The organism is Pectobacterium carotovorum (assembly GCF_033898505.1).
GTDB lineage: Bacteria > Pseudomonadota > Gammaproteobacteria > Enterobacterales > Enterobacteriaceae > Pectobacterium > Pectobacterium carotovorum_J.
Map to the genome: position 1 here is coordinate 1,152,692 of NZ_JAXAFK010000001.1, position 57,671 is coordinate 1,210,362.

Here is a 57,671-nt window from a genome sequence, read left to right on the forward strand (position 1 = left end):
GGTATTCGCCTGAAACTCAAGCCTAATTTAACACAACCTACCTGCCCGATAGCAGACGCTACCAGGCAGAAGGGGGTAAAGCAAGGGGCGTATCAGGCCAGAACGGTGTCGCCTTGCAGTTGGCAACTACAGGCCAAAACATAGCCTTGTTCGATTTCAACTGGTGTTAGCGTCATGGTACTGGTCGTGGTGTAATTACCTGATAGAACACGGGTTTTACAGCTTCCGCAAACACCGGCGCGGCAGGCGGCGACAACTGGTACCTTGTTGGCTTCCAGAGCCGCCAGCAGGCTGACACCCACCGGCACGCGCAGATTTTTCAGCGGACGGCTGATGGTCAACGTGAGCTGATCGGCATCTTCATCCAGCGCTTCATCTGCTGGACGGAATTGTTCTTTGAAGATGCGGTTTGAGGCAACGCCAAGCTGCTGGCTCAGGGTTTCAATCTGGTTCATGTACGGAGCCGGGCCACAGGTCATCACGGTACGGCTGGCGATATCTGGCACGTGTTCGACCAGCAGATCGCCGCTGATACGTCCGGCGAGAAAACCGGGCGCGGCGTCAAACTCCGCCATCAGCGTCAAATGTAGCTGTTGCGGATAACGCTGCACCAGATCCTGCCATTCGCTGGCGAAAATCACCTGTAACGGATTGCGCACGTTGAAAATTACGTGGATATCGGTTTGCGGTTTGTTTGCCAGCAGCCAGCGGCACATCGACATAATCGGCGTGACGCCGCAGCCTGCCGCCGCCATCAGGTAGCGATCGCTGACCGCGTTAGCGCAGGTAAATTCGCCCTGTGCATCGGACAGCCACAGGTAATCGCCGACTTTCAGCGTTTGAGTCAGCCAGCGGGATCCGATACCGTCGTCCAGCCTTCTTACCGTGAGAGTAATAAAGCGACTGAGCCCCGGTGAAGAAGAAATCGTATAAGCCCGCAGCGTCTCCGCGCTGTTAGCAATGCTGACCAGCGCATACTGACCCGGCTGATACGGATAAAAATCATGATTAACCAGTGAAATCGTCCAGACATCGGGCGTTTCCTGAGTAATGGAATGCACCTGCATGCGGTTAGAACAAAGCGGCGTCGGCCCCGTCTGTGGTACTGGCACTGTCTGTAGTGCGGGCATGGTCATAGTCAATCTCCATAACAAACGGATGCGGTGAAGCGTGTAAAAATAGCGGCCCATAAGCAACCGGGCTTAGCGTGAGGTGCCAATGCCGACACCTCACGCAGCATGACGAGGAACGCGCTCCTCCGTCCGCTTTAATTCATCAGGCGGCCAGAATGGTGTTCATGTCTTGTTCAACGGTGGTAATTCCCCGCATACCGAATTTCTCGTTCAGAATGGCGAGCAGGTTGTCCGTCAGGAAGCCCGGAGCCGTTGGTCCGGTGTAGATATTCTTCACGCCGAGGGACAGCAGGGTGAGCAGGATGACGATCGCTTTCTGCTCAAACCAGGACAGCACCAGACTCAGTGGCAGATCGTTCACGCCACAGCCCAGTTTTTCTGCCAGTTTGACGGCCAGGATAATGGCGGAGTAAGCATCATTACATTGGCCGACATCCAGCAGACGCGGCAGGCCTTCCAGCGTACCGAAGTCCAGTTTGTTGAAACGGTATTTACCGCAGGCCAGCGTCATGATCAGGCAGTCCTGTGGAACGTTCAGCGTGAAGTCAGTGAAGTAGCTACGTTCTTCACGGCTACCGTCGCATCCGCCAACCAGGAAGACGTGGCGCAGTTTTTTCTGTGCGACCAGATCGATCACGGTATCAGCAGCGCTCAGCAGGGTTTCACGACCAAAGCCAACGGTGATCATGTGCTCGATTTCGCTGTATGGGAAACCCGCCAGACCCTGTGCCTGTTCGATGACTGGGCTGAAATCGTCGCCTTCCAGATGGTTCACGCCCGGCCAGCCAACGATACTGCGCGTCCAGATGCGGTCTCCATAGTTACCGACGTTTGGATCGATAATGCAGTTAGAGGTCATGACGATTGCGCCAGGGAACTTGGCGAATTCTGTCTGCTGGTTCTGCCAGCCGCTGCCGTAGTTACCTGCCAGATGCTTGAATTTTTTCAGCTCTGGGTAACCGTGCGCAGGCAGCATCTCGCCGTGGGTATAAATGTTGACGCCCGTGCCTTCGGTTTGCTCCAGCAACATGCGCAGGTCTTTCAGGTCATGGCCGGAAATCAGAATGGCTTTACCCGCAATCGGACGGACGTTAACGGCGGTCGGCTGTGGGTTACCGTAAGCGTCGGTTTCGCCACGGTCGAGGATCGCCATGACGTTGAAGTTCATTTTACCGATGCCCATTGCGTTGTTCAGCAGGGTATCAACATCGGATGGCTGTGTGCCCAGCCATGCCATGAAGGCATGATATTCGGCATAGATCGCTTCATCGTACTGACCGAGAACGTGAGCGTGCTCCATATAGGCTGCGGCACCTTTCAGGCCGTAGAGATTGAGCATGCGCAAGCCGTGAATATCATCACCGACGATAGCTTTATCACTGTCCAGCGCAAAATCCGCCGCCTGTTGCAGTAAGGTCGGAATATCGTTGCCAGCCAGTTGCAGCGTTGCCATTGGGTGATCCACCGTCGCGGTGGCATCGTGCAGACGGCAGCGTACAGCCAGAGACTCACGCAGTGTGATGGCTTCCTGTGCGTAGCCAATAATGCGCTGGGAATCGAAGTTTACGTTGGTCAACGTAGAGAAGAAGGCGCGTGGCGCAAAACTGTCTACCTCGTGATCGATGATATCCAGCTCGCGCGCTTTCAGCGCCCAGGCAGAAAGCCCTTGCAGCACAGCGACCAGCAAGTCTTGCAGATCGGAGGTTTCTGCGGTTTTGCCGCACATGCCCTGCGCGTAAGAGCAGCCGTTTCCAACAGGGGTACGAATTGTTTGTTCACATTGCACACAAAACATAATGACTTCCTTTTTTAAGTTGCATTTAAAATGCTTGTTTAAAGCATAGTGTCAGCCGAGGCAGGTAAAAAGGCTTTTTTACTGCAACTTTAGGTAAATTTGATTTAGCGCAATTTTGGTGATGGGCAATGAAAATCACTCTCAATCACGGCCCATAAAAGCGGGGGAAAACGGCGTGCAGTGTGCGCTTATGAGGAAAATAACGCCATCAGTATCGGAGCGGCGAGGCTTAATAAGAAGCCATGTACGATGGCGGCAGGCACGATATCGATACCCGCGCTGCGCTGCAAAACGGGCAGCGTGAAATCCATCGAGGTGGCGCCGCAAAGCCCTAACGCACAGGAGCGATTACGCTGTGCCAGCGCGGGAACGAGCATGATCGCCAGCAGTTCGCGGGTCAGATCGTTGAAAAACGCAGCGCTGCCGATGACGGGTCCAAGCGCGTCGGTCAGGAGAATGCCAGACAGTGAATACCATCCATAGCCGGATGCCATCGCCAGACCGGTTTTCAGCGGCAGCCCCAATACCCACGCGGCAAGCAGCCCGCCTCCTAACGCGCTGATACCGACGATAAGCGCGATGACCAGACCGCGGCGGTTTAATATGATCTGGCGCAGCGTCATCCCGCTGTTACGCAGTTGGACACCGACCAGAAATAGCAGAAAGATCAGGGCATATTCGCTGCCTTTGCTGGCATAGGTGAATCCTGACCAGTGCGTTAAGCCGAGTAAAAAACCACCGAATACCACGCTGCAAAGTTTGAATGATTCAAGGATCATGCGCAGTCGAGAAGGCGGGGCGGCATCTCTGTACTTGCTGCGCCATGCGTTGCGCTTTTCCCATAGCCACAGGGCAATGCCGTTTGCCGCGACAATACAGAAGGCGAAGACGGCGGTGTAGCGGAAGATCAGTAACAAATTGCTGCTGATATTTTCCAGAAAGGCCAGGCTTATTCCCATCAAAAACAGAATAACGTACACCATCCAACTCAGCAGCTGGTTAATCAGCTGTAATGCTTTTTTGGCGCGCAGCGGTACCAGATAGCCAATGATGAGCGGTAATAAAATAATTAATAATCCTGAATACATCACAGAATTGATGTCCTTACGCGAGAAAAACGGCGCTAACCCGTATTTTAGGATGAGCTGGAGTGACCGTAGTCAGACTCAGACAGTGAGGCTTTTCTTCTTCATGTCGATCCCGATAGACGTCGACACGGCGGAAACGCAAACCATGCGTTAGCAACATAACCGTGTGTTAACAACGTCGTGGGATTCATCGGCTACACTTGGCGGGAAGAAAAACGATAATCTATTAAAATTAAACAAATTATCGGAGCGAGTAAAGCGCTGTCTGGCAGGATGTTCTATACGGTGGGCATTCTGGCAGCAGAAAACCGCAGGCAGCCGCTATAGGAGAGAAGGATGCATCTGGAAAGTATTGAAATCCTGGGGTTTCGGGGAATCAATCGTCTGTCGCTGGTGCTGGACGAGAATAACGTGCTGATTGGTGAGAACGCCTGGGGGAAATCAAGCCTGCTGGACGCGCTCTCACTGCTGCTGGCACCGACGTTGCCGCTTTATCATTTTGATATGCAGGATTTTCACTTCACGCCGGGGGATGAAAATAGTCGGGAGAAGCATCTTCAGGTTATTTTCACCTTTTGTGAAACCGCACCCGGCCACCATTTATCGCCACGCTACCGTTCACTTAACCCTGTTTGGGTGGAAGGCGAGGCGTCGTTATATCGCATTTTCTATCGGCTGGAAGGTGAAGTGGACGAAAGCCAGTCGGTTTTCACCTGGCGCAGCTTTCTGGACGCAGACGGGCACCCGATACCGCTGGATGATATTGACGAACTGGCCAGAGAGATTATCCGTCTGCATCCGGTGCTGCGGCTGCGCGATGCGCGTTTTATGCGGCGTCTGCGATCCGGGACGCTGGCAGCGACGTTAGATAACAGTAATGAAAAGCTGGCTCAGCAGTTTGAGCAGCTGATGCGCGAGCTGGCGCAAAATCCGCAGAAGCTGACGGATAAAGAGTTACGTCATGGTCTGGTGGCGATGCGTCAACTGCTGGAGCACTATTTTTCCGAGCAAAGTGCCACGGGTAACGATCGACGCCACCATCGTCATGCGCGAGCGCACAACGGTAAATCGTGGCGATCGCTGGACAACATCAACCGCCTGATTGCCGATCCGAATAGCCGCAGTCGCCGCATTATCCTGCTGGAGCTGTTTTCTACGCTGTTGCAGGCGAAAGGATCGGTGGCGCTGGATCCGCATGCCCGTCCGCTCTTGCTGATTGAAGACCCTGAAACCCGCCTGCACCCGATTATGCTATCCGTCGCCTGGGGGCTTCTGGTGCAGTTGCCGCTCCAGAAAGTCACGACAACGAATTCGGGAGAGCTGCTGTCGCTGGTGCCGATGGAGCAGGTGTGCCGTCTGGTGCGGGAATCTTCACGGGTTGCGACATATCGTATTGGCCGTCAGGGCATGAGTGCGGAAGACAGTCGGCGCATTGCGTTTCACATTCGTATGAATCGACCTGCTTCGCTCTTCGCCCGCTGCTGGCTGCTGGTGGAAGGGGAAACCGAAGTCTGGATGCTGAATGAACTGGCGCGCCAATGCGGGCACCATTTTGAGGCGGAAGGGGTGAAGGTGATTGAGTTTGCCCAGTCCGGGCTCCGGCCATTGTTGAGGTTCGCACGGCGTATGGGGATTGAGTGGCATGTGCTGGTCGATGGCGACGATGCGGGGAAAAAGTATGCCGCGACGGCGAAAAGCATGTTAACCGTTCAGGACGAGAGTGAACGCGATCATCTGACCGTTTTGCCCGCATCGGACATGGAGCACTATATGTATCGTGAGGGGTTCAGCCATGTTTACCACCGCACCGCACAGTTGCCGGAGAAGGTGCCGCTATCGATGCACAAAATCATCATTAAGGCTATCCATCGTTCATCCAAACCCGATCTGGCGATTGAAGTGGCAATGGAAGCTGCGGCGATGGGCAGCGATGCAATTCCACCGCTTATTCGCAGCATGTTTTCCCGCGTGCTGTGGCTGGCTCGCGGGCGGGCGGATTAGCGTTAACGGTATATATCAATAAAAAAATGCCGTTCAGTGTAATGAACGGCATTTGTCGCATTATAGTCATTTTACGGTTTAGCGTAGGTATTCTGAGTAAACGTGTAGGGTGTAGAAGGGGTCAGGATGCGGCCTCGGCGATTTGCGGGACGATCAGGCAGGCATGATTACCTTTCGGCCCTTGATGAACATCAAACCTGACAACCTGTCCGGCTTTCAGAGTCCGGTAGCCATCCATTTGAATGGTTGAGTAGTGCGCGAAGATATCGTCACCACCCCCTTCTGGACAGATAAAACCAAACCCTTTGGCATTATTGAACCATTTAACAGTACCTGTCTCCATGCATTGACATCCTTCGCAAGAGTATTCTTTTCAGTAAGGTGTGGTTATTTGGTTACTACGAATACGAATTGATTAAAACCCCATCAATTCATCCGTACACTTTAGTGAAATCGATCCCGGCGTCAAGCGATCCACGGCGAGGTGTTGAGGGGAGTTTGTCAAAGTTTGATGCAGATAACGCTATTGATGAACCCGCGATCGTGTTGCGTACTCAAGATATCGGTTACAGGCCTTGAATTTTACTTTCCAGGAACCATTTAATCCCTCAGGTGGTAAAATAAAAAGTAGACGTGATACTGTAAATACAGAGATACCCGTCATCTTTCAAGTCGCAGGCCTCATTTCCTGCTTCTCGAATCTATTGGGAATAACAGACCAATGTCGCAGGTCGCGATATTCGTTACATGATGTGGATAGAGAATGGGAAACAACAGTACGTGGTCACAATCTGAGAACCTGACCGCCGATAAACAGAAAGAAAAATTGCAGCCGCCGTCCATGTATAACGTGGTGTTGAATAACGATGATTACACCCCGATGGAATTTGTTATTGACGTCCTGCAAAAGTTCTTTTCTTATGATATTGAACGCGCCACACAGCTTATGTTAACCGTGCATTATCAGGGTAAAGCAATTTGTGGCGTATTCAGTGCTGAAGTGGCTGAGACCAAGGTCGTACAAGTCAATCGTTATGCCAGAGAAAACGAGCACCCGCTGCTCTGTACGCTGGAAAAAGCCTGAAGTCAGGCGATTTATTGGGAGAGGTGCCTATGCTCAATCAAGAACTGGAACTCAGTCTCAACATGGCTTTCGCCAGAGCGCGTGAGCACCGACACGAGTTTATGACCGTGGAGCACCTGCTGTTGGCTCTGCTCAGTAACCCAGCCGCCCGTGAAGCACTGGAAGCCTGCACGGTAGATTTAGCCGCGCTGCGCCAGGAACTGGAAGCGTTCATTGAGCAGACCACACCAACATTACCGCAGAGTGACGACGAGCGAGAAACTCAGCCAACGCTCAGCTTCCAACGTGTACTTCAACGCGCAGTCTTCCATGTGCAGTCCTCCGGCCGCAGCGAAGTGTCCGGCGCCAACGTTCTGGTCGCGATTTTTAGCGAACAGGAATCTCAGGCCGCCTACCTGTTGCGTAAGCATGACGTCAGCCGTCTGGATGTAGTGAACTTTATTTCTCACGGCACGCGTAAAGAAGAAACCGATCAGGCGCCGAACCCTGAAAATCCCGTCAATGAAGAACAGGCAGGAGGGGAAGATCGTATGGAAAACTTCACCACCAATCTGAATCAACTGGCTCGCGTTGGCGGTATCGATCCGCTCATTGGCCGGGATAAGGAACTGGAACGCACGATTCAGGTATTGTGCCGCCGTCGTAAAAATAACCCGCTGCTGGTCGGCGAATCTGGTGTGGGTAAAACCGCGATTGCTGAAGGGCTGGCCTGGCGTATTGTGCAGGGTGATGTACCAGAAGTGATGGCGGAGTGCACGCTGTACTCGCTGGACATCGGCGCGCTGCTGGCGGGCACCAAATACCGCGGTGACTTTGAAAAACGCTTCAAGGCGTTGCTGAAACAGCTCGAACAGGATAAAAACAGCATTCTGTTCATTGATGAAATTCACACGATTATCGGCGCGGGTGCCGCGTCCGGTGGTCAGGTTGATGCCGCGAATCTGATTAAACCACTGCTTTCCAGCGGCAAGATTCGCGTCATTGGTTCAACCACCTATCAGGAATTCAGCAATATCTTTGAAAAGGATCGGGCGCTGGCGCGTCGTTTCCAGAAAATCGATATCACTGAACCCAGCGTGGAAGAAACCATACAAATCATTAATGGCCTGAAGCCGAAGTATGAGGCTCACCATGATGTTCGCTATACGTCGAAAGCGATTCGCGCAGCGGTAGAGCTGGCGGTGAAATATATCAACGATCGTCATCTGCCGGATAAAGCGATCGATGTGATCGATGAAGCGGGCGCACGCAGCCGTCTGGTTCCGGTCAGCAAGCGGAAGAAAACGGTTAATGTGAGTGACATCGAATCCGTTGTCGCCCGTATTGCCCGTATTCCAGAAAAAACTGTCTCCGCCAGCGATCGCGATGTGCTGAAGAACCTCAGTGACCGTCTGAAAATGCTGGTGTTCGGACAGGACAAGGCTATCGAAGCGCTGTCTGAGTCTATCAAGATGAGCCGTGCAGGATTGGGCCAGGAGCGTAAACCGGTCGGTTCCTTCCTGTTCGCCGGTCCTACCGGTGTCGGTAAGACGGAAGTGACGTTACAGCTGGCAAAAGCGCTGGATATTGAACTGCTGCGCTTTGATATGTCCGAATATATGGAACGTCATACGGTCAGCCGCTTGATTGGTGCGCCTCCCGGCTATGTGGGCTACGATCAGGGCGGCCTGCTGACGGATGCTGTGATTAAGCATCCTCATGCGGTACTGCTGCTGGATGAGATCGAGAAAGCGCACCCAGATGTCTTTAATCTGCTGTTGCAGGTAATGGATAACGGTACGCTGACGGACAACAATGGCCGAAAAGCTGATTTCCGTAATGTCATTGTCGTCATGACCACCAACGCAGGCGTGCGAGAAACACAGCGTAAATCTATCGGTATCATCCATCAGGACAACAGCAGTGATGCGATGGAAGAGATCAAGAAGGTGTTTACGCCGGAATTCCGTAACCGTCTGGATGGCATTATCTGGTTCAACCATCTGTCTGCCGACGTTATTCAGCAGGTTGTCGATAAATTTATCGTGGAACTTCAGGCACAGCTGGATGCGAAAGGCGTATCGCTGGAAGTCAGTGATGAAGCGCGTAACTGGCTGGCAGAGAAAGGCTATGACAAAGCCATGGGTGCCCGACCGATGGCACGCGTAATGCAGGAAAGCCTCAAGAAACCGCTGGCCAACGAGCTGCTATTTGGTTCGCTGGTGGACGGTGGTTCTGTTACGGTGGAACTGGATAAAGAAACACAACAGCTGACGTACGGCTTCAAGAGCGCGCAGAAGCGGAAAGCGGAAAGCGTTAATTAATCGATATCGTATGTTGTTATCTAAGAGGGATGCTGAGGCATCCCTTTTTTATTGCTAACTCAAAAACCACGTCCTGTGGGCGTGGTCATCAGTATGTTTTGGCTCTGCCTTAATGTCTTTTGATTTAAGTTTAACAGTCTCTGGCAGAGACTTCTTTTTAGGGATTTTAGTACGCCCCTATGGGGCGCATTCAATGCCACCTGCTACGCAGGTGGATTTTTACTGGAAGTTTGCTACTTTCTTGGGGCTATTTGGCATCATGGCCTGGTTGAAAATGCGGTTCTTGGATCTTTTCGGATAGGCCAAGATTTCACACAATGGCGGCTACTGAGCGGTTGGCCTTGTCGCGCTTGAGCTGATATGTGGCCGCCTCGCTCCACCTCAACCCTTTCTCATTTTGGAGTGAACGATGAGCCAACGTCTTGATTACTACAGCAAGTCTCCCGATGCCGCCAAGAAGTATCTGGAATTCAATAACGTTTTGCATAAGAAACCGTTCCTGGCTGAGATAGGCCATCTGGTTACGCTGCGCGCTTCTCAGCTTAACGGCTGTGCGTTCTGTGTCGATATGCACGTTAAAGAAGCCAAGATTAATGGGGAGCGCGAACTACGCCTGCATCATGTGGCGGTTTGGCGCGAATCACCGCTTTTTTCCCCGCGCGAGCGTGCTGCGCTTGAATGGACTGAAGTATTGACTCATCTTCCGCCGCACGGCGTACCGGACGAGGTGTTTACGCGCGTTCGTGAACAGCTGTCAGAAGAAGAGCTGGCTGATTTATCTTTTATGATTATCGCGATTAATGGCTGGAATCGTCTGGGCGTTGCGTTTCAGGTGGTTCCCGGTTCCGCAGATAAGCTGTACGGGCTGGAAAAAGCGAATCTGAGCTAATCTAGCCTTTGTTGCTGTTCAAGTTCGGCGCGGATCAGCGTGGCAAGCCGTTCTGATTCAGCTACGGTGGTGCAGTTAGTGAAACTGGCTAATAAAGCGTTATCACCGTTTCCTGATATGGCCCAACGCGATAGTGGTTGAACGGCAATCCCTTGAGCCAGCAAGCGGTCGGCAAGCTGCCGATCGCTAATGCTATCCGGCAGGCGTAAAACTAAATGCATGCCGCCCGGCTGCGAGTCAATGTGTATGCGATTCCCTAAAATACCTTGCAGCGATGCGATTGTGGCAGTGCGACGCTCGGCATAAAGGCGTCGCATGCGCTGAATATGCCGGGCAAAATGGCCTTCAGCGATGAAGCTGGCAACGATAGATTGCGTCATTGTTGGCGATGCTGAAGCGAAGAAAATTCGGCTTGTGCGTTCAAAGGCGGCAACTTGCGCCTGAGGCACAACTAAATAGGCCAGACGAATCCCCGGAAATAACACCTTACTGAAGGTGCCTGCATACAGAACCCGACCGTGACGATCCAGGCTTGCAAGCGCTGGAAGCGGGCGGCTGACGTAGCGATACTCTCCATCATAATCATCCTCCACTATCCAGGCATTCTGGGCCGTTGCCCACTGTAATAACGCCTGTCGCCGAGGCAGTGATAGCGACATCGACAGAGGGCTTTGGTGCGCGGGAGTGACAACGGCCATTGTGGCGTCATTCGCCAGCGCGATGCCGCGCTCGATGTTAAGCCCTTCACGATCGACGGAGACCGGAATCGGACAGAGCCCAGATTGGGATAACAATTGGCGGGTGGGAGGATAGCCGGGGTCCTCAACCCATACGCGCTGTTCCGATTTCAGCAGCGCTAAAATGGCGAGTTGCAAATTGGCACGCCACCCCGAGGTGATGAAGACCTGATTTGCGGTACAGTCAATGCCGCGTGCCACTTGCAGATAAGACGCGATGGCGTTCCTTAGCGCGGGTAAACCATAGGGGGCGGGGTAATCCCAATCCGGTAATTGCATGCTGCGAAGATAACGTGCACCCAACCGCGCCCATAGTTTGCGGGGGAATGCGTCAAAGGCGGGAACCCCCATCTGAAAAGGCAGCAACTGCGCTGGGCGCCACAGTACATCCTGTTCATCGCCGGAAGCGGTGAGGGACACCGGCGCGTCGATAGCGGGAGTCGGCGTTAAGGGTAAATCGGGATTCACAAGCGTTCCAGCCTGACCGCGTGCCTGTAGGTAGCCCTCTGCAATCAGCAGCGAGTAGGCTTGCTCTATCGTCCCGCGCGCCACACCGAGTTCTTTCGCAAGCATACGCGTAGAAGGCAGGCGATCGCCCGGTGCCAATAGGCTCATGCTAATAGCACGGCGCACCCGCTCGTAAAGCTGGCGATAAAGCGGCGTATTCTCCTGAAAGGAGAGAGGGGAAAATAGATGAGAGTTAGGCTTCATACATGGAATCCATGACAAGCAGGTTATAGGCCCAAAAAGCAAAAGCCCTTGCCATGAAGGAAAGGGCTGGGGAGGGAGTCACATCCTCATATATCGCTGTTTTTAGCGATGAGCAAACCGGTTAACGGCTGCGGAAGACAATGCGGCCTTTACTCAGGTCGTACGGGGTTAATTCTACAGTGACTTTGTCACCCGTCAGGATGCGGATATAGTTTTTACGCATTTTACCGGAGATATGAGCGGTAACCACGTGCCCGTTTTCCAATTCAACGCGGAACATGGTGTTGGGCAGCGTATCAAGCACGGTGCCTTGCATTTCAATATTGTCTTCTTTGGCCATCGAATCCTCTAGGTTTAACTACCTTTATTTTTTAACCGCAAGATAATGCCGAAAAACCGCCATTATGTAAAGAAGCGTTCACGTTTGGGACGTTATTTACCCGGTTTTCTCTGTCATAGTACTGGTTCGGCGAGCCGTTGTGGTAACCAACAGCCCTCGTCGACGGCGAGATCCTGCCATTGAGAAAGCTGTTGCAGGAAGCGATCGCGAGGGATTTCACTCACGCCCAGCGACGCAGTATGGGCGTTTAACACCTGACAATCGATCAGTTCACCACCGTGGCGAATAAAATGCTGTTGAAATGCCAGCAGCGCGTATTTTGACGCATTATCCGTACGGCTGAACATTGACTCGCCGCAAAATAATCTTCCTTGTTCAATGCCATACAACCCTCCAACCAGTTTGTCATCCTGCCATACCTCGACAGAATGCGCTTTGCCAGCCAAATGAAGCTGGCGATAGGCTGAGATAATGCCCGACGTAATCCAGGTACCGTCATGGTGCTCGTGCGCGCAGGCGTGAATGACATCATCAAACGCCTGATTCAGCGTGGCGTGAAACGTATGGCGCTTCAGAAATTTTTTCATACTGCGGCTGATATGGAGTTCATTAGGAAACAGCACCGCTCGCGGATTCGGAGACCACCATAAAATAGGTTCACCGGGGGAAAACCAGGGGAAAATTCCCTGTCGGTAAGCCGCTTTTAACCGGGCCACGGAGAGATCGCCGCCAACGGCCAGCAGGCCGTTGGGGTCATCTAGCGCATGGTTCGGATCAGGAAACTGAAGCGATTGGGACGATAGCTGATATAGGCGCATGTTTTTCAAACGTTGTGTTTCAACCGAGTTTGCCTTAAACGTGTTGGCGGAATTGCCAATAACGACCTTTTTCTGCCATTAGCGCCTGATGGCTACCCTGTTCGATCACTTTGCCGTCATCCAGAATACAGATGCGATCCATTGATTCTAAACCGTATAACCGGTGAGTGATAACGATTAGCGTCTTATCAGCACAGTGCTGGCGCAACAGTTGCAGAATACGTTTTTCAGTTTCTGCGTCCAACCCTTCGGTGGGTTCATCCAGCAGAACCAGCGGCGCGTCGTGTAATAAGGCACGCGCTAAAGCGATACGGCGCTGTTCACCGCCGGAGAGCTGGCGACCGCCTTCTCCCAGCCAGGCATTCAGCCCTTCATTTTCCAGCAGTTTTTCTAACCCAACCTGCTGTAATACCTCGGCCAGTTTTTCGTCCCGCGCAGTGGGTGCGGCCAGCAGCAGGTTATCACGCAGCGTTGCGCTAAAAATATGCACGCGCTGTGGTACCACGCTCATCATTGCACGGAGATCTTCTTCCCGCCAATCGGCAAGAGAATGACCATTCAGCGTAATATCGCCGTATTCACAATTCCATGCCCGAGTCAGCAGCTGTAATAGCGTCGATTTCCCACATCCGGTACGGCCCAGCAGCGCCAGATGCTCGCCCGGCTTAATGGAAAGGGAAATATTCTGTAGCACGGGCTGGGGCTGACCGGGGTACGTGAACCCCACATGCGAGAGTTCGAGTGAGGCCTCGCGTGACGTTTCTGGCCCATGCTCAGGAAACGTGACGTCAACGGGCTGACGAATGATTTGATCGACCCGAGCGGCGGAGGCGAGTACTTGTCCCATATGCTGAAACGCCACCGTAACGGGAGCCAACGCCTCGAAGGCAGCAAGCGAGGCAAACACGAACAGTGCAATCAACGCGCCGGGCTGTGGATTACCGCCAACGCCATCCGCTGCCAGCCACAGAATCAGGGTAACGGTCAGTCCGCTGCACAGAATCATCACCGCCTGAGACTGGCCGGTAAGATTGGCTTGCTGGCGTTGACGACGCAGCCAGTTAATTTCCACCAGTGCCAACTGCTGGCGGACGCGATCGAGTGCGCCGAAGACAGTCAGCTCTGCCTGACCTTGTAGCCAGGTCGTCAGTTGGAGGCGGTATTGTGCCCGCAGCGCGGTCAAATCCTGCCCGATACCGTTTCCTGCCCGATAAAACAGAACCGGCAGACACAGCAGCAACACCAGCATGATGGCACCAAGCGTTAACGCCAGTGAGGCGTCAATGAAGCTCAGACCGTAACAGACGATAAGAATGACGGCGAATGCGCTAACGATGGGGGAAATCACACGAAGATAGAGGTGGTCGAGCGTATCCACGTCCGCCACAAGCCGGTTGAGCAGTTCAGCCTGACGAAATTGCGCCAGCCCACCCGGAGAGAGCGGCAAAATGCGTGAAAAGGTGAAAACACGTAAACGCAGCAGAACGCGGAAGGTGGCATCGTGACTAACGACTCGTTCGCCATAGCGCCCGGCCGTACGTGCAATCGCCGCACCCCGCACGCCAGCGGCTGGCAGCATATAGTTAAAGGTGAGTAGCCCGACAATTCCTGCCAATGCGGCACCCGCCAGAAACCAGCCGGAGAGGGCAAGGAGGCCGATGCTGGCAAGTAGCGTAGCAATAGCCAGCACGACGCCCAGGCTTAAACGCCAGATGTGCTGACGGTAGAGCGCCAGAAACGGTTTTAATACCTGCATCGTTTTTCTCTGAGCCATTACAGCGCCTCCTGTCGTTGTGCCAGCAGCGTCGCAAAGGGGCCTGCTTCGGCTCGGAGTGTTTGATAATCACCTTGTTGGACTAACCGACCGCCGTCCATGACCCAAATCGCGTCATATTCGGTGATATCGGCGAGCTGGTGCGTCACCAGCAGCGTGGTCTGGTGACGCGCAGCGTCGTTCAACGCCGTCATAACCAGCTCTTCGCTATGGGCATCAAGACTGGCTGACGGTTCATCCAGCAGCAGTAAGTTGCAAGGATGGATCAGTGCACGGGCAACGGCAACGCGCTGCGCCTGACCGACGGATAAGCGCGCTGCGCCGTCACCGATCGTGGTTTCCAGCCCTTGTGGAAGCTGCGGTAAAAATTCCTGCACATAGGCACGTTCAATCGCCTGCTGTAACTCCACAATGCTGGCCTGCGGGTTGCCCAGCAGAATATTGCTACGCAGCGTCTGCTCCGGTAAATGGGGATTTTGCCCAACCCAGCTCAGTTGCTTACGCCATGATTCAGGCGTTAGCGTGTTTAAGGCCTGACCGTTTACGGTCAATGATCCGCGATAGGGCAGGAACCCCAGCAGTGCATTAAGTAGCGAGCTTTTTCCTGCGCCGCTGAGGCCGACCAGCGCGATACGCTCGCCTGCGCGAATATCGAACGTCAACGGTTGAGTTAGCGGCGTGCCATTCGGCGCGAGGACAACCAGATCTTCCGCCCGAATGGCAATGGCGGTATCACTGCTGAATACTTGGGTGCCAAAGCCTACCGTTTCGCCTTCCTCGGCTAAAAAGGTCACCAGCGATTCTGCTGCGCCAATAGCCTGAGCCTTAGCATGATAGAACGTACCCAAATCGCGCAGAGGCTGAAAAAATTCCGGCGCCAGAATCAACACGAGAAAACCGGCGAATAGCGTCACTCCCATTCCGTAATGGCCGAAATCCAGTTCCCCGAGATAAGAGAAACCGAAATAGACGGCGACAACGGCGATCGAAATGGAGGCAAAAAATTCCAATACGCCCGAGGAGAGAAACGCCATGCGCAGCACTTCCATCGTGCGGCTACGGAAATCTTCGGAAGCGTGGCGGATTTGTTCAGTTTCTGCCTTGCCACGATGAAATAGACGTAGCGTCTCCATTCCGCGCAGGCGATCGAGGAAATGTCCGCTCAGGCGTGCCAGCGCTAGGAAATTGCGTCGGTTGGCATCCGCCGCGCCCATGCCGACCAGCGCCATAAAAAGCGGAATGAGCGGGGCAGTCAGAAACAAAATCAAGCCAGCAGCCCAGTTGATCGGGAAGATTGTGATTAAGATAAGCAACGGAATCAGCGCGGCAAGATACATTTGCGGCAGGTAGCGGGCGTAATAATCCTGCATGTCATCAACCTGCTCAAGAATCATCGTTGCCCAACTGCCGGCGGGTTTGCCTTGTACCCAGGCAGGGCCAAGCTGTTGCAATCGATCCAGTACCAACTTACGAATTTGCTGTCGCACCGCCTGTCCGCACAGAAAACCGACGCGCTCGCGTAACACACTGTTGAGCGCTCGCAGAACGAATGTGGCGATCAGCAGAAGGAAGGGAGAGAGCAGGGATTCACGGGAAGCATGCTCGATGATCAAGGCATGAAGCAGCGTAGCTAACAGCCAGGCTTGTGCCACGATTAACGCGCCGCTCAGGAATCCAAGCAGCAGTGAAATTCGTAGCCAACGTTGCGCCAGCTTACTCTGCTGTTTCAGCCAGGCGGTCAGTTCTTGCTGTCTGGTTTTTTTCATCAGGCACCAGTTCGTTATATTGCTGAAATGGACTTAACAGAAAATAACTCTTATGTAACTGTTAGTTAACAAAATTATCTTCTATCATGCAGAATGACGCCATGTTACCGCGACGAGGACGCGCTGCAAACGAAAAGGAGAGGGGAAATGGGTGAGACGATCAATTTTTGTGTTGCGTGAGGTAAAGCAAAGGGAAGAAAACGGAACGGCTGTCGCCGCTCCGTTCTTAACTGCGTATTACTTGCTGACGGTCAATCCGTCTAGGTAACGTTCTGCATCCAGTGCCGCCATACAGCCAGTACCTGCGGAGGTAATGGCCTGACGGTAAATGTGGTCCATGACGTCGCCTGCGGCAAAAACGCCAGGAATGCTGGTCTGTGTCGCGTTACCGTGAATACCGGATTGCACTTTAATATAGCCGTTTTCCAGTTCCAGTTGACCGCCAAACACGGCCGTGTTTGGGCTGTGGCCGATAGCGATAAACACGCCAGCCAGCTCCAGTTCTTCCGCTGCATCGCTTTGCGTATCGCGGATACGAACACCAGTCACCCCCATGTCATCGCCCAGCACTTCGTCCAGCGTACGGTTGGTATGCAGGATGATGTTGCCGTTTTTGACTTTGTCCATCAGACGGTCGATCAGAATCTTCTCTGAACGGAACGTCTCACGGCGGTGGATTAAATGCACTTCCGCAGCGATGTTAGATAGGTACAGCGCTTCTTCGACGGCGGTATTCCCGCCACCCACCACGGCAACTTTCTGATTGCGGTAGAAGAACCCGTCACAGGTTGCACAGGCGGAAACGCCCTTGCCTTTAAATGCCTCTTCAGACGGCAGACCAAGGTAGCGAGCCGATGCCCCGGTGGCGATGATCAGCGCGTCACAGGTGTACTCGTCGCTATCACCAAATAAACGGAAGGGACGGTTCTGCAAATCAACACGTTCAATATGATCGAAGATCACTTCGGTATTGAATTTGGTCGCATGCGCGTGCATGCGTTCCATTAACAGTGGGCCTGTTAAATCATCGGCGTCGCCCGGCCAGTTTTCTACTTCGGTCGTGGTCGTCAACTGACCGCCTTTTTCCATACCAGTGATTAATACTGGCTGTAAATTCGCCCGTGCAGCATAAACAGCGGCAGTATAGCCAGCAGGGCCTGAACCCAGAATCAATAACTTGTGATGTTTAACGGTACCCATGCTTTCCTCATTTCATGACGGCGGATAATGTTCATATGAGCGGTCTCTACGACAAACACGCTGACTTATTACAAACAGTCTCTACCACGGACAATGAGAATGATTGTAAGGAAATTACAGGAGTAAAAAAAGTATGCAGAAAAGTTGCTGGCTATTTGTTTAATCGTTAATGACGATGGTGACGACAAATCGCTGAAAAATCAGCCACATTCATAAGTAAAATGATTGAAGTCACCTCGGCGAATGGCTCTGGCTTATCCAATCTGGCAGTTTCTTCTGATTTTCGTTGTTTTGCTTTGACAATCGGCTGTGCATTTGCGAAAACATCTGGGTAAGAGGAAATTTTTTGTATGTGAACAGTTAAAAGCTCGGCTTTTTATTCGTTTTTGCGCAGGTAGTAGGCCTTTGGGCCACGGATATGACGTGATGGTCTTTTTCGCGGGTGAGCAATACGTGGGGCGAGAACGAGAAGTTAATGACTTTTGATATACAAAATAGGCAGCGTGTCTTCTTTAAGGGTAGCTCTGATACATGAGGTCTATCGGGGTAAGCGGGTGCAGGGAAAAGTGAAGAGAGACAATAATAATGGTAGACACTAAAAAACGGCCAGGAAAAGATCTCGATCGTATTGATCGTAACATCCTGAACGAATTGCAAAAAGATGGGCGTATTTCCAATGTCGAGTTGTCCAAACGTGTTGGGCTGTCGCCAACACCTTGTCTGGAACGTGTGCGTCGTCTGGAAAGACAGGGGTTCATTAACGGCTACACAGCACTGCTAAACCCGCATTATCTGGATGCGTCACTGCTGGTTTTTGTTGAAATAACGCTAAACCGCGGCGCGCCTGATGTGTTTGAACAGTTTAATGCTGCGGTGCAGAAGCTGGAAGAAATTCAGGAATGTCATCTGGTTTCTGGTGATTTTGACTACCTGTTGAAAACGCGCGTGCCGGATATGTCTGCTTACCGTAAGCTCCTGGGTGAAACGCTGCTGCGTTTGCCGGGCGTAAACGACACCCGTACTTACGTGGTGATGGAAGAAGTGAAGCAAAGCAACCGTCTGGTTATTAAGACGCGATAAACGTGTGGGTGCAAAACCCGATAAATTCAGCTACACTCCTGTGAATTTATACAGTCCCAGCGCCGGGTTTTCTCGGCGCTTTGTCATAAACCTTACAGGCCCCTGGAGAGACTCTTGAGCCAGGAATATACAGAAGATAAAGACGTTACCCTGAAAAAACTCAGTGGAACACGTCGCTTGCTTGAAGCGATTTTAATCGTTGTGGCACTTTTTGCAGTTTATCTCAGTGTCGCACTACTCAGTTTCAGCCCCTCCGATCCCAGTTGGTCACAGACTGCATGGCACGAGCCGATTCACAACCTTGGTGGTGTAGCAGGCGCATGGCTGGCGGATACGCTGTTCTTTATTTTTGGTGTGCTGGCCTATGCCATTCCGCCGATTATGTTATCCCTGTGCTGGGCTGCTTTCCGCCAGCGTGATAACCACCAGTCTATCGACTACTTTACCTTTTCACTTCGCCTGATTGGGACATTGGCGCTGATCCTGACCTCGTGTGGTCTGGCTGCGTTGAATATTGACGATCTCTACTATTTTGCTTCCGGTGGTGTCTTGGGAAGCCTGTTGAGCAGCTCAATGATCCCGCGTTTCAACAGCATGGGCGCGACGCTGATTCTGCTGTGCGTGTGGGGCGCTGGGTTAACACTGTTTACCGGTTGGTCATGGTTAACGATCGCTGAAAAAATTGGTGCCGGTGTTTTGGGCTGTCTGACATTTATGTCAAACCGCTCACGTCGCGATGAAGACTACCGCGAAGAAAACGACCGTGAAGAAGATGAACGCGATGTGCTTAACCTGCGCCACGATGAAGCGTCGGATGAGGCGGTAACGCAACAGCGCGATGACGATGATGTGCTGTTTTCTGCGCCTTCTGTGGCTGATGCTGCAAACGACATTGTGGCAGAGAATAAGATGGAAGCGTCATCATCTTCCGCCGAAAGCGCGTCGGCCACTACAGCAGAGAACTTCTCAGCAGAAACGTCAGCAGCAGGGTCAACATTCCCTGAACTGGCTGCGTCTGATTCGCGGTTGCCTGACGCATCGTCTGCTATTGTGCCACCTGTTGCCCCATCTCCGATTGATACGGCATCGTCGCTAAACCCGCCGCTGTATTCGTTTGAAATCCCTGAAACGCCTGCTGCGATGCCAGAGATTGCGACGTCGCCTGAACGCCATAGCAGCGCGTATGCACCTTACGGGAATAGCTACGGAGAGAGTGCTGTACCGCCAATCGTAACGGCACCGGTGGTTCAGCCCTTTGCTGAAGCGCCACAGCCTGCACGTGATGCGGATTTCAACGCGAACAATACCTTTATGCCGGCGTTCAGCGCCGATGGGGATGACAACCCGCAGATTAAACGCGGCGTCGGGCCGGAACTGCCGCGCCCTAATCCGGTGCGCATTCCTACTCGTCGCGAATTGGCGTCATATGGAATCAAACTGCCATCGCAGCGGTTGGCCGAAGAGCAGGCAAGGTTACAGGCGCAGAATGAGAGTGCGGAAACGGAATTGACGAACGATATCTATCAGGAAGAAACACCGGATGATATTGCCCGTCAGGAAGCCGCTTTGCAGCAGGAATACCTGAATCAGCAGCGTCAGCGTTACGGTGATGAATATCCGTTACAGGAAGAAGATGAAGACGCGCTTTTGCAAGCGCAGCTCGCGAGAGATTTCGCTGCACAGCAGCAGTCTCGTTATGATGCTAATGCGTTGCAGCGCGATGAGGGCATGCCAGCTCCGGCAGCATCGCCAGTGGTCAGTGAGCCAGTTCAGCCAGCTCCTGTGGTAGCGCATAACGACTTTTCATTCTCGCCGTTTAGCGCGGAGAATAATCGTGAGCCTGAGCCGCCTACGTTTAGTGAACCTCCGTATACGCAACCGTCTTATCGTGCCGAATCCGATCTTCCACCGATGCATGCTGGTGAGGATGACGACGACGCTGATGATCGCAATCCGTTGACGTTTGGTCAGCCAGCGCAACCAACGTCAGCGCCTGTTGAGGCCGAGAAACAGGAAACTGTAGCAACACCAACGCATCATCCTGCAATGGATGGTCTGATTCATCCGTTCCTGATGCGTAATGAACAACCGCTACAGAAGCCGACTACGCCGCTGCCAACGCTGGATTTGTTGACGCCGCCGCCAGCCAGCGAAGCGCCTGTTGATAATTTCGCGTTGGAACAGACGGCGCGATTAATTGAAGCGCGTCTGGCTGATTTCCGGGTAAAAGCAGATGTGGTCGATCATTCGCCAGGGCCGGTGATCACACGGTTTGAATTGGATCTGGCACCGGGTGTTAAAGCGGCACGTATCTCGAATCTGTCGCGCGATTTGGCGCGTTCTCTGTCAGTTGTCGCGGTGCGTATTGTTGAGGTGATTCCGGGCAAACCGTATGTCGGTTTGGAACTGCCGAATGCGCATCGTCAAACGGTTTATCTGCGCGAAGTGTTGGACTGCGACAAATTCCGCGATAACCCATCGCCGCTGTCGATTGTGCTGGGTAAAGATATTGCAGGCGATCCTGTCGTTGCCGATCTGGCGAAAATGCCACACCTGCTGGTCGCCGGTACGACGGGCTCGGGTAAATCGGTCGGCGTCAACGCTATGATCATCAGTATGTTGTATAAAGCCACGCCGGAAGACGTACGCTTTATCATGATCGACCCGAAAATGCTGGAGCTCTCGGTGTACGAAGGTATTCCGCATTTGTTGACGGAAGTCGTGACCGACATGAAGGATGCGGCAAATGCGTTGCGCTGGTGCGTCGGTGAAATGGAACGTCGCTATAAGCTGATGTCGGCGCTTGGCGTGCGTAATCTGGCGGGATACAACGAACGGGTGATGACGGCAAATGCAATGGGACGCCCAATCCCCGATCCGTTCTGGAAGCCGGGTGACAGTATGGACATGACGCCGCCAGTGCTGGAAAAACTGCCGTATATTGTGGTGATGGTCGATGAATTTGCTGACCTGATGATGGCGGTGGGTAAGAAAGTTGAAGAGTTGATTGCCCGATTGGCGCAAAAAGCGCGTGCTGCGGGTATTCACCTGGTACTGGCAACGCAGCGTCCTTCCGTTGATGTTATCACCGGATTGATCAAAGCGAATATTCCGACGCGTATCGCGTTTACGGTGTCCAGCAAAATCGACTCACGGACTATCCTCGATCAAGGCGGTGCAGAATCGCTATTGGGGATGGGGGATATGCTGTATATGGCTCCTAACTCCTCGATACCTGTCCGCGTTCATGGCGCTTTTGTCCGCGACGAGGAAGTGCACGCTGTCGTTCAGGACTGGAAAGCGCGTGGCCGTCCTCAATATATCGATAATATTGTCAGCGGTGGCGATGATGCTGAAGGCGGAAGTCTCGGTCTTGATGGCGATGAAGAACTCGATCCGCTGTTCGATCAGGCGGTAGAATTTGTGGTCGATAAGCGTCGTGCATCCATTTCCGGTGTACAGCGCCAGTTCCGAATCGGTTATAACCGCGCCGCGCGAATCGTTGAGCAAATGGAAGCACAGGGCATCGTCAGCTCCCCTGGGCACAATGGCAACCGCGAGGTATTGGCTCCGCCATCCATGGAATAAGCGCGTTGTATTGATTGATCTCACTCTACTATAAGGGCTGCGCGTGCAGCCCTTATGCAAAGAAGCGTAAAAGCGGTGATAAGCAGATAATTCACCTATCACCGCCCGAGTGGGTTCAGATAACATAGATCTACAGATAACGTAGATCGACAAATAACACCGATCCACAAATCACATAGGTCTCGTGCAAAGCATCTGACGTCAATATGTGAAGGTTGTTATATCAGGAAATTCAAAGGATTATGCGTATGAAAAAGTGGTTAGCTATCAGTTGCCTGGTTGCAGGTATGACCTCAACCGCTGTCTATGCGGACGCGGCAAAAGATTTGCAGGGTCGCCTCAATAAAGTAAACAGTTTCCATGCAAATTTTAGCCAGAAAGTCACCAGCGCCGATGGCGCAGCCGTGCAGGAAGGGGAAGGTGAACTGTGGTTGAAGCGTCCTAACTTATTTAACTGGAAAACCACATCACCTGATGAAAGTACCCTGATTTCTGACGGAAAAACGCTCTGGTTCTACAATCCGTTTGTGGAGCAAGTCACGGCAACCTGGCTGAAGGATGCAACAGGAAATACGCCGTTCATTCTGATTACGCGTAACGATGCCAGCGACTGGAATAAATACAATGTGCGTCAGAAAGGCGATGACTTCGAGCTTACGCCGAAATCCGCGAGTGGCAATCTGAAACAGTTCGCGATTAATGTGACGACAAACGGCACAATCAAGCAGTTTACCGCGACGGAACAGGATGGGCAGCGGAGCACTTATGTGCTGAAGAACCAGCAAAATGCCGCTGTTGATGCCGCGCAATTTACGTTCACACCGCCGAAAGGCGTCACGCTGGATGACCAGCGTCAGTGAGGCCAGAGTGAGCAACCTGTCCCTTGATTTTTCCCACAACGAATTCCAGCCCCTGGCCGCGCGTATGCGGCCAGAGACCTTGGCGCAGTATATTGGTCAACAGCACCTGTTAGGCGCCGGTAAGCCTTTGCCACGGGCAATCGAGGCAGGGCAGTTGCACTCCATGATTCTCTGGGGACCGCCAGGAACGGGAAAAACCACGCTGGCAGAATTGATTGGGCATTACGGGCAGGCTGATGTAGAACGCATTTCTGCCGTGACGTCCGGTATTAAAGAAATTCGTGAAGCGATTGAACGTGCCCTACAAAACCGCAATGCGGGGCGTCGTACCATTTTGTTTGTCGATGAAGTCCATCGTTTCAACAAAAGCCAGCAGGATGCGTTTTTGCCACATATCGAAGATGGAACGATCACCTTCATTGGGGCAACAACGGAAAATCCCTCTTTTGAGCTTAATTCCGCGTTGTTATCTCGTGCCCGTGTCTATTTGCTGAAAGCGCTGACGGTAGAAGATATCGAACAGGTATTGCAGCAGGCGATGAGTGACAGCGAGCGGGGATACGGCGGACAGAATATTGTTCTGCCTGCCGACACCGCACGGATGCTGGCTGAATTGGTCAATGGTGATGCCAGACGTGCGCTGAATAGTCTGGAAATGATGGCGGATATGGCGGAAATTGATGCGCAGGGCATGCGTGTCTTGACGCCGGCGCTCCTCAATGAAATTGCTGGCGAGCGCAGTGCCCGCTTTGATAACAAAGGTGACCGCTATTACGACTTGATTTCGGCGCTGCATAAATCGGTAAGAGGCTCTGCGCCGGATGCGGCGCTTTATTGGTACGCCAGGATAATCACCGCCGGTGGCGATCCGCTGTATGTTGCCCGACGATTGCTGGCGATTGCGTCGGAAGACGTCGGCAATGCCGACCCGCGTGCGATGCAGGTGGCGATCTCCGCCTGGGATTGCTTCACTCGCGTTGGCCCGGCGGAAGGAGAACGCGCCATCGCTCAGGCGATAGTTTATCTGGCCTGCGCGCCCAAAAGTAATGCCGTATATAGCGCGTTCAAAGCGGCGATGCAGGATGCGCGTGAGAAGCCAGACTATGATGTTCCTGAGCACTTGCGCAACGCACCGACCCGCTTGATGAAAGAAATGGGGCTCGGGGCAGAGTATCGGTACGCACACAATGAACCCAATGCCTATGCCGCTGGCGAGATCTACTTTCCACAGGAAATGGCGGATACGCACTATTACACGCCGACTTCGCGCGGCCTTGAGGGCAAAATTGGTGAAAAGCTCGCCTGGCTTGCCGCTCAGGATCAAAATAGCCCGACAAAACGCTACCGTTGAACTAAGCGTTGCGGTAAGGTTATTGAGGTATTTTCTGAAACCGGCCGCGTAGCGCGCCGTGTACGCCATCATTTCATTTGATAATCATAAGCACAGGATTAGCATGCTCGATCCCAATTTACTGCGTAATGAGCTAGACGCAGTCGCCGAAAAGTTACTGGCTCGCAGAGGCTTTAAGCTGGATGTTGAGACCCTGCGTAAGCAGGAAGAACGTCGTAAAGTATTGCAGGTAGAAACCGAAAACCTGCAGGCAGAGCGTAACTCCCGATCGAAAGAGATTGGTGCAGCGAAAGCACGCGGTGAAGATATCGAGCCTTTGCGTCGTGAAGTCAACACATTAGGCGAAAAACTGGATGCCGCGAAAGCCGAGCTGGATCAGTTGCAGAATGAAATTCGCGATCTGGCGCTAACGATCCCAAACCTGCCAGACGACTCTGTACCGCTTGGTAAGGATGATACAGAGAACCAGGAAGTGACTCGCTGGGGTGAGCCGCGCAAGTATGATTTCCCGGTGCGCGATCATGTTGAACTCGGCGAGATGGCTGCCGGACTGGATTTTGCCGCTGCGGTGAAATTAACGGGTGCGCGTTTTGTCGTGATGAAAGGGCAAATTGCCCGTCTGCATCGTGCGCTTGCCCAGTTCATGCTGGATTTGCATACGCAACAGCATGGCTATCAGGAAGCCTATGTGCCTTATCTGGTTAACCACGCCACGCTATACGGTACCGGTCAGTTGCCTAAATTTGGCGAAGATCTGTTCCATACCCGACCGTTGAGCGAAGAAGCGGAAAACAGCAACTATGCGCTGATTCCGACGGCTGAAGTTCCGTTGACCAATCTGGTGCGTGACGAGATTCTTGATGAAGAATCCTTGCCGTTGAAGATGACCGCTCACACGCCTTGCTTCCGTTCTGAAGCGGGTTCTTACGGTCGCGATACGCGTGGGTTGATTCGTATGCACCAGTTTGACAAGGTTGAACTGGTACAAATCGTCCGTCCTGAAGATTCGATGCAGGCGCTGGAAGAATTGACGACCCACGCCGAAACGGTACTGCAATTGCTGAAATTACCGTATCGTAAAGTCTTGCTGTGCACAGGCGACATGGGCTTTGGCTCCACCAAAACTTACGATCTGGAAGTCTGGCTGCCGGCGCAGGATACGTACCGTGAAATCTCCTCTTGCTCAAACATGTGGGATTTCCAGGCGCGTCGTATGCAGGCTCGCTGCCGCAGCAAGTCCGACAAGAAGACCCGCCTGGTTCACACGTTGAACGGTTCTGGTCTGGCAGTTGGTCGTACACTGGTGGCTGTTCTGGAAAACTACCAGCAGGCTGATGGCCGTATTGAAATTCCTGAAGTGCTGCGTCCGTATATGGGCGGGCTGGAATTTATTGGTTAATCGCCGATGACCTGAAAAAAGCGCCCGTTTAAAGGCGCTTTTTTTACGCCTCCTGTTCGGTAATATTTTTTCATCGTAAAAATAGCTTCTCTATCTTAAACAACCCGTTCGACTTAATTTTAAAGCTAAAACTGATGTAAAATCAGTTGAGTAGCTTCTTTCTGTTTTCAATCGTGGAGGCCTTTCTGTGGACGTTGATGAATTCTTTCAATCCATAATTTGAGAAAGGACTTTTAGCACTTTTTGCCCGGATTGACTTTTATATACGCAGTGGCATGATGCGCTCACTCTTCTCCGGTTGTTTGGTTATCCACTTCGCTATGTCTGCTTATTCCCGCCCAGTGCTGCTATTGCTCTGCGGACTCTTGCTGCTGACAGTTTGTATCGCGGTATTAAATACTTTGGTACCACTTTGGCTGAGTTATCAATCTCTTCCCGTCTGGCAGGTTGGCCTCGTTGGCTCATCCTATTTCGGCGGCAATCTGGTTGGAACGCTAGTCGCCGGTAAATTAATCAAACTTTATGGGTTTAACCGCAGCTATTATTTCGCCGCTTTATTATTTGGCATCGCGATTGCTGGTCTCGGTATTTCTACGGATATTGGCAGTTGGCTATTCTGGCGCTTTCTTGCTGGGATCGGCTGTGCATTAATCTGGGTCGTGGTTGAAAGCGCCTTGTTGTGTAGCGGAACGCCGACGCAACGAGGGCAACTGCTGGCTGCGTATATGATTGCCTATTACCTCGGTAGCGTGATTGGACAGCTCCTGCTTGGCGTATTGCCGACAGCATTGCTGAACGTGCTGCCGTGGATGGTCGCACTGGTTATTTTGGCAGTATTGCCACTGTTGTTTACTCGTCTTCCTACGCCGCCAGAACAGCAAGAAAAGTCTGTTAGTATGTGGAAAATGCTGACGTATCGCAGTGCGCGCTTAGGCGTACATGGCTGTATTATTTCCGGCGCAATTTTAGGATCGCTGTATGGCCTGATGCCACTGTATCTCTCTCATCAGGGAATGAATGATGCGCAGGTTGGATACTGGATGGCACTGCTGATCAGCTCTGGGATTATCGGTCAATGGCCTATTGGACGTATGGCCGATCGATATGGGCGGCTGTTGGTTCTGCGGGTGTTAGTCTTTGTTGTCATTATTGGCTGTATTGCCATGCTAAGCATCAGTCACTATGCCATGGCACCGTCGCTGTTCCTGCTGGGATGCGCAGGGTTTACGCTGTATCCCGTTGCCATGTCGTGGGCATGTGAAAAAGTACGCCCTGATGAGCTGGTAGCGATGAATCAGGCCTTGCTCCTCAGCTACACGCTTGGCAGTCTTTGCGGGCCAAGCGTTGCTGCGGTATTGATGCAGAGTTACTCCGATCGCTTGCTGTTTGTACTGATTGCCGCTGTTGCCATGATCTACCTGATGATGTTGCTCAGAAAAGCCGATCATCATCCAACGCCGTTAGCTGCTGCTTGAGCTAGCGGCATCAAGGCTGGCCAGCGAGCTTTGTCCCGCTTCGACCATGTTATTCCACAGCGCTTCAGCCACCGGACTAAGGCGCTGTTTTGCGTTTCGTACCAGATAAAATATGCTGGTTAGCTTTAGACGATCTGGAGCAACTGCCGCAAGTTTTCCTTTTTCCACCCAAGCGGCAGCATAATGGTCGGGAAGAAATCCAATATGGGTACCTGCAAGCAGGAGTAATAGGCTTCCCTCAAGATGCCAGGCTGTTTGGTGGAAACCTTGCTTTGATACAGGACCTAGTTGTTTAGATATTTCGTTGAAAGCATGTCCACCGATGAGCAGTCTACGAGGATTTAATTCACCATTGAGCCATTCGCGTTCTATAATTTCAGCATTTTCTGCTAGTGAATAAAAGTAACTGTGTTCAACGAATACAGGCTCATAAAAAATGTCTGAGGGGATATCATCAGGTAGGGCGCTTAGAACGATATCGAGGTGTCCATTCTTTAATCGCTCCATAAGCGGAAGGTATTCCATAATTTCAAGTTCGACATTGACTTCAGGGCTCTGGGCATAAAGCTCAGTTATCGCCTGAGATACAACATTATTGGGGTGGGTCGCAATATTATCCAGACAACCTAATTTGACTTTACCGATAAGTTGATGCTTGATACGGGCGAGTCTGTTAGCAAAATCATCAAGGGTAGAAATGACCGATTTTGCTTCCTGATAGACAACCTCGCCTTCGGTTGTTAAGGCAAAACCGCCGCGACCACGTTCGCACAGGACTAACCCGAGCGTATCCTCAAGGCGAGACAGGTAGTGGCTCAGTACAGGTTGGCTTAAGCCTGTCGCGGCCTGAGCATTGGTAATCCCTTGTTTTTCAACAATTTTACAAAAAAGTTTTAACCAGCGGATCTCCAGTTTATCTAAGCGCATAGCATTTCCTTCGCATACATTACATATCTGAATGTTAACATCAAAATATATCTGTATTAATCGATATGAAACCCATTTATCTTGTTGTCACGCCACATCGCTGATGTGGTTGCCACGAAAAGTGTGGTTTTATGCGTCACATCAGGGTCTCTCATAAGCACAATGGTGTTGTTAGCTTGCTGACGGCACCATTGTTCTATACGCCGTCAGGCAACCTCTATAAAATATCACAACGATACAATAATTATTTGCTGCTTATTTAATGGAGGAAATATGTCTCAAGGGAAAGCTGTGCCTGAAAAAGAACAACAGGAGCGGCAGATCTATGATTACGAATACGAAAAGGTTCCTGTAGAAGCCAGAAAAAGCTGGTATGTCATTGCCTTGATATGGCTGGCTATCGGGATCGATATTTCTGGTCTATTTCTCGGGTCTTTTCTAAGTAGTGGATTACCTTTTTCTCAAGCTGTTATCGCCACGCTTATTGGATCAGCGTTACTGGGTGTTCTTGCTGCATTATGTGCGAACGTTGGTTATGGCTGTGGGCTATCAACAACGCTACTGAGTATTTCTGTTTTTGGGCGGCTAGGTGGGAAAGTGATCGGCGTGTTTTCCGCTGTTTCACTGGTTGGATGGTTTGCCTTTCAACTCGATTTCTTTGGTGTGATGCTGCAAAAAGCACTGTTACATTATCAGCTCGAACCTGGGCGCTTTTTTATCCTGCTTTTCGGTATGGTCCTAATGGCCTCGACAGCCATTTGGGGCGTTCGTGCGTTAGGGAAACTAAGCGCATTAAGCGTCCCGTTAATGCTTATACTCATCATCTCCGGAATATATCTCGCGGCTAATGGCCATGCTTCTCCTGCTGAGGTTGTCATTAAAAAACCGATAAGTTTAGGGAGTGCTATTTCTTACGTCGTTTCTATCTGGATAGTCGCAGCAAGTATCATGTCGCCTGATATCGCACGCTATTCCAGAACACGTAAAGATGCCATATTAGGCTCAGGCTTGGGATTTTTACTGGGAAATAGCGCAACGATTCTTGTTGCACTCATATTGACCCATATGGTTGGTAGTGACGATTTGGTTGAAATATTTTTTACCATCGGTCTCGGTGTTTCAGCGATTGTGATTTTAATTTTTGCTCAATGGACGACGAATAGTTCTAATTTAATCTCAGCTTCATTAGGCCTCTCTGTTGTTGTCAGAGCAATATCCCGGCCAATACTCGTTGTATTGATGGCATTTGCTGGTCTGTTTTTGGCTTATAACGGCATGATTAATAACTTCACCCAGTTTTTGTCGTTACTCGGCGTCCTAATCTCCCCTATTGCAGGGGTTTACCTTGCTGAATATTACTTTTTTGACTCTTCGCGTTTAAAGCAGGACGCATCGCAACCGCCATTACTGAATATTTGTGCCTCTATCGCATGGTTATGCGGCAGTCTTGTAAGCTTATTAACAGCTACAGATTTCTTTGATTTGTTTACGATCACATCCGTTTCTACATTGGATGGCATAATAATCAGCTTGGTGATGTATATCGCTATGCGGAAAATATTCCCGCAGTTGGCAGAGTCTGCCCATTCATTCTCTAAATCCTAGATTGTTCAGTGGTTATTGGATAAGTAATGGTCCGCTATATTGATTTTGAAATGATAGACGACATCGCTCTGGGAGCGTCAATCCTTGGCACCGGCGGTGGTGGGGATCCTTATTTAGGATCGCTAATTGCGAAAAATGCTTTGCGTCATGGGAAGCCTGTAACGTTATGGAATCTGGATGACGTAAAGGATAATGAGCTTTTTATCCCGTGTAGTACGATGGGCGCGCCGACCGTCTCTGTCGAAAAAATCATTTCACCGCGGCAAATTCTCTTAGCGTTTGAAACAATGGAGAATTATCTCACTGAGTCAGCATCTGGGACTTTTTCTATCGAAGTCGGCGGCATCAACTCACTAATACCGTTAGTGGTTGCGGCTGCGAAAGGGTTGCCTGTTATTGATTGTGATGCGATGGGGAGAGCCTTCCCCGAAGCGCAGATGGTGACCTTTTTTCTCGATGATTTAACCTCCGCCCCGAATACATTGGCAGATGAGAAGGGTAACGCTGTCATTCTTAACCCTATAGATGGTATGTGGTCAGAACGGTTAGCACGCTCAATTGTGGAACAAATGGGGGCCGCATGCGCCATGTGCGATTATCCGTTGCGCGGTAGCCAGCTTAAGCGCAGTGCTATCAAAGGGACCCTGACTCTGGCGCGGGATATTGGAAGAATGCTGCGAGAGGCTCATCAGTCGGGCAGCCATCCGGTACAGTCTCTGCTTACCGTGCTGAACGGCCATATCGTTGCATCAGGAAAAATTGTTGATGTGGCTCGGCGTACAACCGGTGGTTTTGCGCGGGGCAAAGTGGTGTTGGATGGCATGGGGAACGACAAAGGTGAGTCGTTTACGGTGCTTTTCCAGAATGAGCTATTGCTTGCTTATCGTTCGTCACAGGTGACAGATCCTACGCAGGATAATCTGCTGGCTGTTGTGCCTGATTTAATCTCCATAGTAGACAGTGAAACCGGACGTCCGATTATTACGGAACATTTACGTTATGGGCAGCGAGTCGATGTCATTGCCTATCCGTGCAATGACAAGTGGCGAACGCCAAAAGGGATTGACGTTGCGGGACCGGAGTATTTCGGTTATCCGGTGCTGTATGTGCCGATAGAACAGCTTGCAAATCGCTGAGGCTTTCCCGATGTTACATAAAAATGATTACCGACTCGGGATTGATGTCGGCGGCACCAACACGGATGCGGCAATTTTAGATGCGGACCTGCGCTGTATTGCGACGGCCAAATTTCCTACCAGCCTGGATATTTATAGCGGCATCGAACGGGTGATTGCTGAAGTATTGGCGCAGTCAGGCATCGAACCGCAGCATATTCGCTACGCGATGTTGGGCACAACACAATGTACCAATGCGATTGTTGAGCGGAAAGGGCTGGATCGCGTTGGATTATTGCGCCTGAGCCTGCCAAGCAGTGATAGCGTTCCGCCACTATTTGGTTGGGATGACGAGTGGCAAACGACATTAGGCGAGCATTTCTACCAAATTCATGGCGGCTATGAATTTGATGGCCGAGAGATTCATTCCGTATTGCAGGATGAAGTATTAGCAGCCTGTGACAGGATGCGCGGTCATGTGGATAGCGTGGCAATTTGTGGCGTATTTTCTCCCGTAAACAATAAGCAGGAACTGCAGGTTGCTCAGTGGGTGAATGCTGCATTGCCTGACGTTTCCGTGTCGTTGTCCCACCGGATAGGCAGCACGGGACTACTGGAAAGGGAAAACGCGACAATCCTGAATGCCTCGTTGCAAAGCACGGCAAACCGCTTTGTTAGTGGCTTTACGCAAGCGCTAGTCCGGCACGGTATTACGGCTACGCCGTTCTTCGGGCAAAACGACGGCACATTGATGTCCGAAAGTATGGTGAAGCAGTACCCTATTCTGACGATGGCCTGTGGGCCAACGAACTCGATTCGCGGGGCGTGCCACCTTTCTGGACTGGATAATGCACTGATTATCGATGTCGGCGGCACGACAACAGATATTGGCGTGTTGGTGAATGGCTTCCCGCGTGAATCGGCCATCGCCGTTGAAGTGGGCGATGTGCGAACGAATTTCAGAATGCCGGATATTATTTCTATCGGTATTGGCGGTGGAACCTGCGTGCGGCAGTCTCCGGATGGAAAACTCACGCTTGGACCTGACAGCGTCGGCTATCGCCTGCTTGAACAGGGCGTCAGCTTTGGTGGGGAGGCGTTAACGCTCAGCGATATTATGCTGCAACTCCATCGTGAACGATGGACATCCGATCTTCCTCGTCCGCTGCCTGAAATGGATAATGTATTTTGCCAGCAGGCCTATCGTCAGATGATTGATAAAGTGGAAAGTGCTATCGATCGGATCAAATCGTCAAACGCGGCTATTCCCGCTGTGCTTGTTGGTGGCGGCAGTATTTTACTGCCTGACGTTTTATCTGGCATCAGTCAGGTCATGCGTCCGCTGAATTTTGATGCGGCAAATGCGGTAGGTGTGGCGTTAGGGAAGGTTGGCGCACAGATTGAACGCGTAGTGAAAATGCCGGATAACGATCGTGAAAAGATAAAAAGCGAACTGCAGCAACAAACTATTTGCCTTGCAGAAGAAACGGGAGCGATGCCGGGCAGCGTTGAAATCATCGACTATCAGGAAATTCCGTTGGCTTATTTGCCGGGGAATGCAGTACAGGTGAAAATCAAGGCAGCAGGAAATCTGGCTTAGCGCTGCGCTTAACGGTTTAAGGATATCTCTTCGCTACAATGAAAATAGCGCGCCATGAGCGCGCTATTTTTTCAAGAAATGTCAGAGATTAGTACATCACCTTGTGACCGTAGCTTTCAAGAATCGACTTAATGCGATCCATGGTATCGGCCTTCGGTGGTTTAACGCCGTCTAATTTGTACTCTTCACCCATTGCGATCCACTTGTGTTTGCCAAGCTCATGGTAGGGGAGAAGCTCAATTTTCTCGATGTTCGTCATATCCTTGGTGAATTCACCCAACTTGTGCGCAGACGCATCATCATCAGACCAGCCGGGGACGACCACGTAACGTATCCAGGTGCGCTGGTTGCGTTTTGCCAGATAGCGAGCGAAATCCAGGGTACGGTGATTGGATACGCCAACTAAATTTTGGTGTATATCGTCGTTCATTTGTTTCAGATCGAGCATCACTAAATCGCTGACGTCCAATAGCTCGTCAATGACCGGATCATAGCGGCGTACAAACCCATTGGTATCCAGACAGGTACTAATACCTTCTGCCTTGCAGGCGCGGAACCAGTCGCGTACAAACTCGGCCTGAAGGATGGCCTCGCCGCCGGATGCCGTTACGCCGCCGCCGGACGCATTCATAAAGTGGCGGTAGGTCACGACTTCTTTCATGAGTTCTTCCACCGTCACTTCCTTGCCGCCGTGCGTATCCCAGGTATCACGGTTATGGCAATACAGGCAGCGCATCAGGCAACCCTGGAAGAAGATGATGAAACGGATGCCTGGGCCATCGACGGTGCCGCAGGATTCAAAGGAGTGGATGCGACCGATTACTGACATTGCGAGGTTTTCTCCAAATTTGACCGAACAATAGCGGTCTTTATGAGCGCAGTCATGAGAAAGCAGGTATCACTCTGACAGGGATTGCTGACAGAAGAACACCGTGTGACAGATGCTGCGTCGAATCTGTTTTGCGAGCCATCCACATGGTGAGAGCAATATAGCGGGCTGGCAAAACAGGCTAACAACCTGGACGACAATCGGGGGTGAGAAAAAGGCCCCACTGACGTGGAGCCTTTATTTTACGCCTTTTCAGACAGTCATGGAAATTACATTGACTGAGTGAAAGTACGGGTGATGACGTCTTGCTGCTGTTCTTTCGTCAGGGAGTTAAAACGCACTGCGTAGCCAGATACACGGATAGTCAGCTGCGGATATTTCTCTGGGTTTTCCATCGCATCAAGCAGCATTTCACGGTTCATGACGTTGACGTTCAGGTGCTGGCCGCCTTCGATGCTAGCTTCGTGGTGGAAATAACCATCCATCAGACCGGCAAGGTTAGCTTTACGCACGTTGTCATCTTTACCTAACGCGTTTGGTACGATGGAGAAGGTATAAGAAATACCATCTTTCGCGTAAGCAAACGGCAGCTTAGCAACAGAAGTCAGAGAGGCAACGGCACCCTTCTGGTCACGACCGTGCATTGGGTTCGCACCTGGTCCAAATGGTGCACCTGCGCGGCGGCCGTCTGGCGTGTTACCGGTTTTCTTACCATATACCACGTTAGAGGTGATGGTCAGAACGGACTGAGTTGGGGTTGCGCCACGGTAGGTAGCCAGTTTCTGAATTTTCTTCATGAAACGTTCAACCAGATCGCAAGCCAGTTCATCTACGCGAGCGTCGTTGTTACCGAACTGCGGATATTCGCCTTCGATATCAAAGTCGATAGCCAGGCCATCTTCATCACGAATCGGTTTAACTTTGGCATATTTGATGGCTGACAGGGAGTCAGCAGCAACAGACAGACCCGCGATACCACATGCCATAGTACGGAACACGTCACGGTCATGCAGTGCCATCAGCGACGCTTCGTAGCTGTATTTGTCGTGCATGTAGTGGATGATGTTCAGTGCGGTGACATACTGTTTCGCCAACCAGTCCATGAAGTGATCCATACGATCCATCACTTCGTCGAAGTTCAGAACGTCGCCTTTGATCGGTTCTGATTTCGGGCCAACCTGCATTTTCAGTTTTTCATCCACGCCGCCGTTAATCGCGTACAGCATGGTTTTTGCCAGGTTTGCACGGGCGCCGAAGAACTGCATTTGCTTACCAACGATCATTGGGCTTACGCAACACGCAATCGCGTAGTCATCGTTGTTAAAGTCAGGACGCATCAGATCGTCATTCTCGTATTGCAGAGAAGAGGTATCGATGGAGACTTTAGCAGCATAGTTTTTGAAGTTCTGTGGCAGTTTTTCAGACCACAGGATGGTCATGTTCGGTTCTGGAGACGGCCCCATGGTGTACAGGGTGTTCAGGAAACGGAAGCTGGTTTTACTTACCAGCGTACGACCATCCAGACCCATACCAGCCAGAGATTCGGTTGCCCAGATTGGGTCACCAGAGAACAGCTCATCATACTCAGGAGTACGCAGGAAACGCACCATACGCAGTTTCATGACCAGGTGGTCAATCATTTCCTGAGCTTCTTCTTCGGTGATTTTGCCGGCTTTCAGATCGCGCTCAAGGTAGATATCCAGGAAGGTGGACACACGTCCGAAGGACATGGCTGCACCATTCTGTGATTTCACCGCGGCCAGGTAGCCGAAGTAAGTCCACTGAACTGCTTCCTGAGCCGTTGTTGCTGGGCCAGAAATATCGCAGCCATATTTAGCGGCCATTTCTTTAATTTGGCTCAGGGCATGGTGCTGATCGGCAATTTCTTCACGCAGACGGATTGTTGCTTCCAGATCTTCGCCGTTTTCCAGTTTGGTTTGCAGAGAAGTGAACTGAGCAAACTTGTCTTTCATCAGGTAGTCGATACCGTACAGCGCAACGCGACGGTAGTCACCGATGATACGGCCACGGCCGTAGGCATCAGGCAGACCTGTCAGAACGCCAGATTTACGGCAACGCAGGATATCTGGGGTGTAAACATCGAACACGCCCTGGTTGTGCGTTTTGCGGTATTCAGTGAAGATTTTTTTCAGTTGAGGATCCAGTTCACGGCCGTAAACTTTGCATGAACCTTCAACCATTTTGATGCCGCCAAACGGAATCAACGCACGTTTCAGCGGAGCGTCAGTCTGCAGACCAACGATTTTTTCCAGACCTTTGTTGATGTATCCCGCGTCGTGAGACGTGATAGTTGCGGCAACATTGGTATCAAAATCAACAGGGGCGTGAGTGCGGTTTTCCTGCTTGATGCCTTCCATGACGCTGTCCCACAGGGCAGAAGTCGCTTTGGTTGCACCAGCCAGGAAAGACTCATCACCTTCATACGGTGTGTAGTTTTTCTGGATAAAGTCACGAACATTGACGTTATCCTGCCATTCACCTTTGCTAAAGCCTTGCCATGCATTGGCCAATTTTTCATTCAGCTCGGTCATTTTACACCTACCTTTGATATGGATTTCTTAAAACCCGACGTTGCGGCCGATTGCACCTTAGTGGTGCTTGTCTCCACCGCGCAAATAAATTACCCAATATGTTAAACCGACCAGGACACCACCGCCGATGATGTTCCCCAGGGTGACGGGAATCAGGTTATCGGTAATGAAGTGGCTAACGGTTAAATGTTCAAATTGAGAAGGCACCATTCCAATTGCGTTCCAGAATTCTGGGGTCGCAAAATTTTTGATAACGATGCCCATAGGAATCATGAACATGTTCGCGATACTGTGCTCAAAGCCGCTGGCAACGAACATGGCGACAGGCAGGATCATGGCAAACATTTTGTCGGTAAGTGTACGGCCAGAGTAGCTCATCCACACAGCCAGACAAACCATCAGGTTAGCCAGAATACCTAGACACAGTGCTTCGACAAATGTGTGTTCCAGCTTGTGTTCCGCCGTTTGCAGGACGTTGAGGCCCCATGCACCGTTCGCGACCATGTGTTCTCCCGAGAACCAGATAAGCCCAACGAAGAAAAGCGCGCCAATCAGGTTGCCGACATAGACATTTGCCCAATTATAGGCTAGTTGCTTCCAGGTAATACGTCCACTGGCTTTGGCTATCACGATGAGTACGGTTGAGGTAAATAAGTCTGCACCGCAGACGACAACCAACATGAGGCCAAGGGAGAAACAGATACCACCGATCAACTTTGCGATACCGAAAGGTATCGTCGCGGTTCCTGTGGTGGCAGTAATATAAAAGACGAAGGCGATCGAAATAAATACACCCGCAGTTATCGCCAAATAAAACGTCGTACACGGTTGTTTGGTAGCTTTATAAACTCCGGCGTCTTCAGCAACTTTTGCCATTGCAGCCGGGAGTAATAGAGTAAAGGGGTTGTCAGCTTTCACACTAACTCTCTCTTAAAAATTATCAGCATTGAGATACTAACAAAGCAGTATACGGTAAAATTTGACGTGGATCATATTGCAAGAAATTAACAAGGTGGTGAGGAGGGTTAGATACCGTGTTTTTTAGGTTAATTGATTGAATTTAATAATAAAAAAATATTTTAAATTTTGCAAAAAGAGTTGAATGGGATACGTTAAACCTACCGATTTAGCGTTAATAAAAATCATGTTTTGTAGAATTTCAGTACCACCTTGTCGACGTAATTTAATTAAAAATTCACTATTCAATAACAATGTTCTGATTATGCATTACGAATAATAAATATTACCCTGTGGATAATAAAATAGCCCTTTAAAATAAAGGGCTATTTGGGATTACCAGAGGCAGATTGCTATTTGCTATAGCGCGTATTCATCAATATAAGACGCACTGGTTGCCTCAGTCAGACATTATTTTGCCTGCCAGTAACGACGTTTAGCCTGTTGCAGTTTCTCATAGGCCGCCAACAGAGACTGGTGTGCAGGTAACGTGGTAAAGGTATCATCCACGGCAAACAAACCGTAGAAGCAGGCTTCGCCAGCCACAGCGGCGCTGGCGGCATCGACCGTTTCACTGCCGTACATTTTGGTAAAGGCGTCGTAGTATTCTGCCGGGTCGCGCTCAGGCTCTTGAGCCAGTAACAGCAGGGTCTGAAGGCAACGGTAATAATTGCTGCGCTGCGCCGTAAAGACAGAGTCGTTGAAGTCCTGCGTCCACTCTGTCCAGCTAAGCGCCTGATCCAGATCGCCGCCGGCCAGTGCCAGCATCGCTTTCAATTCGCCAACGCGCAGAGTAAACCAGCCATTATCTTTACCAGTGGCAATGCCGAGCAGTTCGCGTACGCGGGTGAAGTCGTCCAGCCCTTCATCATCCAACTGTTGTAACAGAGCCAGATAGTCTTCTTTCTCCCATTTGCTACCAGGCAGCGCCAGCAGCGTGTCACGCAGGTGAGCGCCCATACTGTTATTGGCCAATAACAGATCGTCAGCAGGGTAGATGTCTGACATTCCCGGCACGATGATGCGGCAGGCATAAACAGACAGATGCTCATAGTCGGCAATATAAACTTCTTTATCTTCCTGCTTGAAGATTGCCATCAGCGTGGCGAATTCTTCTTCTGTCGACCCTTTAAAGCTCCAGTCAGCAAATTCATAATCCGCTTCTTTCTTGAACATATCCCAGGAGATCAGGCCGCTGGAATCGATAAAGTGGGTTTCCAGATTGGCGTGTTCGGCCACTTCTTCATCATCAAACGTCGGTGGAGTGAAGACGTCCAGATCTTTCAGACCGCGACCTTGCAACAGTTCGGTGACGGTACGCTCCAGCGCTACGCCGAAATCAGGGTGCGCGCCGAAGGAGGCAAAGCAGGTGCCGTTAGCCGGGTTAAATAGGACTACGCAGATAACCGGGTATTTCCCGCCTAGTGAGGCATCGTAAGAGAAAATCGGGAAGCCTTCTTTTTCCAACGTTGCAATCGCTTCGACCACGCCAGGGTAGCGATTCAGTACCGCTTGCGGGATTTCCGGCAGGCTGATGGACTCGGCAATGATGCGGTTTTTGATGCTGCGCTCGAACACTTCAGACAGCCCCTGAACGCGGGCTTCGTTGGCGGTGTTCCCGGCGGACATCCCGTTAGAAACGTACAGGTTACCGATGATATTCATCGGGATATAAACGGTTTGCTGATCGGACTGGCGGGTAAACGGCAGCGCGCAAATGCCTCTGTCGGCATTGCCAGATTGCAGATCGATAAGATCGCTAGCGCTCAGTTCCTGCTCGGGATCGTAAAACTTGTGCAGGCGGGCATCCAGAATGCCTTCCGGCAAGGCATCATCTTCCGGGATCGGGAACCATTTTTCATTCGGGTAGTGAACGAAATCACCGTTGGCGATCGTCTTACCGAGATAGAAGTCAGCGAAGAAATAGTTGGTGGACAGACGCTCGAAATACTCACCTAACGCGGAAGCCAGTGCCGCTTTCTTACTGGCACCTTTGCCGTTAGTGAAGCAGAGCGGGCAATCGCGGTCTCGAATATGGACAGACCAGACGTTTGGCACCGGGTTCAGCCATGACGCTTCTTCGATGTTAAACCCCAGGTCTTGGAGCTGCTGTTGAAAACGGGCGATGGAATCTTCCAGGGCGGCGTCTTTGCCTGGGATAAACGTTTGAGTCATGGTGTTCACTCTTATCGAGATTAGCGGAAGCGGCATGATACGGATTTTTCTGTCCAGACTCTATTTATTCATAACAGATCGACAACAGTGAAAAAGAACAGACGGCGTAACGTGCCGTTTTGCATAATGAAAGCGCAATAAGCGTTGCAGCCGCGATTGACGAGTGATAAAACCGATAGCAGGGTAAAAGTAGTGTGGTTATGGCGGTCGTTCCGTTATAACTACTATCTTGTAACAGCGGTATTTTTATAACCGACAGGTTTATAAAAATGGTATTTGTAACAACGGTGATAAAACAACCGCTATTTTTCAGGTGTGGTGAGGGGAAATGACTCAGATTTTTAATTTTAGCGCCGGTCCAGCAATGCTGCCGGTTGAAGTACTGCGTCGTGCTGAACAGGAATTGTGTAATTGGAATGGCCTGGGTACATCGGTCATGGAAATCAGCCACCGCAGTAAAGAGTTTATGCAGGTTGCCGCTGAATCCGAACAAGATCTGCGTGATTTGCTGAAAATCCCCTCCAACTACAAAGTGCTTTTTTGCCACGGTGGCGCTCGCGCGCAATTTGCGGCAGTCCCATTAAATCTTCTGGGCGAGCGTACCACGGCGGACTACATCGACGGCGGATATTGGGCGCACAGCGCAATCAATGAAGCAGAAAAGTACTGCACGCCTAACGTTATCGATGTGAAAACGCGTGTAGACGGCCTGCGCGGCATTAAACCGATGCGTGAATGGCAATTATCTGATGACGCGGCATTTGTACATTACTGCCCGAATGAAACCATTGACGGTATTGCGATTGAAGAAGAGCCGGATTTTGGCGACAAAATTGTGGTCGCCGACTATTCTTCCAGCATCCTGTCTCGCCGTATTGACGTCAGCCGCTATGGCGTGATCTACGCCGGTGCGCAGAAAAATATCGGCCCTGCGGGTCTGACGCTGGTTATTGTGCGTGACGATTTGCTGGGTAAAGCGCGCCGTGAGCTGCCATCGATTCTGGATTATCAGATCCTAGCGGACAATGACTCCATGTTCAACACGCCGCCGACCTTTGCCTGGTATCTGTCCGGTATGGTCTTCAAATGGCTGAAAGAGCACGGCGGTCTGGCTGAAATGGAAAAACGCAACCAGGAGAAAGCCGACCTGCTGTATAGCGCGATTGACGGTAATGATTTCTATCGTAATGACGTCGCGGTAGCGAACCGTTCTCGTATGAACGTACCGTTCCTGCTGGCGGATGCTGCGCTGGATAAAGTCTTCCTGGAAGAATCCGTTGCCGCGGGCTTGCATGCGCTGAAAGGCCACCGTGTAGTGGGCGGCATGCGTGCGTCGATCTACAACGCCATGCCGTTGGAAGGCGTGAAAGCGCTGACGGAATTCATGGCTGACTTCGCTCGTCGCCACGGTTGATTAAGACCGCCCCTCGATACATTTTGATCAGCCCCGGACTTTCCGGGGTTTTTATGTCCACGTTGAAAGAATAGGCTTTACATGCAGGAATCCCTGACCCTACAACCCATCAAGCTGATTAGCGGTACCCTTAACCTTCCAGGATCAAAAAGCGTCTCTAACCGCGCGCTGTTGCTGGCCGCCTTGTCCGAAGGAAAGACCCGGCTGACTAACCTGTTAGACAGTGATGATGTCCGCCATATGCTGACTGCGTTAACGGCGCTGGGCGTGGAATATCATCTGTCCTCCGATCGGACCGTGTGTGAGATTACCGGTCTGGGGGGCGCGTTTACGGCATCGCAACCGCTGGAGCTGTTTTTAGGGAACGCGGGTACAGCAATGCGCCCACTGGCTGCCGCTCTGTGCCTGACGGATGGCGACATTGTGCTGACGGGTGAGCCCCGTATGAAAGAACGGCCAATCGGGCATCTGGTCGACGCACTGCGTCAGGGCGGGGCGAAAATTGATTATCTGGAGCAGGAAAACTATCCGCCGCTGCGTCTGCACGGTGGTTTTCAGGGCGGCGAAATCAGTGTCGATGGCAGCGTATCCAGCCAGTTCCTGACGGCGCTGTTGATGACCGCGCCTCTGGCCGCGCAGGATACGCAAATCAGCATTCAGGGCGATCTGGTTTCTAAACCGTATATCGATATCACGCTGCATATGATGAAAGCGTTTGGTATTGAAGTGCGTAATGAGAACTATCAACGCTTTTTTGTTGCGGGACGCCAGCAGTATCGCTCACCGGGTGACTATCTGGTGGAAGGCGATGCGTCATCAGCGTCTTATTTCCTGGCGGCCGCGGCGATTAAAGGCGGCGTGGTGCGCGTGACCGGTGTTGGCCGTAATAGCGTGCAGGGCGATATTCGCTTCGCTGATGTTCTGGAAAAAATGGGGGCGATCGTGCGCTGGGGTGAGGATTATATTGAATGCGAACGCGGTGAACTGCATGCGATCGACATGGATATGAACCACATTCCTGATGCCGCGATGACTATCGCGACGGCGGCGCTTTTCGCACAGGGCGGTACTACTACGCTGCGTAATATCTATAACTGGCGCGTGAAAGAGACCGATCGTCTGGCCGCCATGGCGATTGAGCTGCGTAAAGTTGGCGCGGAAGTGGAAGAGGGTAACGACTACATTCGCATTACGCCGCCAACCAAGCTGAAAGTGGCAGAAATCGGGACGTACAACGATCACCGTATGGCGATGTGTTTCTCGCTGGTGGCGCTGTCGGATACGCCGGTCACGATTCTTGATCCAAAATGTACCGCTAAAACCTTCCCCGACTACTTCGAACAGCTGGCGCGCCTCAGCGAACTGGCTTAATTCTTCTCTAAGGCACGGTCTCCGTGCCTTTTTTCTGGCTCTGCTTCTCTCAAACGGCGCTCTGTTTTTCTTCCTGAATTGCGCGCTGCATTCAGAGAATGCCTTATTTTTCCCACCATTCCGGCATTTGGGTAACCTTTCTTTGCATTGATGCGTATAATGAGGCTCCGTGATGCCATAAAACGGCATAAGCGGAACTTCCCAGTATTAAAGGAGAGAGAAATGACGGTGATGGCACCGGTAATTACGGTTGACGGACCGAGCGGCGCAGGCAAAGGTACCTTGTGTAAGGCATTGGCTGAAGCTTTACAGTGGAATCTGCTGGACTCGGGAGCTATCTATCGTGTTTTGGCTCTGGCGGCGTTACACCACCATGTCGATATCAGTTCGGAAGACGCGCTGGTCCCGCTGGCCTCTCATCTTGATGTGCGCTTTGTTGCAGAAAGCGGGCAGTTAAAAGTCATTCTGGAAGGCGAAGACGTTAGCCACGAAATTCGTACTGAAGCGGTAGGTAATACGGCTTCTCAGGCTGCGGCGTTTCCTCGTGTTCGTGAAGCCTTGTTACGTCGGCAGCGCGCTTTCCGTGAGGCTCCGGGGTTGATTGCCGATGGCCGTGATATGGGAACGGTGGTCTTTCCTGATGCGCCCGTGAAGATTTTCCTGGATGCCAGCGCGGAAGAACGCGCACAACGTCGCATGCTACAGTTGCAGGCGAAGGGCTTTAATGTTAACTTTGAACGTCTTTTGTCTGAGATAAAAGAACGGGATGAGCGCGATCGCAACCGTCCTGTTGCGCCGTTAGTACCGGCTGCCGATGCGTTGGTGCTGGATTCAACGGAAATGACAATCGATGAAGTGATAGCGCGCGCGTTGGCTTATGCCCGCGAAATTTTAGCGTAATCACAGAACACAGAATTTTTACCTCGCTGTAAGGATGCACAGCGGGGCATGTTAAACAACCCCATCGAGCAGGATGCCAGATGGACGTTAAATTGAAACCCTTAAGATTATCAACATGACTGAATCTTTTGCTCAACTCTTTGAAGAATCCCTGAAAGAAATCGAAACCCGTCCTGGTTCCATCGTACGCGGTGTTGTTGTTGCTATTGACAAAGATGTCGTACTGGTTGACGCCGGTCTGAAATCTGAATCTGCCATTCCGGTAGAGCAATTCAAAAACGCACAGGGCGAACTGGAAATTCAGGTTGGTGATGAAGTTGACGTTGCTCTGGACGCTATCGAAGATGGCTTCGGTGAAACGCTGCTTTCTCGCGAAAAAGCTAAACGTCATGAAGCATGGCTGACGCTGGAAAAAGCCTACGAAGAAGCTGCAACTGTTACCGGTATTATCAACGGTAAAGTTAAAGGCGGTTTCACTGTTGAGCTGAACGGCATTCGTGCGTTCCTGCCAGGTTCTCTGGTAGACGTTCGTCCGGTTCGCGATACGCTGCATCTGGAAGGCAAAGAGCTTGAGTTCAAAGTTATCAAGCTGGATCAGAAACGCAACAACGTTGTTGTTTCCCGCCGTGCAGTTATCGAATCTGAAAACAGCGCTGAGCGCGATCAACTGCTGGAAAACCTGCAGGAAGGCATGGAAGTTAAAGGTATCGTTAAGAACCTTACTGACTACGGTGCATTCGTTGATCTGGGCGGCGTTGATGGCCTGCTGCATATCACTGATATGGCTTGGAAACGTGTTAAACATCCAAGCGAAATCGTCAATGTGGGCGACGAAATCACTGTTAAAGTGCTGAAGTTCGACCGCGAGCGTACTCGTGTATCTCTGGGCCTGAAACAACTGGGCGAAGATCCATGGGTTGCTATCGCTAAACGTTACCCAGAAAGCACGCGTCTGACTGGCCGCGTGACTAACCTGACTGATTACGGCTGCTTCGTTGAAATCGAAGAAGGCGTTGAAGGTCTGGTACACGTTTCCGAAATGGATTGGACCAACAAAAACATCCACCCATCCAAAGTTGTTAACGTTGGTGACGTAGTGGAAGTGATGGTTCTGGATATCGACGAAGAACGTCGTCGTATCTCTCTGGGCCTGAAACAGTGCAAATCTAACCCATGGCAGCTGTTCGCTGAAACCCACAACAAGGGCGACCGCGTTGAAGGTAAAATCAAGTCTATCACTGACTTCGGTATCTTCATCGGCCTGGACGGCGGCATCGATGGTCTGGTACACCTGTCCGACATCTCCTGGAACGTGGCTGGCGAAGAAGCCGTTCGCGAATACAAGAAAGGTGATGAAATCGCCGCGGTTGTTCTGCAGGTTGACGCAGAGCGCGAGCGTATCTCCCTGGGCGTGAAACAACTGGCTGAAGATCCGTTCAATAACTACCTGTCTGTTAACAAGAAAGGTGCTATTGTTACTGGTAAAGTTACAGCAGTTGACGCCAAAGGTGCTACAGTTGAATTAGCAGACGGCGTAGAAGGCTACCTGCGTGCTTCTGAAGCTTCTCGTGACCGCGTTGAAGACGCAACACTGGTACTGAACGTTGGCGACAGCGTTGAAGCGAAATACACCGGTGTTGATCGTAAAAACCGCGTTGTTAGCCTGTCTGTCCGTGCGAAAGACGAAGCTGACGAGAAAGATGCAATCGCAACTGTCAACAACAAGCCTGAAGAAAGCAATTTCTCCAACGCAATGGCAGAAGCGTTCAAAGCAGCTAAAGGCGAGTAATCACAACGGTAGAATGAGCAACGTAAGTTGCTCATTCTTGTAACGGTAGTCAGTTATCCTGGTTATTGATAGCCACGCATTTGGAGGAGCTATGACCAAGTCTGAACTTATTGAAAGGCTTGCTGGACAGCAATCTCATATCCCGGCCAAAGTGGTTGAGGATGCAGTGAAAGAAATGCTCGAACAAATGGCTTCTACGTTAGCCGAAGGCGATCGTATAGAAATCCGTGGGTTTGGCAGCTTTTCACTTCACTACCGTGCACCGCGTGTAGGTCGTAATCCGAAAACGGGTGATAAAGTTGAGCTGGAAGGTAAGTATGTCCCTCACTTTAAACCGGGCAAGGAACTCCGCGACCGCGCTAACATTTATGGTTAATCGTTAGCCATAAATACCAGCCTTATAAAAGCACCCTTTATTGGGTGCTTTTTTATGCTTATCATTGTTCTTCTTTTTTCCGAAATGCTACACGATAGATGACTTAGCCTGATGATCAATCAGGGACGATCCTACGCTGTACGCCGCTTCTTTCCCGCTTATTCGATCGACGCAGTGATCGTCCACACACGAAATATGAATTTTTTGATTTCCAACCGTTTGGATGTTGAAGTTTTGACGGTTGTTACCTACTTTTCATTCGGTACATTAACATTTCTAATGCGTTATCTCTAAATAAGGAAAGTGTATGAGTGAAGCGTGTGGTCATTCCGGCAGCATAAGCTGTTCCTGTTGCAGTCCTCTGTGGAAATCATTTCTCCCTAAAACGTCAATTGAGATCCCGGAAGAAGAGAATAGTCTGTTTACCGAAACGAAATTGTTCCGTTCTGCGCTAAATAAAGACGGTAGTCCTGGAAAAGCGATTCTGACGCTGGAGGACGGGCGGGACGTTGCGGTTGAAGCGATGGGGATTCATGACGGACTGGTGGTTGCAACGGGTTCATATCAAGATGTGAAGGTCAAAATGCCGAAAAACACATCGGAGCACCTATTATCAGGTAAGCAAGCACTGTTGCCAGGACTGATTGAACCGCATGTACATATCATTAATACGGCGATGTTATCTGCTATCGGCAATGATGTTAGTCCGTTTGAAGAACAGATATTACGCAACGATTATAATAGAGATTGGGTGACATCCAATCTGGCTAAGAAGGTGGCGGGAAAGTCGGATTTGGACTGGCTTATTGGCTTTGGTGCCGACCCTTCCTTGTTTATTGGCGGAGAGAAGGAATTCAATGCCACCATTCTTGATGAGCATGTGACGGATAAAAGACCCGTTTTTGTCATCAATGCCTCGATGCACCTTGCCTATATCAACACCTGTGCCATTAAACTTGTCAAAACTAAAGGCGTTGATGCTCCATCAGACGGCATTTTGAAAGAAATCACGGGTATAGAGCCCGTTGTGGACGTCATTACCCGTAGTTACCCCCAAACAGAATTGGCGGCGAAGTTAGTCGCCGCAGTGCACCATTTGTTTGGTGTAGCGAGTCAGCGCGGTGTGACTTATATGCTCGATGCGGGCGTTGAGCCCAAAAGCGAGCAGTCTGCTTTTGATCAAGTGAACTTGCTGAATAAATGGGCGCATCTGCCGGGCTGTCCGGTGCGGATTGGTGGCGCGCTGCTCGTGACGAGTGATAATGATTTCAAGAGTAACGTGGTTGATTCTTACACCCCAGGATACGGTGATGAACATTTTCACTTACCGTATATCAAGATTATTTCGGATGGCTCTAATCAAGGGCTGACGGGATATCAATCCTCGCCATATTGCTGTAACAGCAGCTATGAAAAAACGCCGAGTGAAACAAATATCGGTGCCTTTAACTTCGATCCTCTCACGAGCATCAATACGCTGGTGGGTAGCGTTGTGCAACATAAATGGCCGTTGATGATTCATACGAATGGCGATGAAGCCATTAGGCTGACGTTAGCGTCATTTAAAGAGGCTGGTGTGACATCGGCTACTTATGAACAGCGCCGCGATCGTTTGGAACATGCATCCTTGCTGACTGATGAGCATCTGTCTGAAATGGTGCTACGCGGTATTTCGCCTAGCTTCTTAATTGGTCATGTGGGGTATTGGGGCTGGGCATTTCAGCAAACCATATTGGGAGAGGAGCGCGCAGATCACCTCGACCGCTGCCAATCCGCTCTTAATCACGGGATGAGGATTACGCTACACAGCGATAACGGTGTTACACCGCTTGGCCCGCTGCGCATGATGGAACAGGCTATTTCACGGGTGATGGAAGGCGCACCTCAACAGGCGGCTCCTGCTGTGTTGCGCGAGCAAGAGCGGATTTCCCGTTTCGCCGCGCTTAAAGCCGCGACCTATGATGCCGCCTGGCAATGTCATGCCGATCGGTGGGTAGGTTCGCTCGTCGCAGGTAAATGTGCTGATTTTGTGATTCTGGCAGATTCCCCGTTGACCTATGACTCAGCAGATAAGAATAACCCAGTCAAAGGTATGCGTGATATCCCGGTTCTGGAAACCTGGAAAGGGGGGCGTAAGGTGCATTCAGGCGCTGGTCATTCTTAACGCCGCGATTTGTCATGCTAAAACCCCGCGTTATCAATGACTGATAACGCGGGAAAAGGCTTACTTATTGTGACGCGCTTTCAGGCGGTTGATGATAGTCGCCAGATCTAAATCCTGATCCTGCAACAGCACCAGCAGGTGGTACATTAAATCCGCTGCTTCATTGGTCAGCTCCTCGCGGTCATGTACCGTTGCCGCGAGTGCGGTTTCCAGTCCTTCCTCACCCACTTTCTGCGCAATGCGCTTGGTGCCGCTGGCATACAGGCGTGCGGTATACGAGCTATCCGGGTCAGCGTGCTTACGCTCGGCCAGTAGTTGCTCCAACTGATAGAGGAACGTCCAGTCGCTGGCAGCAGGCGAGAAGCAACTGCTGGTCCCCAGATGACAGGTTGGCCCGATAGGGTTGACCAGAATCAGCAGGGTATCATTATCGCAGTCTGGCGTAATCGAGACGACATTCAGGAAATGGCCGGAAGATTCGCCTTTGGTCCACAGCCGCTGCTTGGTACGCGAGAAAAACGTGACTTTGCCGCTCTTCTCCGTGGCCTGTAAGGCGTCCTGATTCATGTAGCCCAGCATCAACACTTCACCGGATACCGCGTGTTGCACGACAACCGGCAGCATGCCGTCCGTTTTTTCCCAATCGAGTTGGTTCCGTTGTTCGTCGTTTAGAAAGAACTCTTCGCTTAACACACTCGAATCTCCACACCCTGTTGCTTAAGATATTGTTTCAGTTCGCCAATATTAATAATTTGCTTGTGAAACACCGATGCTGCCAGCGCGCCATCCACGTGGGCGGTTTGGAATGCATCCAGAAAATGTTCCATGGTGCCTGCGCCGCCGGAAGCGATAAGTGGAACATTACAGACATCACGCACCAGATTTAGCTGGTGTAAATCATAGCCGTTGCGCACGCCGTCCTGATTCATCATGTTCAGAACAATTTCACCCGCGCCGCGCTTTTGCACTTCCTTTACCCAATCCAGCGTTTCCCAGGTCGTGACCTTGGTTCGTGCTTCATCACCGGTATATTGATTAACGTGGTAGCGACCCGTCGCGGCATCGTGCCAGGTATCAATCCCGACGACGATGCACTGCACGCCATAACGATCGGCCAGTCGGGTAATCAGCTCTGGGTCGGCCAGCGCTGGTGAGTTGATGGAAATTTTATCCGCGCCGAAAGAGAGGATTTGACCTGCTTCTTCCACGCTTTTAATACCGCCCGCCACGCAAAAGGGAATATCGATGACTTCAGCAACGCGGGATACCCAGCTTTTATCAACCACACGACCGTCGGAAGAGGCGGTGATATCATAAAAAACCAACTCGTCCGCACCTTCCTGCGCGTAGCGCTGCGCCAGCGGCACGATGTCACCGATGATTTCGTGATTGCGGAACTGCACACCTTTGACGACCTGGCCGTTACGCACGTCCAGACAGGGGATTATCCGTTTTGCCAGCATGAAATAGCCTCCGCGACGTTAAATTTACCTTCCAACAGCGCACGACCAACGATAACGCCCTGCACACCGCTACCGCGCAAATTGGCGATATCTTCCAGGTTGCCGATGCCGCCGGATGCCTGAAAGGCGATCTGCGGATAGCGCTGGCTGATTTCACGATAGAGCTCGACGTTGGAACCGCTCAGCGTACCGTCACGGGAAATGTCGGTACACAGCACGTGCTTCAGACCGAACGGCAGATATTGTTCGACGACCTGCTCAAGCGTGGCGTCAGAATTTTCCTGCCAGCCGCTGATAGCGACGAACTTCGTGCCGTTGGCGTCGATACGCACGTCTAGCGCCAGCACCAGCGCTTCTGCCCCGTAGCGGGTGAACCATTGCTGAACGAGTTCTGGTTGTTTCACGGCGGTGGAGCCGATAACGACACGGCTGGCACCAGCTTTTAATAACGCTTCCACGTCCTGTTCGGTGCGGATGCCGCCGCCGATCTGAACCGGTACGCTAACGCCAGCCAACAGCGTGGTTAATAGCGGAATCTGGCGGGCAGAGGGATCTTTTGCACCGGTCAAATCCACCAGGTGCAGCACGCCAGCCCCTTGCTGCTGGTAATCCTGCAAGCGGGGAAGCGGGTCGCTGCCGTACTGGCGCTGTTGGCCATAATCACCCTGATGCAGACGGACAACCTGTCCATCAATCAGATCTAATGCGGGAATAATCATGACGCTCTACATCTCCAGAAAGTTTTTCAGCAGCTGCGCGCCCGCAGCACCAGAACGCTCAGGGTGGAACTGCACGCCAAAGAAATTATCTTTTTCCAGCGCGGCGGTGAACGCTTCACCATAGTTGGCTTGTGCAATCGTGTTTTCGCAGACCGGCATGGCGTAGCTGTGAACGAAATAGAAATAGGCGCCGTCATCTATATCGCGGAACAAACGATGTCCGGCCTTCGGAATGACCTGATTCCAGCCCATGTGCGGCAGCGGCAAGCCGTGGTCAACCATCTTTTGCACTGGCGAATCGACAATCCCCAGCGTGGGGATACCGCCATTTTCGTCGCTGTGTGTGCCCAGTAACTGCATGCCGAGGCAAATACCGAGAACCGGTTGAGTACAGGCTTTAATCAGCGCGATCAGTTCACGCTCTTCCAGTTGATTCATCGCCGCCTGCGCGGTGCCAACGCCCGGCAGAAACAGCTTATCTGCCTGCAGGACTATCTCGGCCTCGCGACTGACTACGGGGGTATACCCCAATCGCTGAACGGCATAGGTTACCGAAGAGAGGTTGGCGCAGCCGGTATCAAGAATGACGACCTTCATCAGAGCACTCCTTTCGAGCTCGGCAGCGTATCACCCTCGACGCGAATTGCCTGGCGCAGCGTGCGCCCGAAGACTTTAAACAGGCTTTCCACGCGGTGATGATCGTTACGCCCCTTGGTTTTCAGGTGCAGCGTACAGGCCATGGAATAAGACAGCGAGCGGAAGAAGTGCTCGACCATTTCCGTGCTCAGGTCGCCCACGCGCTGGTAGCTGAATTCCGCTTTGTATTCCAGATGCGGACGCCCGGAAATATCCAGTGCGCAGCGCGCCAGGCACTCATCCATTGGCAGGACAAAGCCAAAACGACCGATGCCACGTTTGTCACCCAGCGCTTTATTCAGCGCTTCGCCCAGCGCCAGACCGGTATCTTCTACCGTGTGGTGATCGTCAATATACAGGTCGCCTTTCACTTCAATATTCATGCGAAAGCCGCCGTGGGTGGCGATTTGATCCAGCATGTGATCGAAGAAGCCGACGCCGGTGTTAATTTTGCTGCCGCCTTCCTGATCCAGCCAAACGTTCACATCAATCGCGGTTTCACGCGTGACGCGGTTGACGTGCGCATGACGGTCACGCTTGGTCAGTTGGTTGGTAATGGCTTGCCAGTTCAGCCCGCCGCGCTGGTAGAGCAGGCCGGTAATGCCCATGTTTTGCGCCAGTTGGATATCGGTCTGGCGGTCGCCGATGACGTAGCTATGCGCCACATCCATCAGGCCATTATTCAAATAGCTGGTTACCAGCTCGGTTCTGGGTTTGCGACAAGTGCAGTTATCCGCCGGCAAATGTGGACAGATCAGCACTTGCTCAAAATGGATGCCTTGCGATGTCAGAATCTGCATCATCAGGTTATGCGGTGGATCGAAGGTTTCCTGCGGAAAGCTCTCGGTTCCCAGCCCATCCTGATTCGTGATCATCACCAGCGTATAACCGGCCTTTTGCAGCGCCAGCAGCGAGGGAATGACATCTGGTTCCAGCGCCAGTTTATCCAGACGGTCAACCTGAAAATCCTCAGGCGGTTCAGCAATCAATGTTCCGTCACGGTCGATAAAGAGGTATTTCTGGCCCACGTGAGCTCCTTAAAATTAAGCGTTGATGCCCGGCAATGATTGTAATGCAGCAACAACGCGTTCACATTCGTAGCGGTTGCCGATAGTAATGCGCAAACAGCCCGCAAGGCTCGGTTGCTTATTTTGGTCACGCAGAATAATGCCCTGATCCCACAGCGTTTTAAATACCGAAGGGGAGGCGGTGAAGCGCGCCAGCAGATAGTTACTTTCGCTGGGGAAGACTTCTTCAATGCAGGGGATGTCTTTTAAGGCATCGCTCAGCCAGCGGCGAGCTGACGTAATCTCCTCAACATTCGCCTTCATTTTGGCGATCCCTTCACGGCTCAGCGCCTGCGCCGCAATATCCGCCACGGGAGTGGACAGTGGATAAGGGGCAATAACTTTCAGCAGAAGCTGAATCACTTCAGGGTTTGCCAGCGTAAAGCCACAGCGCAACCCGGCGAGCGAAAAGGCTTTGGACAGGGTACGCAGAATCACCAAATGAGGAAACTCGGCCAGCCATACTGCGGTAGTCGCCTGCGGGCAGAATTCAATATAGGCTTCATCGATAACGACCAGCGCTTTTCCCTGTGCCATCGTGAGCAATTGGCGTAAATCTTCCCGTGCAATCAGGTTCCCGGTCGGGTTATTCGGGCTGCAAACGTAAATGACTTTGGTGCCATCCAACTGTGCCTCAATAGACTCAAGATCCAACTGCCAGTCAGCTTTACTGGCTGCTGTGCGACGTTCTACACCAAACGTTTCGGCGCTAACGGCATACATACCGTAGGTCGGTGGACAGAACAGGATGGCGTCTTTCCCCGGTTCGCAGAATGCACGGATCAGTAATTCGATGCCTTCGTCGGCACCGCGGCTGACCAGAACCTGCTCCGGCTGAACACCCGCATACTCGGCGTAACGATTGATGACCAGTACCGGCTGACATTCCGGGTAGCGGTTCAGCGTCTGTAGCGTCAATTGAAACGCGGGGGCTTCCGGGTATTCATTGGCGTTCAGCCAAACATCACCGTTGCCGCCCAGACGACGGGCAGACTGGTAGGGGGTTAACGCCCGGACGTTGGCACGTGCCAGTTCTTCAATGCTGCTCATGCTTGCTCCTTCAGTGCTGCGACACGCAGGGTAACGGCGTTTTTGTGGGCAGTCAGCTGTTCGGCCTGTGCCAATGTTTCTATGGTCGGTGCCAGTTGCAGTAACCCCTGCGGCGTGAGCTGCTGTACGGTCATGCGCTTCTGGAAATCGGCCAGACCCAGGCTTGAATAGGTTGAGGTATAGCCATAGGTCGGCAGAACGTGGTTAGTGCCGGAGGCGTAGTCGCCAGCGGATTCCGGTGACCAGTCGCCCAAAAACACGGAACCGGCGCTGGTGATGCTATCAACCAGTGATTCGGCGTCGCGCGTCTGGATGATCAGGTGCTCTGGACCATATTGATTGCTGATTTCAACGCACTGCGCCAAATCACGCGCGACGATGACGCGGCTACTGGCAAGTGCCTGACGCGCGATGTCCGCACGGGACAGCTGCGTGAGTTGCTCTTCAACGGCGTCCGCCACGGCTTTGGCCATGGCTGCGTCTGGCGTGAGCAGAATGACCTGTGAATCCGGGCCGTGCTCTGCCTGCGACAGCAGGTCGGAGGCGACAAACGCGGGCGTCGCGCCGCTGTCGGCGATAACCAGAACTTCGGATGGGCCAGCGGGCATATCAATGGCTGCGCCATCAAGCTGTTGGCTAACCTGACGCTTGGCTTCCGTGACGTACGCGTTGCCAGGGCCAAAAATTTTGTCCACTTTCGGCACGCTCTCGGTGCCAAACGCCATCGCAGCAATCGCTTGCGCACCACCGAGCTGAAAGACTTCTTTAATGCCGCACAGCTGGGCGGCATACAGAATTTCATCGGCAATCGGCGGCGGGGAGCACAGCACAACGCGACCGCAGCCGGCGATGCGCGAAGGCGTACCCAGCATCAGTACGGTTGACGGCAGCGGGGCGGAGCCACCAGGAATATACAGGCCGACGGTCGCGATAGGGCGAGTGAGCTGCTGGCAACGCACGCCCGGCTGCGTCTCGATATCGACAGTCGGCAGCTTTTGCGCGTTGTGGAATGTTTCAATATTGCGCACGGCGATCGCCATCGCCTGTTTGACGTCATCACCCAGACGCGCCGCGGCAGCGGCGATCTCGGCATCGGTGATGCGAATCGCATTCACCTGAACCTTATCAAACTGGGCGCTGTAGTCACGCAGGGCGTTATCACCACGACTTTTTACGTTTGTCAGAATGTCGCTGACGATGGCGGTAATGCGGTCTGACGCGGAAATGGCCGGGCGAGTCAGTAGCTGACGCTGCTCTTCTGCAGAGCAGCGCTGCCAGTCGACGAGCGTGCTGAAACTGCCGGTGCTGTTGGTGTTATCAGCCATCGTCATCACTCCATCATTTTTTCAATAGGCAGAACCAGAATGGAGCTGGCTCCCAACGATTTCAGCTTCTCCATCGTTTCCCAGAACAGCGTTTCGCTGCTGACCATGTGCATGGCGACGCGACTTTGGTCACCCGCCAGCGGCAGAATGGTCGGACGCTCAGCGCCGGGCAGCAGGGAAATGACTTCTTCCAGACGTTCGCTAGGCGCGTGCAGCATGATGTATTTTGATTCGCGCGCCTGAATCACGCCTTGCATACGGGTCAGCAGTTTATCGATCAGCTGTTGTTTTTCTGCGGGCATTTCGCCATCGCGTTGAATCAGGCAGGCTTTGGAGCGGTAAATCACTTCCACTTCGCGCAGGCCGTTGGCTTCCAGTGTGGCACCAGTTGATACCAGATCGCAGATGGCATCGGCCAGACCGGCACGTGGCGCAACTTCGACGGAACCGTTAAGCAGACAGGATTTGAAGCTGACAGATTGTCTGTCGAGATACTGTTTGAGCAGGTGAGGATAAGAGGTGGCGATACGTTTATTTTGCAGACATTCAGGACCGGTATAGGCTTCGTCCAGCGGCATCGCCAGCGACAGGCGGCAGCCACCAAAGTCCAGACGGCGCAGCGTGAAGTAACGCGGATCTTCGCCCTGAGCGCGGCGGTTTAACAGCTCTTCTTCCAGCACGTTTTCGCCGATGATGCCCAGATCAACTACGCCATCCATCACCAGACCGGGGATATCGTCATCGCGTACGCGCAGGATATCAATCGGCATATTTTCTGCGAACGCAATCAGACGCTGTTGCTGTAAGTTGATTTTGATCCCGCAGCGTGCCAGCAGTTCGCGAGAATCGTCGCTCAGGCGGCCTGACTTCTGCATTGCTATCCGTAAACGTGTTTTATCCAGCATGGAAACCTCATTAACCTGTCAAATTTAAATTTTTGGAAATAGAGTGAGCATAAAAAAACCCTCGGAAGATGATCTTCCGAGGGCTCTCTTTGTGTTCTGCGCCACTGGAAGATCTGAACGTCTTCCAGCACCAATTGCCCGAAAGACTAATCAGGATGATGGTGATGATGGTGGTTAAACAGAACGCGTGTCATAAGTTGTCTCTTTGTTGTGTCAACGATTGTTAAATCAATAGCTACTGCTTACTGGATAACCTAAACCATGTATGGGCCGTTGTGCAACTCTTTTTTAGCACTGATTGGGGATACGCATTGTTGTGGGGGCAGGTGAGTGGAAAGAGCAGGGGTGAGGAAAGCACATGAGTATCAAAATCTAATAGATAATAATGGATATAAACTATATTTAAGTTAACGATAAGGATAATAAATGATAATTCTATGAATGCATAATTTTGTTTTTTTATTAAATGCTAATTTAATTCCCCTTGGGTAAGTTGTAAGATATTTCATGAGAATTGGTTTTATACACATCACTAATTTAATGATTCTTGTGAGAACGAGAGAAATTAGTGATGCGGCATAATGGTCACTGTCTAAAATGTGTTTTTAATTATTACCGGAATGATATAGCTATCAAACTAATAGTGTGATTGATTTTTTATAACGTTAAGGTCGTAGTGTGGAGAGGTATTTCCCACTACTAATAAAAAGTAGAAGTTACTTTATGTGATTAATATAAGGATATAGAAATGAAATACGGTGTACGATCTTGGTTAATGATAGGAGCACTGGCGCTCTATGGTTCTTTCTCCATTGCTGATGTTATCGCTGAAACAACAAGGCCAGCGGTAATTAAATATTCTGTTTATGGTGGCGAAGAACTGGTAAGAGTCGCACAGGATTGGAATGCAACATTCCCATCTTCAGTAGCTAAAGGTGCCACGCAAACAGGCTCTTTTCCGATGTACAATACCTATAGTCAATATTCGACAAATGTTACATATCAAAACAAAGCTGGAGAGAAATGTAAGTTTACCGCGGGATATGTGTTAAATAATACTGGCCCGGTGTTTAGTTCTTCAGCAGAGAAACTAACGTCAGGTGCATATTGCTCAATTAGCATTTATCCTCGATATAGCAAACCATACGAATTCACTATGGACATATCAATGTTTTAATAACTAATCGTTCATTCTATTCACGTTGGGGATGCTAATGCACGCCCCAACGTTTTCTCTGATTCACCGCTGCATGCTACCCCACCAATTTGTTATCTCTTGTCCCATCAAATATTATCGCTCTCCTGCTAAATGTGATGAACAGCTATAATGACGGTTTAGCATCATAGGGTGAACATCGTTTATCTTATTAGCACCACGATAGCCGAAGTAAGATGATTCCTCATGAGGGGATGGCAATGAAAAAAGTATCGATTGTTGGATTGGGCTGGCTAGGTATGCCGCTGGCTCTGACGTTGAATGGACACGGCTACCACGTGACGGGAACAAAAACCACTCTGGATGGCGTGGAAGCGGCGCGTATGAGTGGGATTGAGTGCTATCAACTGGCTCTAACGCCGGAACTGGAATGCGACGCTGACGAGCTTAGCGCGTTACTACAGGTTGATGTCTTGGTCGTGACGTTGCCCGCCAGCCGAACGGCGGAGGGGGGAGAAGGGTATGCCCAGGCGGTACAGCAGTTGGTGAATATGGCGCGCGTGTTTCATGTTCCGCGCATTATTTTCACCAGTTCAACCTCGGTCTATGGTGATGGCAGCGGCACGGTAAGAGAAAACTCGCCGCTACAGCCGACGACGGTCGCTGGGAAGACGCTGGTGTCCCTCGAACAGTGGCTACAGCATCTGCCTGATACCTCCGTCGATATCCTGCGTTTGGCGGGACTGGTCGGCGGCGATCGCCATCCCGGACGTTTTCTTGCCGGTAAAACCCATTTGCCGCGTGGCAATCATGGTGTGAATCTGGTGCATCAGGAAGATGTGCTGGCGGCTATTCTGCTGCTGCTTAAGCTACCGAACGGTGGACATATCTATAACCTGTGCGCGCCAGAACACCCGGCCAGACAGGATTTTTACCCCGAACAGGCGCGCAGATTGCGCGTGTCTCCACCGCAGTTTGCCCCCGTAACCGAGAGCGATCAGGGTCGGATTGTTGATGGGCTGCGTATCTGCCATGAACTTGGGTTTGACTATCAGTACCCTAATCCTTCAACAATGCCGTTGAACGAAGGTTAGCGGAACTGACCGCAACGTGCATCAGGGCTTTGATATCACGGTTTTTTATACTACGAACAGAGTGCTTGATACGCCCGGATACGCATGAGGCTATCCGGGCGTGAGGGGTTAAAACGACGTCCAGTCACTTTCTGACGAGGCGGTTTTTTTGTCCGCCGTTGACACTCGTTTTGGCAACGCATGCCGTGGCGTAGAGGATGACGCTCGTGAAGCGGCGCGGTTGTCAGATTGGGACACGCGGAAGTGTTCGAGTAACTTCTCTAACAGCACGGCCTGCTCTTCCAGCGAGTTGGCGGAAATGGAGGATTCCATCACCAGCGAGGCGTTTTGCTGCGTCGTGGTGTCCAGCTCGCTGATGGCCTGTGCGATTTGCCCAATTCCCCGGCTCTGTTCTTCGGAGGCGGATGAGATTTCCCCCATGATGTCGTTCACACGAGATACGGAAGCAACGATTTGCTCCATGGTTTCTCCGGCAACCGCAACCAGATGGCTACCCGCACTGGTGCGTTCGACCGATTCTGAGATCAGGGCTTCGATGTCTTTGGCGGCCTGAGAGCTGCGCTGCGACAAACTGCGGACCTCGCCTGCCACAACGGCAAAACCGCGGCCTTGTTCGCCGGCGCGTGCGGCTTCTACCGCGGCGTTCAGCGCCAAAATGTTGGTCTGGAAGGCAATGCTGTTGATGACGGTGGTGATATCGGCGATTTTCCTGGAGCTGGCCGCGATATTGTCCATGGTCGTCACAACCTGTTTCACAACCTCGCCGCCTTTAAGGGCATTTTTGGAGGCATCGGCGGCGATCTGGCTGGCATGCTTGGCGTTATCGGCGTTGTTTTTCACCGTCGACGTCAGTTCTTCCATGCTGGCTGCGGTTTCCACGACGGCGGCCGACTGCTGCTCGGTACGTGATGAAAGATCGCTATTGCCTGTGGCGATTTTACTTGCTGATTGGCTGACACTGCCGACGCTGTCCCGCACTTCGGAGATAACGTGGCGCAGTTGCTCATTCATCGTGCCCATCGCGAGGGTAAGCCGACCAAGTTCATCGTGGCGATCGGTATGAATCGAGGTGGTCAGATCGCCACTGGCA

General features: G+C 51.6%; 46 protein-coding genes and 1 other annotated feature (1 of these 47 cut by a window edge). Of the genes, 21 read left to right on the forward strand and 25 right to left on the reverse strand.

Going from position 1 to position 57,671, the window contains the following annotated elements:
* Positions 1 to 92 precede the first annotated feature (92 nt).
* The 3 genes from hcr to R9X49_RS05115 all read right to left on the reverse strand — a co-directional run bounded on the left by hcr (position 93) and on the right by R9X49_RS05115 (position 4,016).
* On the reverse strand, positions 93 to 1,136 hold the full coding sequence (gene hcr, locus R9X49_RS05105; RefSeq protein WP_319847444.1) for an NADH oxidoreductase: 1,044 nt from the start codon (positions 1,134 to 1,136) through the stop codon (positions 93 to 95).
* A 139-nt stretch (positions 1,137 to 1,275) separates the two neighbouring features.
* A complete protein-coding gene (gene hcp, locus R9X49_RS05110) occupies positions 1,276 to 2,928 on the reverse strand; it encodes a hydroxylamine reductase (protein ID WP_319847445.1) in 1,653 nt (550 codons plus the stop codon).
* A gap of 188 nt (positions 2,929 to 3,116) precedes the next feature.
* Entirely contained in the window at positions 3,117 to 4,016 is a 900-nt protein-coding gene (locus R9X49_RS05115; protein WP_319848585.1) for a lysine exporter LysO family protein, read from the reverse strand.
* Positions 4,017 to 4,352: 336 nt separating this feature from the next.
* Here R9X49_RS05115 and R9X49_RS05120 point away from each other — a divergent pair, with 336 nt between their 5' ends.
* Positions 4,353 to 6,017, forward strand: coding sequence for an ATP-dependent endonuclease (locus R9X49_RS05120; RefSeq protein ID WP_319847446.1), 1,665 nt, complete (start codon positions 4,353 to 4,355; stop codon positions 6,015 to 6,017).
* 121 nt (positions 6,018 to 6,138) lie between these two features.
* Here the strand turns inward: R9X49_RS05120 and cspD are convergent, their stop codons facing one another.
* The gene (gene cspD / locus R9X49_RS05125) at positions 6,139 to 6,360 is read right to left on the reverse strand and encodes a cold shock-like protein CspD (RefSeq protein ID WP_010306383.1); all 222 of its coding nucleotides are present in this window, start codon (positions 6,358 to 6,360) and stop codon (positions 6,139 to 6,141) included.
* 420 nt (positions 6,361 to 6,780) lie between these two features.
* Between cspD and clpS the strand changes: the two genes are divergently transcribed.
* The 3 genes from clpS (at position 6,781) to R9X49_RS05140 (ending at position 10,293) form a co-directional block, all read left to right on the forward strand.
* Positions 6,781 to 7,101: an ATP-dependent Clp protease adapter ClpS gene (gene clpS / locus R9X49_RS05130; RefSeq protein ID WP_005967385.1), complete on the forward strand. Its 321-nt coding sequence runs from the start codon at positions 6,781 to 6,783 to the stop codon at positions 7,099 to 7,101.
* 29 nt (positions 7,102 to 7,130) lie between these two features.
* Positions 7,131 to 9,404 (forward strand): ATP-dependent Clp protease ATP-binding subunit ClpA, encoded by a 2,274-nt coding sequence (gene clpA, locus R9X49_RS05135; RefSeq protein WP_319847447.1) that lies wholly within the window; start codon positions 7,131 to 7,133, stop codon positions 9,402 to 9,404.
* 409 nt (positions 9,405 to 9,813) lie between these two features.
* Complete coding sequence (locus R9X49_RS05140) at positions 9,814 to 10,293, forward strand: carboxymuconolactone decarboxylase family protein (protein ID WP_319847448.1); 480 nt, start codon at positions 9,814 to 9,816, stop codon at positions 10,291 to 10,293.
* On the opposite strand, the gene R9X49_RS05145 is transcribed toward R9X49_RS05140, so the two are convergent.
* The 6 genes from R9X49_RS05145 to trxB form a co-directional block, all read right to left on the reverse strand.
* Positions 10,290 to 11,741, reverse strand: coding sequence for a PLP-dependent aminotransferase family protein (locus R9X49_RS05145; protein WP_319847449.1), 1,452 nt, complete (start codon positions 11,739 to 11,741; stop codon positions 10,290 to 10,292). The genes R9X49_RS05140 and R9X49_RS05145 overlap by 4 nt on opposite strands.
* A gap of 121 nt (positions 11,742 to 11,862) precedes the next feature.
* Entirely contained in the window at positions 11,863 to 12,081 is a 219-nt protein-coding gene (gene infA / locus R9X49_RS05150) for a translation initiation factor IF-1 (protein WP_002211347.1), read from the reverse strand.
* Between the two features lie 113 nt (positions 12,082 to 12,194).
* A complete protein-coding gene (aat, locus tag R9X49_RS05155; protein ID WP_319847450.1) occupies positions 12,195 to 12,899 on the reverse strand; it encodes a leucyl/phenylalanyl-tRNA--protein transferase in 705 nt (234 codons plus the stop codon).
* A 34-nt stretch (positions 12,900 to 12,933) separates the two neighbouring features.
* Positions 12,934 to 14,673 carry a heme ABC transporter ATP-binding protein/permease CydC gene (gene cydC / locus R9X49_RS05160; protein ID WP_319847451.1) on the reverse strand — a complete coding sequence of 580 codons (1,740 nt, stop codon included), beginning with the start codon at positions 14,671 to 14,673 and terminating at the stop codon, positions 12,934 to 12,936.
* A complete protein-coding gene (cydD, locus tag R9X49_RS05165) occupies positions 14,673 to 16,439 on the reverse strand; it encodes a heme ABC transporter permease/ATP-binding protein CydD (RefSeq protein WP_319847452.1) in 1,767 nt (588 codons plus the stop codon). The genes cydC and cydD overlap by 1 nt, the downstream gene beginning before the upstream one ends.
* 237 nt (positions 16,440 to 16,676) lie before the next feature.
* Complete coding sequence (trxB, locus tag R9X49_RS05170; RefSeq protein ID WP_319847453.1) at positions 16,677 to 17,639, reverse strand: thioredoxin-disulfide reductase; 963 nt, start codon at positions 17,637 to 17,639, stop codon at positions 16,677 to 16,679.
* 585 nt (positions 17,640 to 18,224) lie between these two features.
* Here trxB and lrp point away from each other — a divergent pair.
* The 6 genes from lrp to R9X49_RS05200 all read left to right on the forward strand — a co-directional run bounded on the left by lrp (position 18,225) and on the right by R9X49_RS05200 (position 27,392).
* The gene (lrp, locus tag R9X49_RS05175) at positions 18,225 to 18,719 is read left to right on the forward strand and encodes a leucine-responsive transcriptional regulator Lrp (RefSeq protein ID WP_010277211.1); all 495 of its coding nucleotides are present in this window, start codon (positions 18,225 to 18,227) and stop codon (positions 18,717 to 18,719) included.
* A 114-nt stretch (positions 18,720 to 18,833) separates the two neighbouring features.
* On the forward strand, positions 18,834 to 22,307 hold the full coding sequence (locus R9X49_RS05180) for a DNA translocase FtsK 4TM domain-containing protein (RefSeq protein WP_319847454.1): 3,474 nt from the start codon (positions 18,834 to 18,836) through the stop codon (positions 22,305 to 22,307).
* A 248-nt stretch (positions 22,308 to 22,555) separates the two neighbouring features.
* Positions 22,556 to 23,167 (forward strand): outer membrane lipoprotein chaperone LolA, encoded by a 612-nt coding sequence (gene lolA / locus R9X49_RS05185; protein WP_319847455.1) that lies wholly within the window; start codon positions 22,556 to 22,558, stop codon positions 23,165 to 23,167.
* A gap of 7 nt (positions 23,168 to 23,174) precedes the next feature.
* Positions 23,175 to 24,518, forward strand: coding sequence for a replication-associated recombination protein A (locus R9X49_RS05190; RefSeq protein WP_319848586.1), 1,344 nt, complete (start codon positions 23,175 to 23,177; stop codon positions 24,516 to 24,518).
* A gap of 103 nt (positions 24,519 to 24,621) precedes the next feature.
* Positions 24,622 to 25,917, forward strand: a complete 1,296-nt coding sequence (serS, locus tag R9X49_RS05195) for a serine--tRNA ligase (RefSeq protein ID WP_319847456.1) — start codon at positions 24,622 to 24,624, stop codon at positions 25,915 to 25,917.
* A 320-nt stretch (positions 25,918 to 26,237) separates the two neighbouring features.
* Positions 26,238 to 27,392 (forward strand): MFS transporter, encoded by a 1,155-nt coding sequence (locus tag R9X49_RS05200; protein WP_319848587.1) that lies wholly within the window; start codon positions 26,238 to 26,240, stop codon positions 27,390 to 27,392.
* On the opposite strand, the gene R9X49_RS05205 is transcribed toward R9X49_RS05200, so the two are convergent.
* On the reverse strand, positions 27,378 to 28,319 hold the full coding sequence (locus tag R9X49_RS05205) for a LysR family transcriptional regulator (protein ID WP_319847457.1): 942 nt from the start codon (positions 28,317 to 28,319) through the stop codon (positions 27,378 to 27,380). The two genes, R9X49_RS05200 and R9X49_RS05205, sit on opposite strands and share 15 nt — an antisense overlap.
* Positions 28,320 to 28,592: 273 nt before the next feature.
* Between R9X49_RS05205 and R9X49_RS05210 the strand changes: the two genes are divergently transcribed.
* From R9X49_RS05210 to R9X49_RS05220, 3 genes are read left to right on the forward strand one after another with little or no spacing between them, the layout of a single operon-like run.
* Complete coding sequence (locus tag R9X49_RS05210; RefSeq protein WP_319847458.1) at positions 28,593 to 29,924, forward strand: cytosine permease; 1,332 nt, start codon at positions 28,593 to 28,595, stop codon at positions 29,922 to 29,924.
* 26 nt (positions 29,925 to 29,950) lie between these two features.
* Positions 29,951 to 31,060, forward strand: coding sequence for a DUF917 domain-containing protein (locus tag R9X49_RS05215; RefSeq protein WP_319847459.1), 1,110 nt, complete (start codon positions 29,951 to 29,953; stop codon positions 31,058 to 31,060).
* Positions 31,061 to 31,070: 10 nt separating this feature from the next.
* Entirely contained in the window at positions 31,071 to 32,639 is a 1,569-nt protein-coding gene (locus R9X49_RS05220; protein ID WP_319847460.1) for a hydantoinase/oxoprolinase family protein, read from the forward strand.
* 88 nt (positions 32,640 to 32,727) lie between these two features.
* Here the strand turns inward: R9X49_RS05220 and pflA are convergent, their stop codons facing one another.
* The 4 genes from pflA to ycaO all read right to left on the reverse strand — a co-directional run bounded on the left by pflA (position 32,728) and on the right by ycaO (position 39,152).
* Positions 32,728 to 33,468: a pyruvate formate lyase 1-activating protein gene (pflA, locus tag R9X49_RS05225; RefSeq protein ID WP_319847461.1), complete on the reverse strand. Its 741-nt coding sequence runs from the start codon at positions 33,466 to 33,468 to the stop codon at positions 32,728 to 32,730.
* 269 nt (positions 33,469 to 33,737) lie between these two features.
* Entirely contained in the window at positions 33,738 to 36,020 is a 2,283-nt protein-coding gene (pflB, locus tag R9X49_RS05230; protein WP_319847462.1) for a formate C-acetyltransferase, read from the reverse strand.
* Between the two features lie 57 nt (positions 36,021 to 36,077).
* Positions 36,078 to 36,938 carry a formate transporter FocA gene (gene focA / locus R9X49_RS05235; protein ID WP_319847463.1) on the reverse strand — a complete coding sequence of 287 codons (861 nt, stop codon included), beginning with the start codon at positions 36,936 to 36,938 and terminating at the stop codon, positions 36,078 to 36,080.
* A 450-nt stretch (positions 36,939 to 37,388) separates the two neighbouring features.
* Positions 37,389 to 39,152, reverse strand: a complete 1,764-nt coding sequence (gene ycaO / locus R9X49_RS05240; protein WP_319847464.1) for a 30S ribosomal protein S12 methylthiotransferase accessory factor YcaO — start codon at positions 39,150 to 39,152, stop codon at positions 37,389 to 37,391.
* 328 nt (positions 39,153 to 39,480) lie between these two features.
* On the opposite strand from ycaO, the gene serC reads away from it, so the two are divergent.
* The 6 genes from serC (at position 39,481) to R9X49_RS05270 (ending at position 47,166) form a co-directional block, all read left to right on the forward strand.
* On the forward strand, positions 39,481 to 40,566 hold the full coding sequence (serC, locus tag R9X49_RS05245) for a 3-phosphoserine/phosphohydroxythreonine transaminase (protein ID WP_263059440.1): 1,086 nt from the start codon (positions 39,481 to 39,483) through the stop codon (positions 40,564 to 40,566).
* Positions 40,567 to 40,647: 81 nt separating this feature from the next.
* A complete protein-coding gene (gene aroA, locus R9X49_RS05250) occupies positions 40,648 to 41,937 on the forward strand; it encodes a 3-phosphoshikimate 1-carboxyvinyltransferase (RefSeq protein WP_319847465.1) in 1,290 nt (429 codons plus the stop codon).
* Positions 41,938 to 42,159: 222 nt separating this feature from the next.
* Positions 42,160 to 42,837 carry a (d)CMP kinase gene (gene cmk / locus R9X49_RS05255; RefSeq protein WP_319847466.1) on the forward strand — a complete coding sequence of 226 codons (678 nt, stop codon included), beginning with the start codon at positions 42,160 to 42,162 and terminating at the stop codon, positions 42,835 to 42,837.
* A 115-nt stretch (positions 42,838 to 42,952) separates the two neighbouring features.
* The gene (rpsA, locus tag R9X49_RS05260; RefSeq protein WP_015839988.1) at positions 42,953 to 44,626 is read left to right on the forward strand and encodes a 30S ribosomal protein S1; all 1,674 of its coding nucleotides are present in this window, start codon (positions 42,953 to 42,955) and stop codon (positions 44,624 to 44,626) included.
* Between the two features lie 91 nt (positions 44,627 to 44,717).
* Positions 44,718 to 45,002 (forward strand): integration host factor subunit beta, encoded by a 285-nt coding sequence (gene ihfB, locus R9X49_RS05265; protein WP_005967571.1) that lies wholly within the window; start codon positions 44,718 to 44,720, stop codon positions 45,000 to 45,002.
* Between the two features lie 307 nt (positions 45,003 to 45,309).
* Entirely contained in the window at positions 45,310 to 47,166 is a 1,857-nt protein-coding gene (locus R9X49_RS05270) for an amidohydrolase (protein ID WP_319847467.1), read from the forward strand.
* Between the two features lie 60 nt (positions 47,167 to 47,226).
* On the opposite strand, the gene hisIE is transcribed toward R9X49_RS05270, so the two are convergent.
* The 9 genes from hisIE to hisL all read right to left on the reverse strand — a co-directional run bounded on the left by hisIE (position 47,227) and on the right by hisL (position 54,525).
* Positions 47,227 to 47,859 (reverse strand): bifunctional phosphoribosyl-AMP cyclohydrolase/phosphoribosyl-ATP diphosphatase HisIE, encoded by a 633-nt coding sequence (gene hisIE, locus R9X49_RS05275; protein ID WP_319847468.1) that lies wholly within the window; start codon positions 47,857 to 47,859, stop codon positions 47,227 to 47,229.
* Entirely contained in the window at positions 47,853 to 48,629 is a 777-nt protein-coding gene (gene hisF / locus R9X49_RS05280) for an imidazole glycerol phosphate synthase subunit HisF (RefSeq protein ID WP_319847469.1), read from the reverse strand. The genes hisIE and hisF overlap by 7 nt, the downstream gene beginning before the upstream one ends.
* Positions 48,611 to 49,348, reverse strand: a complete 738-nt coding sequence (gene hisA, locus R9X49_RS05285) for a 1-(5-phosphoribosyl)-5-[(5-phosphoribosylamino)methylideneamino]imidazole-4-carboxamide isomerase (RefSeq protein WP_127156802.1) — start codon at positions 49,346 to 49,348, stop codon at positions 48,611 to 48,613. The genes hisF and hisA overlap by 19 nt, the downstream gene beginning before the upstream one ends.
* A 6-nt stretch (positions 49,349 to 49,354) precedes the next feature.
* Complete coding sequence (gene hisH, locus R9X49_RS05290; RefSeq protein WP_015839992.1) at positions 49,355 to 49,945, reverse strand: imidazole glycerol phosphate synthase subunit HisH; 591 nt, start codon at positions 49,943 to 49,945, stop codon at positions 49,355 to 49,357.
* A complete protein-coding gene (gene hisB, locus R9X49_RS05295) occupies positions 49,945 to 51,012 on the reverse strand; it encodes a bifunctional histidinol-phosphatase/imidazoleglycerol-phosphate dehydratase HisB (protein ID WP_319847470.1) in 1,068 nt (355 codons plus the stop codon). Before hisB ends, hisH begins: the two co-directional genes overlap by 1 nt.
* 15 nt (positions 51,013 to 51,027) lie before the next feature.
* Complete coding sequence (gene hisC / locus R9X49_RS05300; RefSeq protein WP_319847471.1) at positions 51,028 to 52,101, reverse strand: histidinol-phosphate transaminase; 1,074 nt, start codon at positions 52,099 to 52,101, stop codon at positions 51,028 to 51,030.
* Positions 52,098 to 53,426 carry a histidinol dehydrogenase gene (gene hisD, locus R9X49_RS05305; protein ID WP_319847472.1) on the reverse strand — a complete coding sequence of 443 codons (1,329 nt, stop codon included), beginning with the start codon at positions 53,424 to 53,426 and terminating at the stop codon, positions 52,098 to 52,100. Before hisD ends, hisC begins: the two co-directional genes overlap by 4 nt.
* 5 nt (positions 53,427 to 53,431) lie before the next feature.
* Positions 53,432 to 54,331: an ATP phosphoribosyltransferase gene (gene hisG / locus R9X49_RS05310; protein ID WP_225087855.1), complete on the reverse strand. Its 900-nt coding sequence runs from the start codon at positions 54,329 to 54,331 to the stop codon at positions 53,432 to 53,434.
* A gap of 49 nt (positions 54,332 to 54,380) precedes the next feature.
* Positions 54,381 to 54,502 (reverse strand) — a sequence feature (His leader region).
* Positions 54,478 to 54,525 carry a his operon leader peptide gene (hisL, locus tag R9X49_RS05315; protein ID WP_106389040.1) on the reverse strand — a complete coding sequence of 16 codons (48 nt, stop codon included), beginning with the start codon at positions 54,523 to 54,525 and terminating at the stop codon, positions 54,478 to 54,480. (Overlaps the previous feature by 25 nt.)
* Positions 54,526 to 55,079: 554 nt before the next feature.
* Between hisL and R9X49_RS05320 the strand changes: the two genes are divergently transcribed.
* Complete coding sequence (locus tag R9X49_RS05320) at positions 55,080 to 55,508, forward strand: hypothetical protein (protein ID WP_319847473.1); 429 nt, start codon at positions 55,080 to 55,082, stop codon at positions 55,506 to 55,508.
* A 239-nt stretch (positions 55,509 to 55,747) separates the two neighbouring features.
* Positions 55,748 to 56,581 carry an SDR family oxidoreductase gene (locus R9X49_RS05325; RefSeq protein ID WP_319847474.1) on the forward strand — a complete coding sequence of 278 codons (834 nt, stop codon included), beginning with the start codon at positions 55,748 to 55,750 and terminating at the stop codon, positions 56,579 to 56,581.
* Positions 56,582 to 56,689: 108 nt separating this feature from the next.
* Here R9X49_RS05325 and R9X49_RS05330 read toward each other — a convergent pair whose 3' ends face one another.
* Positions 56,690 to 57,671 carry the 3' portion of a methyl-accepting chemotaxis protein gene (locus R9X49_RS05330; RefSeq protein ID WP_319847475.1) on the reverse strand. It continues 971 nt past the right edge of the window, so 982 of the gene's 1,953 nt are visible here — the last part of the coding sequence; its start codon lies off the right edge, out of view; it ends in the stop codon at positions 56,690 to 56,692.

Bases quoted from the DNA above. Each gene is read 5' to 3' on its own strand.
- hcr (WP_319847444.1), bottom strand. From the start codon at position 1,136: ATGACCATGCCCGCACTACAGACAGTGCCAGTACCACAGACGGGGCCG.
- hcp (WP_319847445.1), bottom strand. From the start codon at position 2,928: ATGTTTTGTGTGCAATGTGAACAAACAATTCGTACCCCTGTTGGAAAC.
- R9X49_RS05115 (WP_319848585.1), bottom strand. From the start codon at position 4,016: ATGTATTCAGGATTATTAATTATTTTATTACCGCTCATCATTGGCTAT.
- R9X49_RS05120 (WP_319847446.1), top strand. From the start codon at position 4,353: ATGCATCTGGAAAGTATTGAAATCCTGGGGTTTCGGGGAATCAATCGT.
- cspD (WP_010306383.1), bottom strand. From the start codon at position 6,360: ATGGAGACAGGTACTGTTAAATGGTTCAATAATGCCAAAGGGTTTGGT.
- clpS (WP_005967385.1), top strand. From the start codon at position 6,781: ATGGGAAACAACAGTACGTGGTCACAATCTGAGAACCTGACCGCCGAT.
- clpA (WP_319847447.1), top strand. From the start codon at position 7,131: ATGCTCAATCAAGAACTGGAACTCAGTCTCAACATGGCTTTCGCCAGA.
- R9X49_RS05140 (WP_319847448.1), top strand. From the start codon at position 9,814: ATGAGCCAACGTCTTGATTACTACAGCAAGTCTCCCGATGCCGCCAAG.
- R9X49_RS05145 (WP_319847449.1), bottom strand. From the start codon at position 11,741: ATGAAGCCTAACTCTCATCTATTTTCCCCTCTCTCCTTTCAGGAGAAT.
- infA (WP_002211347.1), bottom strand. From the start codon at position 12,081: ATGGCCAAAGAAGACAATATTGAAATGCAAGGCACCGTGCTTGATACG.
- aat (WP_319847450.1), bottom strand. From the start codon at position 12,899: ATGCGCCTATATCAGCTATCGTCCCAATCGCTTCAGTTTCCTGATCCG.
- cydC (WP_319847451.1), bottom strand. From the start codon at position 14,673: ATGGCTCAGAGAAAAACGATGCAGGTATTAAAACCGTTTCTGGCGCTC.
- cydD (WP_319847452.1), bottom strand. From the start codon at position 16,439: ATGAAAAAAACCAGACAGCAAGAACTGACCGCCTGGCTGAAACAGCAG.
- trxB (WP_319847453.1), bottom strand. From the start codon at position 17,639: ATGGGTACCGTTAAACATCACAAGTTATTGATTCTGGGTTCAGGCCCT.
- lrp (WP_010277211.1), top strand. From the start codon at position 18,225: ATGGTAGACACTAAAAAACGGCCAGGAAAAGATCTCGATCGTATTGAT.
- lolA (WP_319847455.1), top strand. From the start codon at position 22,556: ATGAAAAAGTGGTTAGCTATCAGTTGCCTGGTTGCAGGTATGACCTCA.
- serS (WP_319847456.1), top strand. From the start codon at position 24,622: ATGCTCGATCCCAATTTACTGCGTAATGAGCTAGACGCAGTCGCCGAA.
- R9X49_RS05200 (WP_319848587.1), top strand. From the start codon at position 26,238: ATGTCTGCTTATTCCCGCCCAGTGCTGCTATTGCTCTGCGGACTCTTG.
- R9X49_RS05205 (WP_319847457.1), bottom strand. From the start codon at position 28,319: ATGCGCTTAGATAAACTGGAGATCCGCTGGTTAAAACTTTTTTGTAAA.
- R9X49_RS05210 (WP_319847458.1), top strand. From the start codon at position 28,593: ATGTCTCAAGGGAAAGCTGTGCCTGAAAAAGAACAACAGGAGCGGCAG.
- R9X49_RS05215 (WP_319847459.1), top strand. From the start codon at position 29,951: ATGGTCCGCTATATTGATTTTGAAATGATAGACGACATCGCTCTGGGA.
- R9X49_RS05220 (WP_319847460.1), top strand. From the start codon at position 31,071: ATGTTACATAAAAATGATTACCGACTCGGGATTGATGTCGGCGGCACC.
- pflA (WP_319847461.1), bottom strand. From the start codon at position 33,468: ATGTCAGTAATCGGTCGCATCCACTCCTTTGAATCCTGCGGCACCGTC.
- pflB (WP_319847462.1), bottom strand. From the start codon at position 36,020: ATGACCGAGCTGAATGAAAAATTGGCCAATGCATGGCAAGGCTTTAGC.
- ycaO (WP_319847464.1), bottom strand. From the start codon at position 39,152: ATGACTCAAACGTTTATCCCAGGCAAAGACGCCGCCCTGGAAGATTCC.
- serC (WP_263059440.1), top strand. From the start codon at position 39,481: ATGACTCAGATTTTTAATTTTAGCGCCGGTCCAGCAATGCTGCCGGTT.
- aroA (WP_319847465.1), top strand. From the start codon at position 40,648: ATGCAGGAATCCCTGACCCTACAACCCATCAAGCTGATTAGCGGTACC.
- cmk (WP_319847466.1), top strand. From the start codon at position 42,160: ATGACGGTGATGGCACCGGTAATTACGGTTGACGGACCGAGCGGCGCA.
- rpsA (WP_015839988.1), top strand. From the start codon at position 42,953: ATGACTGAATCTTTTGCTCAACTCTTTGAAGAATCCCTGAAAGAAATC.
- ihfB (WP_005967571.1), top strand. From the start codon at position 44,718: ATGACCAAGTCTGAACTTATTGAAAGGCTTGCTGGACAGCAATCTCAT.
- R9X49_RS05270 (WP_319847467.1), top strand. From the start codon at position 45,310: ATGAGTGAAGCGTGTGGTCATTCCGGCAGCATAAGCTGTTCCTGTTGC.
- hisF (WP_319847469.1), bottom strand. From the start codon at position 48,629: ATGCTGGCAAAACGGATAATCCCCTGTCTGGACGTGCGTAACGGCCAG.
- hisA (WP_127156802.1), bottom strand. From the start codon at position 49,348: ATGATTATTCCCGCATTAGATCTGATTGATGGACAGGTTGTCCGTCTG.
- hisH (WP_015839992.1), bottom strand. From the start codon at position 49,945: ATGAAGGTCGTCATTCTTGATACCGGCTGCGCCAACCTCTCTTCGGTA.
- hisC (WP_319847471.1), bottom strand. From the start codon at position 52,101: ATGAGCAGCATTGAAGAACTGGCACGTGCCAACGTCCGGGCGTTAACC.
- hisD (WP_319847472.1), bottom strand. From the start codon at position 53,426: ATGGCTGATAACACCAACAGCACCGGCAGTTTCAGCACGCTCGTCGAC.
- hisG (WP_225087855.1), bottom strand. From the start codon at position 54,331: ATGCTGGATAAAACACGTTTACGGATAGCAATGCAGAAGTCAGGCCGC.
- R9X49_RS05320 (WP_319847473.1), top strand. From the start codon at position 55,080: ATGAAATACGGTGTACGATCTTGGTTAATGATAGGAGCACTGGCGCTC.
- R9X49_RS05325 (WP_319847474.1), top strand. From the start codon at position 55,748: ATGAAAAAAGTATCGATTGTTGGATTGGGCTGGCTAGGTATGCCGCTG.